This window comes from Bradyrhizobium sp. BR 1433, from assembly GCF_051547665.1.
GTDB lineage: Bacteria > Pseudomonadota > Alphaproteobacteria > Rhizobiales > Xanthobacteraceae > Bradyrhizobium > Bradyrhizobium australafricanum.
Genome location: NZ_JBPUGG010000001.1, coordinates 3,227,043 through 3,284,096, shown reverse-complemented (window position 1 = coordinate 3,284,096; position 57,054 = coordinate 3,227,043). Strand labels below are relative to the sequence as shown.

The 57,054-nt window shown below is 60.0% G+C and carries 46 protein-coding genes and 15 pseudogenes (1 of these 61 cut by a window edge); 35 read left to right on the top strand and 26 right to left on the bottom strand.

The window, feature by feature from the left end:
• Positions 1 to 654: the 5' portion of a MurR/RpiR family transcriptional regulator gene (locus ACSKB9_RS16210; RefSeq protein ID WP_438074223.1), read on the bottom strand. 216 nt of this gene lie to the left of the window's left edge; the window shows 654 of its 870 coding nt (coding positions 1-654); its start codon is at positions 652 to 654; its stop codon lies beyond the left edge, outside the window.
• 730 nt (positions 655 to 1,384) lie between these two features.
• Here ACSKB9_RS16210 and ACSKB9_RS16205 point away from each other — a divergent pair.
• Positions 1,385 to 1,645, top strand: a complete 261-nt coding sequence (locus ACSKB9_RS16205) for a hypothetical protein (RefSeq protein ID WP_438074222.1) — start codon at positions 1,385 to 1,387, stop codon at positions 1,643 to 1,645.
• Between the two features lie 703 nt (positions 1,646 to 2,348).
• Here the strand turns inward: ACSKB9_RS16205 and ACSKB9_RS16200 are convergent.
• Positions 2,349 to 2,825, bottom strand: coding sequence for an Lrp/AsnC family transcriptional regulator (locus tag ACSKB9_RS16200; RefSeq protein WP_438074221.1), 477 nt, complete (start codon positions 2,823 to 2,825; stop codon positions 2,349 to 2,351).
• 193 nt (positions 2,826 to 3,018) lie between these two features.
• Here ACSKB9_RS16200 and ACSKB9_RS16195 point away from each other — a divergent pair.
• The 3 genes and pseudogenes from ACSKB9_RS16195 to ACSKB9_RS16185 all read left to right on the top strand — a co-directional run bounded on the left by ACSKB9_RS16195 (position 3,019) and on the right by ACSKB9_RS16185 (position 7,866).
• Positions 3,019 to 4,498 (top strand): annotated as a pseudogene (locus tag ACSKB9_RS16195) (NAD-dependent succinate-semialdehyde dehydrogenase).
• A gap of 11 nt (positions 4,499 to 4,509) precedes the next feature.
• Positions 4,510 to 5,885: pseudogene (locus ACSKB9_RS16190) on the top strand (aminotransferase); the annotation flags it as partial.
• 466 nt (positions 5,886 to 6,351) lie between these two features.
• Complete coding sequence (locus ACSKB9_RS16185; RefSeq protein WP_438074220.1) at positions 6,352 to 7,866, top strand: porin; 1,515 nt, start codon at positions 6,352 to 6,354, stop codon at positions 7,864 to 7,866.
• A 245-nt stretch (positions 7,867 to 8,111) separates the two neighbouring features.
• Here ACSKB9_RS16185 and ltrA read toward each other — a convergent pair whose 3' ends face one another.
• Positions 8,112 to 9,518 (bottom strand): group II intron reverse transcriptase/maturase, encoded by a 1,407-nt coding sequence (ltrA, locus tag ACSKB9_RS16180; protein WP_438074219.1) that lies wholly within the window; start codon positions 9,516 to 9,518, stop codon positions 8,112 to 8,114.
• 1,215 nt (positions 9,519 to 10,733) lie between these two features.
• Between ltrA and istA the strand changes: the two genes are divergently transcribed.
• Both istA and istB read left to right on the top strand, forming a co-directional pair.
• Positions 10,734 to 12,272: an IS21 family transposase gene (gene istA / locus ACSKB9_RS16175; RefSeq protein ID WP_438080202.1), complete on the top strand. Its 1,539-nt coding sequence runs from the start codon at positions 10,734 to 10,736 to the stop codon at positions 12,270 to 12,272.
• Between the two features lie 11 nt (positions 12,273 to 12,283).
• A complete protein-coding gene (gene istB / locus ACSKB9_RS16170) occupies positions 12,284 to 13,027 on the top strand; it encodes an IS21-like element helper ATPase IstB (RefSeq protein ID WP_076828398.1) in 744 nt (247 codons plus the stop codon).
• Positions 13,028 to 13,947: 920 nt separating this feature from the next.
• Here the strand turns inward: istB and ACSKB9_RS16165 are convergent.
• The 4 genes and pseudogenes from ACSKB9_RS16165 to tnpA all read right to left on the bottom strand — a co-directional run bounded on the left by ACSKB9_RS16165 (position 13,948) and on the right by tnpA (position 16,559).
• A complete protein-coding gene (locus tag ACSKB9_RS16165) occupies positions 13,948 to 14,157 on the bottom strand; it encodes a hypothetical protein (RefSeq protein ID WP_438074218.1) in 210 nt (69 codons plus the stop codon).
• Positions 14,158 to 14,186: 29 nt separating this feature from the next.
• Positions 14,187 to 15,719: pseudogene (gene tnpC, locus ACSKB9_RS16160) on the bottom strand (IS66 family transposase).
• Positions 15,720 to 15,769: 50 nt separating this feature from the next.
• Positions 15,770 to 16,123: an IS66 family insertion sequence element accessory protein TnpB gene (gene tnpB, locus ACSKB9_RS16155; protein WP_438074217.1), complete on the bottom strand. Its 354-nt coding sequence runs from the start codon at positions 16,121 to 16,123 to the stop codon at positions 15,770 to 15,772.
• Positions 16,104 to 16,559 (bottom strand): IS66-like element accessory protein TnpA, encoded by a 456-nt coding sequence (tnpA, locus tag ACSKB9_RS16150; RefSeq protein ID WP_438074216.1) that lies wholly within the window; start codon positions 16,557 to 16,559, stop codon positions 16,104 to 16,106. Before tnpA ends, tnpB (ACSKB9_RS16155) begins: the two co-directional genes overlap by 20 nt.
• 101 nt (positions 16,560 to 16,660) lie before the next feature.
• Between tnpA and ACSKB9_RS16145 the strand changes: the two genes are divergently transcribed.
• Positions 16,661 to 16,855, top strand: a complete 195-nt coding sequence (locus tag ACSKB9_RS16145) for a hypothetical protein (protein WP_438074215.1) — start codon at positions 16,661 to 16,663, stop codon at positions 16,853 to 16,855.
• 883 nt (positions 16,856 to 17,738) lie between these two features.
• Here ACSKB9_RS16145 and ACSKB9_RS16140 read toward each other — a convergent pair.
• Positions 17,739 to 17,972 (bottom strand): hypothetical protein, encoded by a 234-nt coding sequence (locus ACSKB9_RS16140; protein WP_438074214.1) that lies wholly within the window; start codon positions 17,970 to 17,972, stop codon positions 17,739 to 17,741.
• A 600-nt stretch (positions 17,973 to 18,572) separates the two neighbouring features.
• Between ACSKB9_RS16140 and ACSKB9_RS16135 the strand changes: the two are divergent.
• From ACSKB9_RS16135 to ACSKB9_RS16110, 6 genes and pseudogenes are all read left to right on the top strand, one after another.
• Positions 18,573 to 19,583 (top strand): annotated as a pseudogene (locus ACSKB9_RS16135) (CapA family protein); the annotation flags it as partial.
• Positions 19,584 to 19,585: 2 nt separating this feature from the next.
• Complete coding sequence (locus ACSKB9_RS16130) at positions 19,586 to 20,971, top strand: FAD-binding protein (protein WP_438074213.1); 1,386 nt, start codon at positions 19,586 to 19,588, stop codon at positions 20,969 to 20,971.
• The gene (locus tag ACSKB9_RS16125) at positions 20,971 to 21,717 is read left to right on the top strand and encodes an SDR family oxidoreductase (protein ID WP_438074212.1); all 747 of its coding nucleotides are present in this window, start codon (positions 20,971 to 20,973) and stop codon (positions 21,715 to 21,717) included. The genes ACSKB9_RS16130 and ACSKB9_RS16125 overlap by 1 nt, the downstream gene beginning before the upstream one ends.
• The gene (locus ACSKB9_RS16120) at positions 21,654 to 22,736 is read left to right on the top strand and encodes a hypothetical protein (RefSeq protein ID WP_438074211.1); all 1,083 of its coding nucleotides are present in this window, start codon (positions 21,654 to 21,656) and stop codon (positions 22,734 to 22,736) included. The genes ACSKB9_RS16125 and ACSKB9_RS16120 overlap by 64 nt, the downstream gene beginning before the upstream one ends.
• A gap of 61 nt (positions 22,737 to 22,797) precedes the next feature.
• Positions 22,798 to 24,147, top strand: a pseudogene (locus ACSKB9_RS16115) (IS701 family transposase).
• Between the two features lie 101 nt (positions 24,148 to 24,248).
• Positions 24,249 to 24,578 (top strand): annotated as a pseudogene (locus tag ACSKB9_RS16110) (transposase); the annotation flags it as partial.
• 160 nt (positions 24,579 to 24,738) lie between these two features.
• On the opposite strand, the pseudogene ACSKB9_RS16105 reads toward ACSKB9_RS16110, so the two are convergent.
• Positions 24,739 to 25,592: pseudogene (locus tag ACSKB9_RS16105) on the bottom strand (IS1380 family transposase); the annotation flags it as partial.
• Between the two features lie 505 nt (positions 25,593 to 26,097).
• Between ACSKB9_RS16105 and ectB the strand changes: the two are divergent.
• Together ectB and ACSKB9_RS16095 are read left to right on the top strand one after the other, a co-directional pair.
• Entirely contained in the window at positions 26,098 to 27,357 is a 1,260-nt protein-coding gene (ectB, locus tag ACSKB9_RS16100) for a diaminobutyrate--2-oxoglutarate transaminase (protein ID WP_438074210.1), read from the top strand.
• Between the two features lie 261 nt (positions 27,358 to 27,618).
• Positions 27,619 to 27,876 carry a hypothetical protein gene (locus tag ACSKB9_RS16095; RefSeq protein ID WP_438074209.1) on the top strand — a complete coding sequence of 86 codons (258 nt, stop codon included), beginning with the start codon at positions 27,619 to 27,621 and terminating at the stop codon, positions 27,874 to 27,876.
• A gap of 490 nt (positions 27,877 to 28,366) precedes the next feature.
• On the opposite strand, the gene ACSKB9_RS16090 is transcribed toward ACSKB9_RS16095, so the two are convergent.
• Entirely contained in the window at positions 28,367 to 28,762 is a 396-nt protein-coding gene (locus tag ACSKB9_RS16090; RefSeq protein WP_438074208.1) for a hypothetical protein, read from the bottom strand.
• Complete coding sequence (locus tag ACSKB9_RS16085) at positions 28,710 to 29,093, bottom strand: helix-turn-helix domain-containing protein (RefSeq protein ID WP_438074207.1); 384 nt, start codon at positions 29,091 to 29,093, stop codon at positions 28,710 to 28,712. Before ACSKB9_RS16085 ends, ACSKB9_RS16090 begins: the two co-directional genes overlap by 53 nt.
• A 228-nt stretch (positions 29,094 to 29,321) precedes the next feature.
• Between ACSKB9_RS16085 and ACSKB9_RS16080 the strand changes: the two genes are divergently transcribed.
• The 3 genes from ACSKB9_RS16080 to ACSKB9_RS16070 are packed head-to-tail and all read left to right on the top strand — an operon-like array spanning position 29,322 to position 30,557.
• Entirely contained in the window at positions 29,322 to 29,483 is a 162-nt protein-coding gene (locus ACSKB9_RS16080) for a hypothetical protein (RefSeq protein ID WP_438074206.1), read from the top strand.
• A 58-nt stretch (positions 29,484 to 29,541) separates the two neighbouring features.
• Positions 29,542 to 30,189: a recombinase family protein gene (locus ACSKB9_RS16075; RefSeq protein ID WP_438074205.1), complete on the top strand. Its 648-nt coding sequence runs from the start codon at positions 29,542 to 29,544 to the stop codon at positions 30,187 to 30,189.
• A complete protein-coding gene (locus ACSKB9_RS16070; protein WP_438080645.1) occupies positions 30,186 to 30,557 on the top strand; it encodes a hypothetical protein in 372 nt (123 codons plus the stop codon). Before ACSKB9_RS16075 ends, ACSKB9_RS16070 begins: the two co-directional genes overlap by 4 nt.
• Here the strand turns inward: ACSKB9_RS16070 and tnpC (ACSKB9_RS16065) are convergent.
• The 11 genes and pseudogenes from tnpC (ACSKB9_RS16065) to ACSKB9_RS16015 all read right to left on the bottom strand — a co-directional run bounded on the left by tnpC (ACSKB9_RS16065) (position 30,487) and on the right by ACSKB9_RS16015 (position 39,222).
• Positions 30,487 to 31,484: pseudogene (tnpC, locus tag ACSKB9_RS16065) on the bottom strand (IS66 family transposase). The gene ACSKB9_RS16070 and the pseudogene tnpC (ACSKB9_RS16065) sit on opposite strands and share 71 nt — an antisense overlap.
• Positions 31,384 to 31,812, bottom strand: a complete 429-nt coding sequence (locus tag ACSKB9_RS16060) for a hypothetical protein (RefSeq protein ID WP_438080643.1) — start codon at positions 31,810 to 31,812, stop codon at positions 31,384 to 31,386. The pseudogene tnpC (ACSKB9_RS16065) and the gene ACSKB9_RS16060 overlap by 101 nt, the downstream one beginning before the upstream one ends.
• Before the next feature lie 68 nt (positions 31,813 to 31,880).
• Positions 31,881 to 32,063, bottom strand: a complete 183-nt coding sequence (gene tnpB, locus ACSKB9_RS16055; protein ID WP_438074204.1) for an IS66 family insertion sequence element accessory protein TnpB — start codon at positions 32,061 to 32,063, stop codon at positions 31,881 to 31,883.
• The gene (locus tag ACSKB9_RS16050; RefSeq protein WP_438074203.1) at positions 31,990 to 32,694 is read right to left on the bottom strand and encodes a site-specific integrase; all 705 of its coding nucleotides are present in this window, start codon (positions 32,692 to 32,694) and stop codon (positions 31,990 to 31,992) included. The genes tnpB (ACSKB9_RS16055) and ACSKB9_RS16050 overlap by 74 nt, the downstream gene beginning before the upstream one ends.
• Positions 32,695 to 33,095: 401 nt before the next feature.
• Positions 33,096 to 33,623 carry a tyrosine-type recombinase/integrase gene (locus ACSKB9_RS16045; RefSeq protein WP_438074202.1) on the bottom strand — a complete coding sequence of 176 codons (528 nt, stop codon included), beginning with the start codon at positions 33,621 to 33,623 and terminating at the stop codon, positions 33,096 to 33,098.
• Entirely contained in the window at positions 33,620 to 34,858 is a 1,239-nt protein-coding gene (locus ACSKB9_RS16040) for a tyrosine-type recombinase/integrase (RefSeq protein WP_438074201.1), read from the bottom strand. Before ACSKB9_RS16040 ends, ACSKB9_RS16045 begins: the two co-directional genes overlap by 4 nt.
• A gap of 103 nt (positions 34,859 to 34,961) precedes the next feature.
• Positions 34,962 to 35,084 carry an IS66 family insertion sequence element accessory protein TnpB gene (gene tnpB / locus ACSKB9_RS16035; protein ID WP_438080244.1) on the bottom strand — a complete coding sequence of 41 codons (123 nt, stop codon included), beginning with the start codon at positions 35,082 to 35,084 and terminating at the stop codon, positions 34,962 to 34,964.
• Between the two features lie 28 nt (positions 35,085 to 35,112).
• Complete coding sequence (locus ACSKB9_RS16030) at positions 35,113 to 35,508, bottom strand: transposase (RefSeq protein WP_438074200.1); 396 nt, start codon at positions 35,506 to 35,508, stop codon at positions 35,113 to 35,115.
• Between the two features lie 504 nt (positions 35,509 to 36,012).
• Positions 36,013 to 36,831: a winged helix-turn-helix domain-containing protein gene (locus ACSKB9_RS16025; RefSeq protein ID WP_438074199.1), complete on the bottom strand. Its 819-nt coding sequence runs from the start codon at positions 36,829 to 36,831 to the stop codon at positions 36,013 to 36,015.
• A 1,096-nt stretch (positions 36,832 to 37,927) separates the two neighbouring features.
• Positions 37,928 to 38,252 (bottom strand): annotated as a pseudogene (locus ACSKB9_RS16020) (transposase); the annotation flags it as partial.
• A gap of 205 nt (positions 38,253 to 38,457) precedes the next feature.
• The gene (locus ACSKB9_RS16015; protein WP_438074198.1) at positions 38,458 to 39,222 is read right to left on the bottom strand and encodes an enoyl-CoA hydratase/isomerase family protein; all 765 of its coding nucleotides are present in this window, start codon (positions 39,220 to 39,222) and stop codon (positions 38,458 to 38,460) included.
• A gap of 1,023 nt (positions 39,223 to 40,245) precedes the next feature.
• On the opposite strand from ACSKB9_RS16015, the gene ACSKB9_RS16010 reads away from it, so the two are divergent.
• From ACSKB9_RS16010 to ACSKB9_RS15990, 5 genes and pseudogenes are all read left to right on the top strand, one after another.
• Positions 40,246 to 41,145, top strand: a complete 900-nt coding sequence (locus ACSKB9_RS16010) for an acyl-CoA carboxylase subunit beta (RefSeq protein WP_438074197.1) — start codon at positions 40,246 to 40,248, stop codon at positions 41,143 to 41,145.
• Between the two features lie 86 nt (positions 41,146 to 41,231).
• Positions 41,232 to 41,672 carry a carboxyl transferase domain-containing protein gene (locus tag ACSKB9_RS16005; RefSeq protein WP_438074196.1) on the top strand — a complete coding sequence of 147 codons (441 nt, stop codon included), beginning with the start codon at positions 41,232 to 41,234 and terminating at the stop codon, positions 41,670 to 41,672.
• Positions 41,673 to 41,738: 66 nt separating this feature from the next.
• Positions 41,739 to 42,002, top strand: a pseudogene (locus ACSKB9_RS16000) (biotin carboxylase N-terminal domain-containing protein); the annotation flags it as partial.
• A gap of 4 nt (positions 42,003 to 42,006) precedes the next feature.
• On the top strand, positions 42,007 to 43,227 hold the full coding sequence (locus tag ACSKB9_RS15995) for an ATP-grasp domain-containing protein (RefSeq protein WP_438074195.1): 1,221 nt from the start codon (positions 42,007 to 42,009) through the stop codon (positions 43,225 to 43,227).
• A 331-nt stretch (positions 43,228 to 43,558) separates the two neighbouring features.
• Positions 43,559 to 43,759 (top strand): annotated as a pseudogene (locus tag ACSKB9_RS15990) (acetyl-CoA carboxylase biotin carboxyl carrier protein subunit); the annotation flags it as partial.
• 198 nt (positions 43,760 to 43,957) lie between these two features.
• On the opposite strand, the gene ACSKB9_RS15985 reads toward ACSKB9_RS15990, so the two are convergent.
• Positions 43,958 to 44,206: a hypothetical protein gene (locus ACSKB9_RS15985; RefSeq protein ID WP_438074194.1), complete on the bottom strand. Its 249-nt coding sequence runs from the start codon at positions 44,204 to 44,206 to the stop codon at positions 43,958 to 43,960.
• Positions 44,207 to 44,303: 97 nt separating this feature from the next.
• Between ACSKB9_RS15985 and ACSKB9_RS15980 the strand changes: the two genes are divergently transcribed.
• From ACSKB9_RS15980 to ACSKB9_RS15970, 3 genes and pseudogenes are all read left to right on the top strand, one after another.
• Positions 44,304 to 44,450, top strand: coding sequence for a hypothetical protein (locus tag ACSKB9_RS15980; RefSeq protein WP_438074193.1), 147 nt, complete (start codon positions 44,304 to 44,306; stop codon positions 44,448 to 44,450).
• 1,546 nt (positions 44,451 to 45,996) lie between these two features.
• Positions 45,997 to 46,435 (top strand): annotated as a pseudogene (locus tag ACSKB9_RS15975) (acyl-CoA thioesterase); the annotation flags it as partial.
• A gap of 145 nt (positions 46,436 to 46,580) precedes the next feature.
• Positions 46,581 to 47,444, top strand: coding sequence for a MaoC/PaaZ C-terminal domain-containing protein (locus tag ACSKB9_RS15970; RefSeq protein WP_438074192.1), 864 nt, complete (start codon positions 46,581 to 46,583; stop codon positions 47,442 to 47,444).
• Between the two features lie 36 nt (positions 47,445 to 47,480).
• Here ACSKB9_RS15970 and ACSKB9_RS15965 read toward each other — a convergent pair.
• Positions 47,481 to 48,829, bottom strand: a pseudogene (locus ACSKB9_RS15965) (IS701 family transposase).
• Positions 48,830 to 48,940: 111 nt separating this feature from the next.
• Here ACSKB9_RS15965 and ACSKB9_RS15960 point away from each other — a divergent pair.
• Both ACSKB9_RS15960 and ACSKB9_RS15955 read left to right on the top strand, forming a co-directional pair.
• Positions 48,941 to 49,294, top strand: coding sequence for a hypothetical protein (locus tag ACSKB9_RS15960; protein WP_438074191.1), 354 nt, complete (start codon positions 48,941 to 48,943; stop codon positions 49,292 to 49,294).
• An 11-nt stretch (positions 49,295 to 49,305) separates the two neighbouring features.
• Positions 49,306 to 49,638 carry a hypothetical protein gene (locus tag ACSKB9_RS15955; RefSeq protein WP_438074190.1) on the top strand — a complete coding sequence of 111 codons (333 nt, stop codon included), beginning with the start codon at positions 49,306 to 49,308 and terminating at the stop codon, positions 49,636 to 49,638.
• Between the two features lie 284 nt (positions 49,639 to 49,922).
• Here the strand turns inward: ACSKB9_RS15955 and ACSKB9_RS15950 are convergent.
• Positions 49,923 to 50,973 (bottom strand): annotated as a pseudogene (locus ACSKB9_RS15950) (IS110 family transposase).
• A gap of 915 nt (positions 50,974 to 51,888) precedes the next feature.
• Here ACSKB9_RS15950 and ACSKB9_RS15945 point away from each other — a divergent pair.
• On the top strand, positions 51,889 to 52,797 hold the full coding sequence (locus tag ACSKB9_RS15945; RefSeq protein ID WP_438074189.1) for a hypothetical protein: 909 nt from the start codon (positions 51,889 to 51,891) through the stop codon (positions 52,795 to 52,797).
• A 13-nt stretch (positions 52,798 to 52,810) separates the two neighbouring features.
• On the opposite strand, the gene ACSKB9_RS15940 is transcribed toward ACSKB9_RS15945, so the two are convergent.
• Positions 52,811 to 52,987: a hypothetical protein gene (locus ACSKB9_RS15940; protein ID WP_438074188.1), complete on the bottom strand. Its 177-nt coding sequence runs from the start codon at positions 52,985 to 52,987 to the stop codon at positions 52,811 to 52,813.
• Positions 52,988 to 53,018: 31 nt separating this feature from the next.
• On the opposite strand from ACSKB9_RS15940, the gene ACSKB9_RS15935 reads away from it, so the two are divergent.
• The 6 genes and pseudogenes from ACSKB9_RS15935 (at position 53,019) to ACSKB9_RS15910 (ending at position 56,955) form a co-directional block, all read left to right on the top strand.
• Positions 53,019 to 53,585 (top strand): AMP-binding protein, encoded by a 567-nt coding sequence (locus tag ACSKB9_RS15935; RefSeq protein WP_438074187.1) that lies wholly within the window; start codon positions 53,019 to 53,021, stop codon positions 53,583 to 53,585.
• A pseudogene (locus ACSKB9_RS15930) lies at positions 53,497 to 54,135 on the top strand (AMP-binding protein); the annotation flags it as partial. The gene ACSKB9_RS15935 and the pseudogene ACSKB9_RS15930, both read left to right, overlap by 89 nt.
• Positions 54,136 to 54,367: 232 nt before the next feature.
• Entirely contained in the window at positions 54,368 to 54,661 is a 294-nt protein-coding gene (locus ACSKB9_RS15925; RefSeq protein ID WP_438074186.1) for an AMP-binding enzyme, read from the top strand.
• 295 nt (positions 54,662 to 54,956) lie between these two features.
• Positions 54,957 to 55,496, top strand: coding sequence for an enoyl-CoA hydratase-related protein (locus ACSKB9_RS15920; RefSeq protein WP_438074185.1), 540 nt, complete (start codon positions 54,957 to 54,959; stop codon positions 55,494 to 55,496).
• Complete coding sequence (locus tag ACSKB9_RS15915) at positions 55,484 to 56,584, top strand: CaiB/BaiF CoA transferase family protein (protein ID WP_438074184.1); 1,101 nt, start codon at positions 55,484 to 55,486, stop codon at positions 56,582 to 56,584. The genes ACSKB9_RS15920 and ACSKB9_RS15915 overlap by 13 nt, the downstream gene beginning before the upstream one ends.
• 86 nt (positions 56,585 to 56,670) lie before the next feature.
• Positions 56,671 to 56,955: a hypothetical protein gene (locus ACSKB9_RS15910; RefSeq protein ID WP_438074183.1), complete on the top strand. Its 285-nt coding sequence runs from the start codon at positions 56,671 to 56,673 to the stop codon at positions 56,953 to 56,955.
• The last annotated feature ends 99 nt before the right edge of the window (positions 56,956 to 57,054 follow it).

The window sequence follows — 57,054 nt, the reverse complement described above, 5'->3', positions numbered from 1 at the left end:
CATCCACTTGTCGGTGATCAGCACGATCGACGGCCGGCACTCCCTTGCGACGATATCTGCGAGCGTCTGCAGGTCGGGCTGGTACCGACGAAAGTCGAGCAGGACCACGACATCCTGCTTGCGGATTGCCAGCAGCTGGTCCGGCCAGTGCTCCGGATTGGGCGGAAGATGATATACCTTCGGTCGAATCTGCTTGAGGTGCACCGAGAGAAAACCGGCGATGCTGTCACTGACGCGCCCGCCGAGGATGAACACTGCGCGGGCGGGATCGGCAATGAGCTCAATGATCCGGTCAAAGAGTTCCTGCGGAACGCTTGCGCTCATCTCCTGTATCCGGTCGGAGGCCCGCCGTGCGTAGTCGGCCAGAAATGCACGACGGCTGCCGGGTTTTTCAGTGGCCTTGAGCTCCAGCGGTGACCGTCGACTTTCCCGCAATTCTGCTATCAACTGGCGCTGGAACTCCTGATAGCCGGCAAAGCCGATCTTGGTGACGAAGCGTGTGATAGAGGGCGCACTGACGCCTGTACGCTCGGCCAGTTCCTGGATGGTCTGGAGGGCGCCGAAGGGATAATCCGCGAGCACTGCATTCGAAATCTTGCGCTCGCTGGCGGTCAGGTTGGCACTTTCGCGCCTTATCGTTTCACGCACGGTCATGATGGCTGCAGAAGCTGAAGAACGGGATATCTGTCCCAACCCTATCAGCTGTGAAAAAAAATAGTCAAATAAAAAGATGAATTCCGCTTTGAGCGAAAAGTTTTAGTCGTTCCTGTGGCGGATATGGCAATCGTAATATCCGGTGAGGCGGTGCCGGGCAGGCGGCCTTCCGCGAAACGCCTCCGGCAGCCCGCTGCCCCAGGGTTGAGAAGAAATCTTCCCGGCAGATCCTCAGCGATTTTGAAGAATAGTGCGTAATTTCTGTTCCGGCGGCTGCCCAGGAACAGCCGGCTACGATCTTTGCGCGCCGACACGGCTGATTTTGTCCAGGTTTAGACAGCGGCGACGGACTGTCGGCTTCGAAACAGCCTGGATGCCGGCGTGCACAAAGGCTGGCCGCAAACTTGAGGCTCTGAATGCAGTGACACGGCCGTTGCTATCGAGAGACCTCGACAGTGAATGAAGGCCAGGTGCATTCCGATGCGCAACACGAGCGATGCCTCTTACCTCAAACTCGTGGGTATATCCGCAAGCTTCAAACTCGTGAGTGTATACGCAAGCAAGAAACGAGCGGCGCGGAACTGCGGTGCTCTGCAGAATGGATGAAAGTGAGCAGTCCCGAGGACGCTGCCCGTTGGGCAAGGGAATCATGCGTTTGCGGTCATTGCCCGGAAATCCGGCATGCAGCACCCTTCCTTTGCGGCGCAGACAATAGCAAAAGGAAGCCAGCATGTTTATTCTCGAGTTGCAGACGAGCGATATGCATGCCGCGCTCGGCCGGCTGCTGGACCAGACGCGCGTTGCCGGGATTGGACTTGCTGCGATCAGCGTCCGGGCGCTCGCGGACGAGTTCCGGATTTCGGCTTCCATTGATATCAGCGATCGCGACAGCGTCGACAGGCTCGCTCGCCGCGTCGGCACCATCGTCTGCGTCGGCACAGTCGATGTGCGAAGCGAATACGAGCTTCCCGTGCCGGGTCCGACGCCGTGAGCCAGGACTTCAAACGCGAGGCGCGGATATGACCGGCCGCGCACGACTGGCAATTCACGTGCTGGGCCGCCCGTGCGACCGGGAATGCAGATCTAATCTAATGGACAGCCGCGGCGCGGAGGTGAGATCGATCATTCCGGAAGCCGGTCAAATGACTTCTTCCTGGGGTAACGCGCGGCGCCAGGAGCCGCGGTTGGACTGCTCACCGCAATCCGCCTGTTCGGGCGCCGCGGACGTAAAAGTGAGCGTCATGTACTGACACGTCCTGCCGCGTTGTAGGCGCGCCGCGCTTTCGTCTGGTCCATGATCCCGGCAGCAGAGAAGCGGCCGACGGGGAAATGTCGCTCCAGGCGTTCTGCTTCATCCCGTCTTTCATTTCGAACCGCACGCGGCTGTGTCATCTGCACGGCCGCCTTGATCCGTGCAGTCACATGCCTCGGTCAACATTTCAGGACGGTCAGGGCAGCATTATGTTACAGCCAGACAGTAATCAATCCTGGCCTTGGCCCCGGTAACTACGCATGTCGGGCAGCTGGACGTGGAAACCGGGGTACCTTCGCGCTCGGCGGTTCATAAGGGACAAGTCAAGGCGACATGAGTTCTGGCTTGAGATCAAATGATCGGCGCCCTGTCGCGAGATCAGTACGCCTGGCGATGGAAAGCACCTGAAACGGGGTTGATTCGGTGAAGCGGAACAGCAGCATCAATCCTCGGGCGGAGACTCAATTGGAACAGCAAAGCCCGCCTTGACGCGATCCATGATGACCATCGTCTTGAAGCCCTTGATGTCGGGGTTCTCATAGAAGAATCGTCGGGTGAACTGCTCATACTCTTCCATGGTACGGGCGGTAACATACAGCACAAAGTCGGCGTCACCGGTGACGTAGAATCCATTGACGACGTCAACGGACGACTTGATCGCTTTCTTGAACCTGTCGATGATATCCGAACGCTCGCGCTCGAGGTTAACCAGCACGAGCATTTGAATAGGCCTTCCGACCGCCTTCGCAGAAACGATCGAGACATCGGCCTCGATGATGCCTTCTGAACGGAGCCTCTTCAGTCGTCGTTGACATGCGGTCGCTGAAAGGTTCGCCATCTCGCCGATCACCTCGGATGTCAAACGATTGTTCTTTTGCACGATCTCGAGGATTCGGGCGTCTATCCGATCGTACTGCATGGTCGTCTCCAGCCTTGAGGTGAATTTCGTCGCAAAATGCCTGCGCGATGCAGGAAATCATCCGGGCTTCAGAAAAATGCGATGCAAATGTCTTGTGCGGCATCAGTATCCTGAATGCACAGGAAATTTCAACAAGATGACCGATCCGGACCTTTGAATGGACTTTGAAACTGTCAGGCACAGAAGCCCTGGTTTGCCAGGTCTTGCTGCCAGCCACCTGCAGAACCTGCGCCGTCGCGATTTTGTGGCGGGAGATGCGCTGATCGACGGACGCTGGGTTGCGAGCGACCACAGAGACGTGGTGGTCGATCCGGCGACCGGGGAAGAGATCGCCGATGTGGCCCGTTGTTCAGCTTTGGATATGGGGCTTGCGATCGCGGCAGCTGATCGATCGTTTGCTGCATGGCGGGGACTATTGCCAACAGAGCGTGGAGCGATCCTCAGGTCCTGGGCGGCATTGATGCGCGACCACTCGGAAGAACTCGCCGTCCTGGTGACGAGCGAGCAGGGCAAGCCCCTGAAGGAGGCGCGCCAGGAAATCGCGTACGGTGCCGGATTTCTCGACTGGTTCGCCGCAGAGGGAGAGCGTGCATATGGCGAGACAATCCCGAGCCACAAGCCGGGAAGCCTGCTTCAGGTGCGGATGCCAGCCGGTCGGTGTGGCGGCAGCGATTACTCCGTGGAATTTTCCTGTCGCGATGATGACCCGAAAGGCGGGGGCCGCGCTTGCGGCCGGCTGTCCCGTCATTGTGAAGCCCGCACCCGAGACGCCGCTTTCTGCCCTTGCCGTGGCCAGGCTGGCCGAAGAGGCGGGCATTCCTCGCGGCGTGTTTCAGGTCGTGACTGGTCGTCCGGTCGAGCTCTCGACGCCGCTACTGCGCGACCCAAGGATACGTGCGCTTTCGTTCACCGGTTCGACCGAGGTCGGTCGTCTGCTTCTCGAAGGCGCTGCCGACACGATCAAGAAGGTCTCGCTGGAACTGGGAGGACATGCTCCTTTCCTGATCTTTGATGACGTCGATCTTGAGAAGGCAGTTCAGGGGGCGATGTCCGCAAAGTTTGCCACGTCAGGCCAGGACTGTCTGGCCGCCAACCGCATCTATGTCCAGAAAGGCATCTATGCGAACTTCCTCAACGCGTTCGCCGACGCAATGGCTCACCTAAAAGTCGGCCATGGTCTGGAAGCTGCAACAGATATCGGGCCGATGACCAGATTGTCGGTCGCCGACAAGTGCAGAGCCCAGATCGATGACGCAGTGAAGAAGGGCGCGCGCATTGTTTGTGCTCATCAGGAGACCGGTCCTGGTCCGAACTTCGTTGTGCCGACGCTGCTGGGCGATGTCACTGAAGACATGCTCATTGCGCGGGAGGAAACGTTCGGGCCGGTGGCTGCCGTACTTCCGTTCGGGTCTGAAGAAGAGGTCATCGCCCGGGCCAATGCCAGTGAGATGGGGCTGGCCGGGTACGTCTACACGGACGATCTGCGTCGGGCACTTCGTCTTTCCGAGCAGATCGAGTGCGGAATGCTCGGTATCAATACGGCCTCGTTCACGGGACCGCCGATTCCATTCGGGGGATGGAAGCAGTCCGGCCTCGGCCGCGAGGGCTCGCGACACGGCCTGGCGGAATTCATGGAACTCAAATACGTCTGCTTCGGCGATCTGGCAGCTTAGGAGAAACTGAAATGACTGACATAAAAACCATCGCTGAACGGGATCGCTCGAATGTCCTGCATCCATTCACCCAGCTTAAGGAATTCGCTCAAGGAAAAAGCGGTGATCCTGTGATCGTTACAGGAGGTCAGGGCATTCGCATCAAGGACGCCGAAGGTCGCAGCTATATCGATGCCTTTGCCGGCCTCTACTGCGTAAACATCGGATACGGCCGGACCGAGGTGGCCGAGGCCATCGCGCGGCAGGCTCACAAGCTGGCCTACTACCACACCTATGCCGCCCACACGACCGAAGAGCTGGCGAAGCTGGCTGATCGTCTGGTGCGAATGGCGCCGGGTAAGCCCAGCAAGGTGTTCTTCGGCCTGTCCGGGTCAGACGCCAATGAAACCCAAGCCAAGCTCGTCTGGTACTACAACAACCTGCGCGGCAAGCCGAAGAAGAAAAAGATCATCTCGCGCGAGCGCGGCTATCATGGCTGTTCGGTCGTTTCCGGGTCGATGACCGGCATGTCGTTCTACCATGATCATATGGATCTTCCCTTCCCGGGCATCGTGCACACAGGCGCGCCGCACCACTATTGGGGTGCCGAACCAGGCGAGACGGAAGAGGCCTTCTCCCGCCGGCGTGCTGCCGAGCTCGAAGAGCTGATTCTGCGGGAGGGACCGGAAACGGTTGGCGCCTTCATCGCTGAGCCCGTGTTGGGGACAGGGGGATCACGCCCCCGCCGGCGGGCTACTGGCGTGAAATCCAGGCCGTGCTTCGACGGCACGACGTGCTTCTGATTGCCGATGAGGTGATCTGTGGATTCGGCCGAACGGGGGCGGACTTCGGCAGCATGCTCTACGGGATCGAGCCGGACCTCGTGACGGTCGCGAAAGGCCTGACCTCCGGCTACATACCGTTCTCGGCCGCCATTGTCGGTGAAAGAGTGTACGCGGTCATGGAAGAAGCCGCGGACAGGGTAGGAGCATTTTCGCACGGATATACGTATTCCGGGCACCCGATTGCGGCCGCAGCTGCCAATGCGGTTCTTGATATCGTCGAAAGGGAGCAACTGAGCGATCGTGCCAGGATTGTCGGCGCGCATTTCCAGAACAGGCTCAGGGAGCGGTTCGCGCAGCTCGAGATCGTCGGCGAAGTGCGAGGCGTCGGGTTGCTCGGCGCGATCGAGTTCGTCGCAGACCGCCACACGAAACGGCGATTTGATCCACAGCTCAAGGTCGGTGCCCGCATTTCGAAAGCCGCCCGTGATCGCGGTCTCATTGCGCGCGCGATGCCGCACGGGGACATTCTTGGCTTCGCGCCACCACTTGTTGTCTCCGAAGCCGAGATCGACGAGATCGTCGAACTCGCACATGCAGCTACAAGGCAGGTGCTCGACGAGCTCTCGAAGAATCGGCTATCGTCTGAAGCTCAACTTCAACAGGGTATTTCGACCCTTCGCCTGCGCTTGCGGGAGCATTTTATTGCGCTTGAGAACGGCTACGCGCGAGCCGCGCAGGCTGCTTGGTAAGCCTCATCTCATACCGAGGCACGGCCCGCGCGGGGCTGCACAGGTCATGAAGCATTGTCCCGGACCTGTCGGCAGTTGCGAGGACGGGTGAGACCATTGCGCGCTTCATCGAAGCGCGTTTGAGCCATCGAGACGAGGCTGGTACCGGGTGCATCACGGACCTTGCCGTAGAATGAGGTTGATGCCCAGACGCGCAAAAGCTGCGAAACGCCCTGCCTCCGCGCATAATTTGGAAGTTCCGACGGCCCAGATCGACGAACCCCGACTCCGGTAACTCCGTACAGTTCTCGTCAGACATGATCATTGAGCGACGGATCATGTTTCAACCTTGGGGGTATCGATGAAACTGACGAAGGCACTTGTCCTCTGTTCTACGGCAATGTTCGGTGGCGCTGGACTAGCGCACGCGGCTGATCTTCCTGTGAAGGCCAGGGCGATCGACTACGTGAAGACGTGCTCGCTGTACGGAGCCGGCTTCTACTATATTCCGGGCACTGATACCTGCATCAAGCTCGGTGGTTACCTGCGTGTCCAGACCGGGCTGGCCACGAACGCTCTCTATGACGCGGCCAACAGCGGCGCGGCCGGCGCGCAAAATCGCCTCCGCAACTATTACAGCACCGGCTCACGTGAAGATCTGACCATCGACACGCGCACGCAGACAGACTACGGCCTCGTCCGCACATTCTTCGATGCTGTGTTCACATGGAATTCGGGCGGCTACGCCGGTGCCGGCCAAACTGCCGTGAATGGTTCGACCGCCTATAGTGGAGCGACTGTCGCCGGTGGTACGCTGGGTGTCTACTATGCGTTCATTCAGTTCGCCGGCCTCACGATCGGCAAGGCGCAGTCGCAATACTCTGCTCCGTGGGCAAACTATCCGGGCAACAATTTCGAACGGCCTGCCGGGGGCGGCGGCTGGGATCCCGTCAACCAGTTCACCTATACCGCGGATTTCGGCCAGGGCATCAGCGTCTCCTTCTCGGCCCAGGATCAGGTCCAGCATGACACAACCAACATCTGGAACGTGAGTGCGGCAACCGCAGCAGGTCTTGCGACCGGGGCCTATGGTGGGAATGATATTGCCGGTACAGCGTCTCCCGACTTTATTGCCATGCTTCGCGTTGATCAGGCCTGGGGCCTCTTCCAGACAGCGCTCGCCGCGCATGACAATCACGCCGCTTACTACGGCGTCGATGAAACAAGCGGCCATCCGTCCGACAAATGGGGCTGGGCCGGGCAACTGGCATTGTCGATCAAGAACATCCCGACTGGTCCGGGTGACACGATCAACCTGACAGGTGTCTATACAAGCGGCGCAAGCCGCTACAACTTCCAGGATTATATGTCGACCAGCTACGCGATGTACGGCGGGACGGGCCTCGCAGGTGCTTATCAGAGCATCGGACTAGGTGGTCTGTCTGACGCCGTGTTCGTCGCAGGCTCTGGGCAGGAGTTGACTACGACCTATGGCTTCCGCGGCGGCTACACCCACAACTGGGATCCGCGCTGGGCCACCAGCATCTACGGTGCGTGGGCAGCAGTGCGATATAACAACACTGCCAAGGGTTATATCTGCGGCGCGTTCCTCGCAACGCTTGCACTGTCAAGCGGCGCTGCCGGCTGCGACCCGGACTTCAACTATTCAGTTGTCGGCCTGACGACTGGCTGGACTCCCGTCAAGAACCTGACGTTCTCGGCCGACCTCGCCTACTCGATGCTCGACCAGAAATATGCGGGCGGGAGTACGGTTACGCTGCCCGTGCAGTCGGGTATCGCCAAACCAGGTGCTGTGTATAAGCTGAAGGACCAGAACAGCCTCACGCTTCTGCTCCGCGCCCAGCGCAACTGGTGAGGCTCAAGTCATACTAGCGAAAGGAGAAGACGAAACGGCGATGTTGATCCGGGTTGACCTCCAGGAAGGCCTCCGGCATGCCCGCCAGAGGCCTTCATATTCGAGTTTGATTGCGCCCCATGCCAAGTGCGAGCGCTGGCTCGCTCGCCGCACCGGGCAACGGAAACGCGTCACGCGAATTGTGCAGCGTAATTGATATGCGCAGCATACTCTGCTGATTGTGCCGTCGGGTGTCATTCGCCAAGCTACCCAACGAAACGCAAGTTGATCGCTTCCACTCTTGAGATAGGATAAGTTTCTGGCGTCTTGCATTTTGCCGAGTAGGCGGGGATGTTGCCATCCCCGCCCCTCACAGACCCGGACGAGCGGATTACCCGCATCCGGTTCTTCACGCGCAAGCTTCGCTCACGAGACGGCATATTGGTGGACGATCTTGGCTGTCGGCAGCGGGTGTCGCGCGAGCATGGCTCGGAAGCGCGACCACGGCAGATTGCTGTGGCGACCACGCCGCGCGAGCCATTTCTTCCATATCCGCGTGAGCTGGTAGTGATACCATCTGATCCGTCGGCCGTTGCCGGAGATGCCGTAGTAGGCGCAGTGCCCCCCCCCCGGATCACCCGCGACAAGTGCGCGTGCTGTTCCCGGAACGGGCGATGCAGGTTGAGCCGACACCATTCCGTCACGGAAGCCAGCGCGCGGGCATAACGGTCTTTTGCCGTTATCTGTAGGACGACATTCTTACCCCTCCTCGATTGACCCCATACATGGGTGAAGCCAAGGAAGTTGAATGTGGTCCCCGCCGTCGCGGGATGACGCCCACCGGGGCGTTTGAACCGGAAGTCTACGAAGTGGGTCTTGGTCGGATGGAGTTGAAGCCCGTACCGACCGAGCCGCTTACCCAGCACATTCAGCAATCGCTTGCCGGACAGATGGTCCTCGAAGGCGATCACCGCGTCATCAGCGTATCGGACCAGTTGGCATCGCCCCTTGACCCGCGGTCGCGCCACCTGCTCGAACCATTCATCCAGCACATAATGCAGGTAGATGTTTGCAAGCAGTGGCGAGATCACGCCGCCTTGGGGCGTTCCACCAGTCGTGCGGCGCAGGACGCCCTTTTCGAGCACCCCCGCCTTCAGCCATTTATCAATCATCCTCCGGACGATGCCGTCCGCGACTCGCTGATCGAGGAATCGGCGCAGGTGCGTGTGGTCGATGGTATCGAAGTATTTCGAGATATCGACGTCCACCACCCAACGCAGCCCTTGCTCCATGAACCCATTGCGCAGAGCGTGTAGGGCATCATGGGCCGATCGTCCCGGTCGGAAGCCATACGAGCACGACAAGAAGTCGGTCTCGTAGATCGGCTCCAGCAGCAGGAGAATCGCCCGCTGTGCCACCTTGTCTTCCAATGTCGGGATGCCGAGTGGCCGTTCGGTCCCATCCGCCTTCGGGATGTAGTGCCGTCGCACCGGCGGCGCGATGTAACGTCCGGATTTGATGCGCGCCAGGAGATCACAAAGATTCGCCTCCAGGTTCGCTTCATAGTCCGTCGCCATCATGCCGTCGATACCGGGCGCGCCATCCTTGCGCGTCAGGCGATAGGCCTCGAGCATCCATTCACGGTCGATCAGGTGATGCAGCGAGGTCAGCACCCGCTTGGGATTCTTCCTCGCCAGATCGGCTATCCATTGTCGTTTCGTGGACAGGTTCGTGGACTTAGCGTTCCCTCCCGTGTTTCTCGTCAATGGCTCTTAACGCGTGGCGGCTCCCTTCCCTCGAGCGGGTCCCGGTGAGCCCAGTTCCCCGCCTTCCTCGGTACTACGAAGCCGCTACGACTTCCCGCCGCGCGTGTCCGTCGGCTTATGTCTTCACCTCGGGATTCCACATGCCTTGGTGTTTTCGTGTTCGCGTGCGCGCTCCCGATGCTCGCCAAGTCGGTCATCAGGCCTGGAGCGTTGCTGTGGCCGGTGCTCCGTGCCGGCTTTCCCATGTGGGCACAAACGGGACCTCTCAGGTTTCCTGGTATCCCATCCCGTACCTTTGCCCTGCTCAGAGACCCCGGCCGAACCGGTCAGCCTGGCCGTAGCGGCTTTCCCAGTGCTGCCCCCGGATCCAACACGACGAAGGCTTCAGCACGACCGTGATTTCGAGGCTGGTCACAGGGCTTCAGTACCCGCTGTCTACGCTTCACGAGTGACGTTGCCGTCACCCATGCAAGACTCGCTTCCGGCTGGCGGGCTCCGCCTTTGCCGGGAGGGCGTCGAACCCTCTGGGTCACGTTGAAAGGTTTCAGATTACATTCTTCCTCCTTTCCAGGACCTGTCCTGACGCAAGCTGGATGCACAGTCGTCGCCAGTCGCCAGTCGCCAGTTTGGCGATCGATCACTATGCCGAAGCAGCAACCGGCAATCGGTATTATCTCTCTGAACAAGCCGGTTTCGATTGGTGGGAAGCCGCCTTAATTCACGCTTACAAGTTGGATGGACGATTGCCAGGAAAGGCATTTCAATCGGCTAATCGTCCGAACTACCAATAACGATCCGTTGCGGCGCCCGTGAAAGTCCTTGCTGCTCCGCAGGGTAGCGGCCAATCGCGGTATGCCGATTGCGCAATCGACACTATTGGAGCTCGTTGATGTTAAGGATTGAGTTATAACCGACTAGGTGCTGATTCCGCTCGATGTCGCCCACGATTCCGGAATGATCTCGCCCACCGTTCCGATTTGATGTCGCCCGCCATTCCGAGATGATCTCGCCCACCATTCCGGGATGATGTCGCCCGGGGTGACGAGGCCTCTTCTGGCTCCGATACGGTCCCGCCTTTCGGCTTTGCGAAGGGGGACCTGGATGCCGACGGAGAGGTTTGCGATGCGCCATGTGCGCGATGTGATCAGATTGAAGTCGGCCGGGATGCCGACCCGCGAGATTGCGCGGCGGGTGGGGACAGCCCCTTCGACGGTGCGGTTGACGATCCACCGGTTCGAGGCGGCGGGGCTGACCTGGCCATTGCCCGACGACATCACCGACGCTGCGCTGGAAGCCCGGCTGTTCGCCAGCGCGGGAGCCGGTCCCGGCGCCCGGCGGGGCCATCGCCGGCAGGCCGAGCCGGACTGGGCGGCGGTACACCGCGAACTCCGGCGCAAGCATGTGACGCTGTCGATCCTGTGGGACGAGTACATCGCGGGCGAACCCGGCGGGTATCGTTATTCGCGGTTCTGCGAGCTCTATCGCGCCTGGGAAGGCCGCCTGTCGGTGACGATGCGCCAGTCGCATACGGCCGGCGACAAGCTGTTCGTCGACTATGCCGGCGACGGCGTGCCGGTGGTAATCGACCGGTTCACCGGCGAGCGACGCGCCGCGCAGATCTTCGTCGCGGTGCTCGGCGCATCGAGCTTCACCTACGCGCAGGCGACCTGGACGCAGGGGCTCGCCGACTGGATCAGCGGCCACGTCGGCGCCTTCGAGGCGATCGGCGGCGTGCCGGCGCTGCTGGTGCCGGACAATACCAAGGTCGCAGTGATCAAGGCCTGCCGCTACGATCCGCAGATCAACCGCAGCTACGCCGACATGGCGGCGCATTACGGCACCGCCATTCTGCCGGCGAGGCCGCGACGGCCACGGGACAAGGCGAAGGTCGAACAGGCGGTCCTCATGGTCGAGCGCTGGCTGCTCGGGCGGCTGCGCCACCGCACCTTCCACAGCCTCGCCGAGGTCAACGCGGCGATCACCGAGCTAATGACCCGGCTCAACGAGGAGCGGCCGATCCGGCGGCTCGGCGTGACCCGCCGCAAGCTATTGGAGGAGATCGACCGGCCGGCGCTCAAGGACTTGCCGGAGAGCCCCTACGTGTTCGCCGAGTGGCGGATCTGCCGGGTCAGCATCGACTATCACGTCGAGGTCGAGGCGCATTACTACAGCGTCCCGCATCGCTTCGTCCGCGCCGAAGTCGAGGTGCGCTTCACCGCCCGCACCGTCGAGATTTTCCACAAGGGCGAGCGGATCGCCGCGCATCAGCGCATGAGCGGCAACCACAAGCACACCACCGTGCCGGAACACATGGCGTCCAGTCATCGGCGCTACGCCGGCTGGACCATCGAGCGCATTCGCAAGGAGGCCGCCACGATCGGGCCGGCCACCGCGGCGCTGTGCGACCTGATCCTCGATGAGCGGGCGCACCCCGAGCAGGGCTTCCGCGCTTGCCTCGGCATCATCCGGCTCGGCCAATCCTACGGGCAAGAGCGGCTCGATGCTGCCGCCATGCGGGCGATCGACATCGGCGCCCGCACCTACAGTTCGGTCAAATCGATCCTTGCCAACAATCTCGACCGGCGTCCTTCACCCAAGCGCCCCGCGGACAACGCGCCGGTCCTTCATCCCAACATCCGCGGGCCGCGCTACTACAATTAGGAGATCACGCCTTGCTCACGCATCCGACCCTCGATCAACTCCACGCGCTCGGCCTTCATGGCATGGCCAAGGCCTTTGCCGACATCGAAGCCGGCGGCGATGCCGCAAGCCTCGGCCATGCCGAATGGCTCGCGCTGCTGCTCGAACGCGAAGCCTCGCTGCGACGCGACAAGCGGCTATCGAAGCGGCTGCAATACGCCAAGCTGCGCCAGCAGGCTTGCGTCGAGGACATCGACTATCGCACCCCGCGCGGCCTCGACCGCAGTCTCCTGACGATGCTGGTCGAAGGCCAATGGATCGACGACCACGCCAACCTGCTGATCTGCGGACCTTCCGGCGTCGGCAAGAGCTGGCTCGCCTCGGCGCTCGGCAACAAGGCCTGCCGCGACAATCGCTCCGTGCTCTATCAGCGTGTCCCGCGGCTGTTCACCGATCTCGCTTTGGCGCGCGGCGACGGCCGCCACCCGCGGCTCCTGCGGGCGCTCGGCCGCATCGATCTGCTCATCCTCGACGACTGGGGCCTCGAGCCGCTCGACGCCGCAGCCCGCCACGACCTCCTCGAGATCCTCGAGGACCGCTACGGCCGCCGCTCCACCACCGTCACCAGCCAGCTGCCCGTCGATCAATGGCACGCGCTGATCGGCGATCCCACCTACGCCGATGCCGTCCTCGACCGCCTGGTCCACAACGCTCACCGGATCGATCTCAACGGCGAGAGCCTGCGGCGAACCCGCAAACCCGATCGAAAGGCCTGAGCCAGTGGCGCTGTGGACATGCCGCTGCGCTTGGACAACGCAAAGAGCGTTGCCCACATGCCCACAGCAGACCAACAGCAGACGAAGAAGGGCCTCAAGCCGCGATTCAAGTTGACCCCGCGGCTTCACCGATGCCAGAAACCAAACAGCCAGAACGCCTCGCGCCCCGGGCGACATCAAATCGGAATGGTGGGCGAGATCATCTCGGAATCCTGGGCGAGATCAAATCGGTACACCCGGGCGAGATCATCGGAATCCGCAGACTAGGACAAAAATGATCGACGCCTTCCCCTACTCGGCGCGGGAGGCGGAGACCGAACAGGAGCCATCGTCCGTTCGGTAATTTCTAACGTTCCAATATTCGGCTAGGCTCTTTCCGAAATTGTCAGCGACCTGATCCCAAATCAGCGAATTAAGCGGGTCGAGAGATATCTGGAGCTATTGGGAACAGTTGGAAGAGATGAAGGTCTCGGCGGAAAACGTGAAGGAGAGAGCCTGAGAGTATCGATTTAATCGAAGACGGTGCCTATCAAACGTAACCGGTATGAGCTCCCACGTCCGCGGTGATCAGCGTGTGCATAGGTAGCGGATAGGCATCCAATATTGGCGCAAGGCCTCGACGGCCGCCGGGATCTCGGCGTAGGTGTTATGGTCGCCTTGCGGTGATCCGAGCGGCGGACGGTTCTGATCGTCGCGATTGTGCCGCAGGATGGGCAGCAGCAGGCGACGTTGCCGGCGTCCAGCAACGGCGTCCGCGCCGAGAACCTGAGCCGCATCGCGGCATAGAAGCCCTGACACCACGGGCGCGGATCGATATCGCCATTGACTTCGCGCCGGTGCATCGGTTCGAACCGACCGGGCGCGGTCGAGAGGGTGTTGCTGATGTCGTCGTGGCGCAGTGCGACGGCCGATATCGCGGCTCACTCCGGCGTGCCGCCATGGTTGAAAGCGTCGGCATCGATCGCGAGCAGCGGGCAGATCCAGTCGAGCGGGCTCATCGACACCGGTCCGGCTACGATCGCGGCGGCATAGCCGTCAAGCATGGGAATGCCGGCGGCGGCAGGATGCCGATCGACGCGAGCCTGGAACCATCGCTCGAGCTCCGCAAGCGGCATCGCGGCTGACGCCATCGACGATGCTGCTTTATGGCGACGCGGGCTCATGCGGCAGCCTGTGCGGCGCGCGGGCGCGCCCCCTTCCGGTTCCAGGCGAGCAGCTCGTGCAGCTGATGACTCCTGGTTCGTCCGGACACGATGCGCTCCAGCACGTCGGTCAGGTAGACCTGAGGATCGAGCTCATGAAGCGTTGCCGTGTTCACGATCGACGCCAGGATCGTCCAGCTCCCGGCGCCGCCCTCGCTGCCGCTGAACAGCGAGTTGCGTCGTCCCATTGCAATCGGGCGCATGGAGCGCTCGACTGTGTTGCTGTCGACCTCGACACGGCCGTCGCGGAGAAACAGCGTCAACCCGTCCCAGTGATTGAGCGCGTAGTTGATGGCCTCCGCCAGCTTCGATCGGGAGAAGAGCTGGCCGACCATTGCGGTCAGGCGCGTCCTGAGCACCATCCATCGATGGAGCGGACCTGGTGCGACGGGCGGAAAGCCGCTGCTCGGCACTGCTGCCGCGGATCTCCGCTTCGATGGCATAGACTGCCTGCAGGCGTTCGATCACTTCGCGTGCGAACGGCGACTGGGTCGTCTTGTACACCTCGACGAATTTGCGTCGGGCATGGGCGAGACAAAAGGCGAGCTGGATCGCGCCCGCATGATCTCGCGCCAGCGCCTTGTAGGCGGCATAACCGTCCACCTGCAGAATGCCGGAAAAGCCCGTCAACTGTGCGGCGATCTCCTCCGTGCCGCGACTGTTGGCGAACACGTAGGCAACCGCCGGCGGCGAGGGCCCGCCCATGGCCGGTCATCCATGGCATCGCAGATGCGGGTGCGATGTCGTCCGGGGTCGAGCACCGGCATCGGCGTCTCGTCGCAGAACACGCGCGGTGCAGCCTGTATCGTAGAGGCTCTTGAACCACTAGGCGGCACGCGTGACCCAGCCGGCGAGCGTCGCGCGGTCAAGCTGGATGCCCTGGTCGGCCAGGATCTGCACCTGCCGGTACAGCGGCAGATACCAGGCGAACTTCGAGGCCACCACATGGCTCACGAGTGCCGTCGAGGCCATGCTGCTCTCGATCAAGCGCGGCAGCACCTTCGCCTGGACCACGCCGTCGGTGCAGCTGCGGCAGGCGTACTTGGGACGGACCGTCCGCAGCACCTGCAGCATCGCCGGGATCACGTCCAGCACCTCGCTGACGTCCTCGCCAATCTTGTGAAGCTGGCCCTGGCAGCACGGGCACCCGGTCGCCTCCGGCTCCAGCACCTGCTCACAACGCGGCAGGTGCTTGGGCAGTGCACCGATGTTGCGGCGCGCTCTCTTGAGTGGCCTGTCGGGGGACTTCGCCGCAGGCGCATCGTCGTTGGCCGGCGCAGGCCGTGTGGCGTCGGTTTGAAGATCATCCAGAGCTCGAGCGCAAGTTGCTCGTCCACGAGCACCGCAAGCCTCTCCGAACGCTTCCCGAAGATCATCTCCCTGAGTGTCTGCATCGCCACGCGCAGCTTCTCGTTCTCGGCGTCAAGCGCGAGTACCGTCTCGGTCAGAGCCGCCGGATCGGTCGGGAGAGCATCGGGACGAATCGCCATGATCAGACGATACAGGCGCGCGCCGCATGCACCAGCAAAATCCTCACTCCTCAACCGACAACGGCCGGCTGCTTCACAGGCTTGGGTGAGACACGCGTCCACTCGAGCCCGTCAAGCAGCATCGCAAGCTGCGTCGCACTCAGATGCACCACACCGTTGCGGATCGGCGGCCGGTCGAAGCGCCCCTGGTACAGCCACTTCGTTACCAGCACCATGCCGCTGCCGTCCCACGCCAGAAGCTTCACTCTGTCCATGCGCTTGCTGCGGAACACGAATACGTCGCCGCAATACGGGCTCGCGCGCAGTGCTTCGCTCACCAGCGCCGACAGCGTGTGCACCGATTTGCGAAAGTCGACCGGCTGTGCCGCCAGCACCACCGTAAGGTCAGCCCGTAGCGCAATCACCGGATCCCTCGAAGCGCCGACGCGCCGTCACAAGCGTCGCCAGTTCCACACCCGGCGCGATCCGGATGCGCGCCCCGCTCAGCTCGATCTCGATCATCCCGCAGGCCCTGGTCGGCGGCGCGCTGATCTCCTGTGCAGGCGGAATACGCTCGTCGGCTGTGCCGCTGCTCTCGGCCCCAATTTGGATTGGCACAAAGCTCGGCGCCTTGCTCACGACTTCCGCCGCAACCTGACGTCGCCACACCGTGAGCAGCCCGCGGGCAACGCCATTGCGTCGTGCTACCTCGGAGATGTTTACGCCTTCCTCAAAGCTCTCCGCCACGATCCGGGCCTTCTCCTCGCCCGTCCATCGTCGCCGGCGACGTTCCCCGGTGATCAACTCGACGCGAGGATAGGAATCACCTTCCTGCCTGGCATCATGCATGGCATTTGCCATCGTTCCACCTCCGATCGTCGCTCACAGCTCGAACAGTTTGATAGTAACCGGCGTGAGGCTCCCATCTAGGCATCCCTCGGCCAGCGCGCGATACAGCTGGCATGAGCGGATCGGTGGAGGCGGGTATCGCGGACGGTGACGCTGAAAAACTGAAGGCAACGCGTATTCTGGTCCTGATTGGCGAGCTCGACGACCGCGACATACTTCTACTGGAATCGTACAACATGCATAACGATCCGAAATCTCATCGCGAGGGTTATCAAAATACCGAAAGTTTGCGCCTGAGCGGCCGGTGATTGGATCTCCGCCAGAACTCATTGAACGCTGGCGGCTTCACGAGGCATCGCTCCAAAAATTGGAGCGCTTGGCCTTACTGAACAATCATATTCGCGTCATGTTGCAGCCAAACGCGGATCGGGCGAGCGCGACAACCGACACTCAAGCCGAGGCCATGGACAAGGCTAGGACCCTGGATCCCGACGCAACGTTTCACGTCGAGCGGGTCCGTGACATTGGTCCTGGAAGGGATAAATGGCGAAAGCTTCAGACGCGAGCTTGCAAAGCTCGATGACGGCCGGTCAAAAAAAGTTGGCCTCCTCATTTGTCGAAAGGGATGGACCGGATATTTCTTTTAGTTGTAAAGCCCGGCCCAATGTATAGAAATCCCCGTGTTTTGTTGAATTCTCTCGGGGCTTGGCATGTCAGACGCCGATTTTGCGCAACAGCCATTCAGTGCAGCGGAATTCGCAGAGAATCCTGAAAATCGATGCCCCGTTATTCTCGTTCTCTACAACTCTGGTTCGATGAGCGGTGCTCCCATCCAGCAACTAAACGACGGCCTCTAGGCATTTCGCGACGAACTATCGACGGATAGTCTCGCTGCCAAGAGAGTTGAGGTGGCCTTTTTGGGCCTGTCCAGGTTCAATCAGATGCGAGGCCCCTGTGCGTTTTCGCCGGAGATCGGTTTCTGACCCATGCGCCGATATCGGCACGGTCACCCCACTTCAGACAGTTCGCGCGGACGGTCGGGCCCCAAGTTCCCCCGTGGTTCCGCTGCATCCGGGAAGATCACGCCATGTCGCATCCGGATGAAGCGGGACCGCGGCCAGCCTGGCATCTCCCGGACTTTGTCGAACAGCTGATGCTTGGACGATCGTGCTTGATCGACCGGGTTTTTGATCACATGGCGGATGCGGTTTCTGTCCTCGCCGATCCAACGTCTGTCTCCGGATCCTGGGAATCCTGCCCCTTGACCTCGATCGTGAGGAAGCCGCGCACGGGATGCACGACGACGAAGTCGGCTTCGCCATCCTGTTCCTCGCCATAGGGTGTGATTCCAAGCCACGGCCGGCCGTAGAAGACGGTCCATTCAGGACCGAGCGCGCCCTCTAGCGTATCGTAGACCCGAACCACCGCACACGGTGTTGCTCATTCTCACGCAGCTGCCGTGGCAGCCGGGCAGGCCACATCCGCACTCCACTCATCCCTGACCGCTCCGCGGCAGTTCACCGAAATATCCGGCTTCGGGGGCTCCGGGCTTTCCGACGAGCAGCGCGCTTCGAGAAAACGGTTGAGCTCCTCGCAGGAGTTTTCAGGGGCGAGCACACAGGAATGACATACCACCAGCGAAAGGTCCTCCTCACGCAAGAGCATGTTCTTCGATGCAAGGGGACCGGAAGGCGCGTGAATGCGAATCGACGGAGGCTCACTCAAGTGTCAGCTATCGTTGTTTGTAGTTCAAAAAAAGCGACCCTCGATATACTCTAAGCTGGACCAACAGTTGCGCAGATCTGGGGAAAACACTTCCGAGAAGAACAAGGGGTTCCATGTTCGTTGCTGGTGGCCAAGTCGAAAACCTCAAACGGACTGCGAACATTTGGCGCCGCCGAAATCGATATCGCGGCAGATTTTCGATCATACTCAGTGAGCGGCTATGACGCATCAGACCTCAACCCGCGCACGGGTTGAAGAGTGCATCAGTAGAATTGGGAAAATCCCGTAGCGACGCGGAGAGCGACGAGCCAGACCGGGATTGTTGATATTGGTGCTCCTCGTCATCCCGAGGAATACGAGCGAGCAAACGTTCTTGCCAGAGATCGAATCAACATTGGATTCGTATCGACGACATTTGGACTCAATGCGCATCAGCTGCCCGAGAACGAAACGTTTCGTGTGCACAAGACGAAACTCTCTTCTAAGTACGTCCGAACGGATTTAGCGTTGCTCAAAATGCAAGTTGAGGATTGCAAGAAGCGACATTGTGATTTCAGTATTGCATCAATCCACTGGGGCTACGAATTTGAGTTTTCCCCACGTGACAGACAAATCGAGGTCGCTCGTTCGTTGATTGAGGAGGGGGGGCTGATTTTAGGTCATGGCCCTCGCCTTATTCAGCCGCCTGAATATTGCCAGACAAAGAGGGATCCAGATCGTATTGGCTTTATTGGCTATCTTTTGGGGAGCTTGATGTGGGGATGGTATACCGCGCCGTGCCTCATTTTAAGTATGATCTTAGACATTCAATTGTCCACGGGGAGCAGAAATGGCGCTCGCTGCACTTACATCGAAACTATCAAGCTCATCGAGCCGGCCGTGCCCGCGCCTGTTGGTATGCGCACTTGGCTGAAGCTGTTCAGGGTGCATCATGCCAAGAACGCCCTAGTTGCTGGTGCCTTTGCTGACCGCACACAAATTCGAACTGGGATCGGCGTCGCTGTTTGCCGTAATCGCATTGTCGCTCTGCGCGTCCGGAACCTACACCCTGAACGATCTTCTCGACATCAAGGCGGATCGCGCGCATCCGACCAAGCGCAACCGTCCGATCGCAAACTGAGCGATCCTGGCGTCAGCCATCCGCAACTGCTTTTGGTCGGTTGTCCGATCTTGATGTACTGGATCGGCCGCGTGATGCTGTTCGCGCAGCGCGGATTGATCGACGCCGATCCGGTCATCTTTGCGCTGAGGGATCGCGTCAGCTGGGTCGCGCTCGGCGCGATCGGCGCCATCATGCTCGCCGCCATCTAGCGATGCCGGCGGCTGCGTTGCCAAGACGCGTGATATCGACCCCCGGTCCAAGTGGGCTCGGCCTGTCCGGCTGGGGTAATTATCCCAGGGCGTCGTCTGAACTGCTTGCGCCGCAAACGCCGGCGGGCGCGCGGGACTATCTGCTTGAGCGGTCCGGGGTCGTCGCGCGCGGGGCTGGACGCGCCTACGGCGACGCGGCGATCGGAACGCAATCCACGATTTCGTCGCGCGGCCTGAACCGGATGCGGAGTTTCGATGCCGCAAGCGACCAATTGACGGTCGAAGCCGGCGTGACCATCGCGGAGATCCTTGCTGCGTTCGAGCCGCGTGGCTTTTTCCTGAAAGTCGTGCCCGGCACGAAGTTCGTGACGATCGGAGGCGCGATCGCGGCCGACGTTCACGGCAAGAACCACCACCGCGATGGTGGCTTCGGCAACATCGTCGACTCGTTCCGCCTCGCGCTGCCGGGCGGCGAGACCATCACCTGCTCACGGTCGGAAAACGCCGCGTTGTTCGCGGCGACGCTGGGAGGCATGGGCCTGACGGGCATGATCCTCGACGCGACGTTGCGGCTGCTGCCGATCGAGACCGCCTGGCTGCGTCAGGACACCCGCGTCGCCGGCAATCTCGACGCGGCGATCGATCAGCTGGATAGCAGCGCATCGAGCACCTATTCGGTGGCCTGGATCGACTGCCTTGCGCGCGGCGCGGCGCTCGGACGGTCGCTGGTCTATCTCGCCGAGCACGCCACGCGCCGCGACAAGGATATGCTGGGGTCCGGCCTCGAGACGTTTCCCAGGCTTCGCGCGTCGCGGCTCGCGGTCCCCGAGCTGTTTCCGGGATGGCTGCTCAATCGCGCATCGATGCGGGTGTTCAACGAGCTGTACTTCCGCCGCGGCGCCGCGCATCCGGGCAAGCCGCGGCTGGTCCATTGGGACCCGTATTTCTTTCCGCTCGATGCGATCGCCGACTGGAACAGGATCTACGGCCGGCGTGGCTTCGTGCAGTATCAATGCGTGATCCCGCTCGACCGCGCGCATTATGTTCTCGCCGAAATTCTCGATCGTGTGTCGCGGCGCGGCGATGCGTCGTTTCTCGCGGTGCTCAAGCAGCTCGGCGAAGGCAGCGGGCCGATGTCGTTTCCGCTCCGCGGCTACACGCTGACGATGGATTTTCCCGTCACCGACGCGCTGTTCGCCTTTCTTGACCAGCTCGACGCGCTGGTGGTCGATGCCGGCGGCCGGCTCTATCTCGCCAAGGATGCGCGGCAGTCCCGCGCGACATTCGAATCCGGATATCCCGGCCTTGCGGCCTTGCGGGACATCCGCCAGCAGACCGGGGCGAATACCCGCCTCGTGTCCCATCTTTCAGCACGGCTTGGAATTTGATGACCGGCGCAAAATCAATTCTGGTGATCGGCGGCAGCTCGGACATCGGGCACGCGACCGCGCTGCGCTATGCGAGCGAGGGATGGCGCGTGATGCTCGCCGCCCGCGATATCGAGGCGGCACAGCGCAATGCGGACGACATCAAGACGCGAAGCGGTATCAAAACCTCGGTTGTCGCGCTCGACGTGCTGCAGACAGGGCAGCTTGCCGGCTTCGTCGCCGGCCTTTCCACACTTCCTGACACCGTCGTATGCGTTGTCGGAGAGCTCGGCGATCAACCGCGTGCCGAGACCGATCCCGAGCTTGCGACGAGGATCATGCGCACCAATTTCGAGGCGCCCGCGCTGCTGCTCGAACTGTTCGCGCAAGCCTTCGAGAAGCGCGGCTCGGGAACCATCGTCGGAGTCAGCTCGGTCGCCGGTGATCGTGGGCGGGCCTCGAATTACTACTACGGCGCGGCCAAGGCGGGCTTCTCGCAATTCCTGTCCGGCCTGCGCAACCGCCTGGCACTGGCAGGCAAGGTCCGCGTCGTCACCATTAAGCCCGGATTCGTTCGCACCAGGATGACGGCGCATATGAAGCTGTCGGCCCCCCTGACGGTTCAGCCGGATCGCGTTGCGGAAGACATCTTCCGGGCGGACGTTACGAGGCCGCGTGACGTGATTTATGTGGCCCGGCGGTTTTGGCTGGTGATGGCGATCATCTGCACGCTGCCGGAAGCGATTTTCAAACGGATGCGGATCTGATGCTGGCACCGCCGTCGCCAGTGCTGGCCCGGCCGCGAGCAGCTCGTGCAGTCCGGCTCGATCTGGCAGCGCGTCCCGGTCGCGCCGATCCTGCTGTGGCTCGTGCTGTTTGCGGTGGAGCTGATCCTCGCATCGCGCTCTGCGACGGCCGGCTGGTCTTCACCCTGGACGACCCCTATATCCATCTTGCTGTCGCCGATCACATCCGGCTCGGCGGCTACGGCGTCAATGCGTCCGAGGTCTCGTCGCCAAGCTCGTCGATCATCTGGCCTTATCTGCTGGCGGTGACCGAGACGCTGCATCTCGGCGCGTTCGGTCCGCTCCTGATCAACGCCGCGGCTGCGGCCGCCACCGTGGTGGCGTTTCTGCGCATCCTCGACACGGTGGGGCTGTTCGAGCAGCCGGGTAGCATAGTCCTGTACGTCTTCGCCGTGGTGCTTGCCATCTTCTCGTCGAGTGCGCTCGCCTTGCCGATGACCGGCATGGAGCACAGCCTGCACGTCTGGACCACGATCGTGACCTTTGCGGTCCTCACGGAAACCGCACGTGGGCGGTCGCCGACCACCGTGCAGTTTGTGGCGCTTGTGCTGCTGCCGCTGATTCGTTTTGAAGGGGCGGCATTTGCCCTTGCCGCAGTCGCAGGATTTGCGCTGCTCGGCCAGCGTCGCTTTGCAGCCGCGGCCGCCGTCGGCATGCTCTGTGCATTCGCAGGCTACTTCGCGCGGATGACCTTGCCCGGCCTTCCTCTGCTGCCGAGCTCGGTGCTCCTCAAATCGCGGATTGCCGAGACGGCTTATGACGGCACCGGCACATTTGGCCCCGTTCTCCGTAACCTGAGCGCCAGCTTCGACAATCCCCTGGGCTTCCGCCCGATATTGCTCGGCTTTGCGCTCGCCTGCGTGACGGGGCTGCTCCGGTCCGAGCGCGGTACGCTGACTGTCAGTGCCACGGTCGTGGTTACAATCGGAGCGCACCTTGCGTTCGGTCAATATAGCTGGTTCTTCCGCTATGAGGTCTAGCACTACTTTGGCAGATTGTTGATTTTGCCGCGTTTTATAGGATTCCCGAATCAATTTTTCAATGATTCATGGGTGGTCGGCTCTGGGAGGGCTGACCATGCCCGGATGGGAAGACGAACTCGAACGCTGGCTGATGCCGTTCTTGGACCGGCTGGGTCATAAGACCCGGCAGCGGATGTGTCCTCTCTATGTTGCGGGACTGATCGGTCCTGGCGATCGCAAGAGCGTTCAGCCGATGGCGGAGCGCCTTGCCACGGGCAACTACGACCAGCTGCACCATTTCATTGCGGACGGTGTCTGGGATGCGACGCCGCTGGAGACGGAGCTGCTCAACCAGGCGGACCGACTTGTCGGCGGCAGGGATGCGATGCTGGTTATCGATGACACCTCACTGCCGAAGAAGGGTGAGCGATCGGTCGGTGTTGCGGCTCAATACGCGTCGGCTCTCGGTAAAACCGCAAATTGCCAAACGCTGGTGTCTTTAACGCTTGCACGCGGCGAAGTGCCCGTGATGGTCGCGTTACGTCTCTTTCTGCCTGACAGTTGGACAAGCGACATATCTCGTTTGAAGCGCGCTCGCGTGCCAGTCGAACATCGAACGGCACGGTCCAAGCCCGAGATTGCTCTAGCCGAGATTGACCGCGCGATGGCCAGCCAACGTGCGCTTTGGATGTGTGCTGGCGGATGCAGGATACGGCCTCAGCGCACCGTTTCGACAAGGGCTAACAGAGCGCGGGCTGACCTGGGCTGTCGGTATCCCTCGGCACCAGAAAGTGTATCCGGTCGATGTGAAGCTCATTTGGCCGATCACCAAAGTCCGTGGCAAACCACGAAAGCACCACGTGCCCGATATCTTATCGATTGCGGCCGAACAAATGCTGGCCAGCGCCAAATGGAAAACCCTGAGTTGGCGTAGCGGGACGAAAGGTCGGCTGAAAGCCCAATTTGCTGCTCTCCGTGTCCGCACCGCCGACGGCCCTTCGCAGCGAATATGGGATAAAGGTCAGCAGCATCTCCCAGGCGACGAAGCCTGGCTCATTGGTGAGCAACGTGCCTCCGGGGAGAAGAATACTATCTCGCCAATCTTCCGGCGGCGACGGATCTGCGCACGCTGGCCGCCACCATCAAGGCACGGTGGATTTGTGAGCAGGCGCATCAACAGCTGAAGGAGGAGCTTGGACTTGATCACTTCGAAGGGCGATCATGGCAAGGTCTTCATCGCCACGCCTTGATGACAATGATAGCCTACGCCTTCCTGCAACATCGTCGCCTCGCATACGCGGGGCGGAAAAAAAGAATCGAACGGGCCTCCGCCTCAGCCAACCATGCCAGCCGTACGTCACGCCATCGTCGATCTCATCCTTCGGCCGCCGCCTCAGCAGTGCCCATATTGCCGAAAGGAAATCCCTGAAAAACAGCGGCGAAAACACAATCTGCCAAAGTAGTGCTAGGGTCAGGACCTATTAATTTTGATTGATGCGTGATTCAAGGTCTCCGGATACGGAGACTTTGATGGGTGATTTGTTTCTGTTGAGCGAGCGCCAGACGGCGCGGATATCGCGGTGTTTTCCCGTTGGCGCATGGCGCGCCGAGAGTTGACGACCGGCGCGTCGTGAGCGGCATTGTCTATGTCATCCGCAACGGCCTGCAGTGGAAGGACGTACCGAGATGCTACGGCCGCACAAGACGCTCTACAAGCGTTTCATCCGTTGGAGCCGGCTCGGCGTGTTCGACCGGACCTTCGCCAGCCTGGCGGCGGATGGGCCGAAGCCGGAGCGTATCATGATCGATTCCACACATTTGAAAGGGCACCGAACGGCCGCCAGCCTTTTAAAAAGAGGGTTCTTTCTTATTCATGATGTGCGAGCATGAAGAGTGGCACATTTGCGTTGCGGGGCGGAGTTGCGCGGATGGGTTGCGGAGTTTCCGCGATTTGGGTCGGACGTGGGGGAACGCGTTTGAGGAGCGATGGGGGATGAGCGGGGCATCATCGCCCCGTTGGTCACGGTGGTTGAGACAAGAATGCGTCGACCAGGCCGCGGAACAGATCGGCTTCGGGACAGGCTGCGGCGAAGGCGATACGGACGCGGCTTGTGGTCTCGACGAGGCGAGCGGCGAATTTGAGAAGCCTGAGCCTGATCGTTGCGAACTCGGCGGTGGCGAGGTCGCGCGGTTTCGGGATCTTATCGAGCACGATGAGGACGAGCCAATAAGCGGCGGCGTTGAGGATAAGGCGGACCTGATTGGCGAGCGCCGAGCGGCAGCTGGTCCGATCGGAAGCGAGCTGACTTTGTGCAGCTTGATCAGGTTCTCGGCCTGTCCACGTTGGCAATAGAGGCTGTCGTAGATCCATTGAGCCGAGCCAATGCCCATGCTGGTGACGACATAACGGATATCGAGCCCGTGCCCGGTCGCCTTGATGCGGGCGACGACGCGACGCTCCCGATGCCAGGAACCGGCGGCGTGGCGGACCTCGGTGTAGTCTCGAACCACAGCCTTGCCTTCGATCGCCCGTTCGACGCGGACCGCGTCGGCGACCTCCTCGACCTTCATGGCGAGCGGCCTGGTCCCGGCCACGGCGAAGACGTAATCGATGCCGTTTTGCTCACAGAACTCCATGGCCTCAGGGCGGGCGTAATGAGTGTCGCCGCGGAAGGTGATGCGCGTCGTGGGCCATCGCTTTCGGATGTGACGGACGAGGCGGCGCAGATGGGCACGAACTTCGAGGCCGCCCGGCACCTTGCCCGGGCACAGAACGACCGCAACAGGCCGGCTGCGCTCGGTATCGTAGACATGAATCGGCAGAAAGCAGTGCTCGTCGTAATGCGCGTTGAACGATGATAGCTGCTGAGGCCCAGCCGCCCACCATCGAAAGCGGCTGTGATCTTCTTGCGCCTGACTGCGGGAAATATGAAGGGCAGAATCGTATCGTCGACCATGGCGGGTGTGGTTGCCTCGATGTCAGCGCAGAATTGGTGTTAGCAACCGAATCCTGCGCCCCATCAGCGGCTTACACCACACTCGCCATCACCGCACAGGCCCTTCATGAATAAGATGGGCTAGACGAGCTTTTTTGGCGTTCTGTTGAGGAACTGCAGGCTTAATTCGCCCTGTCTTTTTCCGGTGTGGCGCCAATCGCGCCGGCTCCTTTAGGATACTGCTGGTCTTAGTAGGTCCGCGATTTTCGGTTCTCATGTAAGTACGCGCGGGGCGTTCTAAGGTGCGTCGCAACGCGCAATGACGTGCGTGAGTTGGGTCGATATGTCCGCAGTCCGCATCTGAGAAACCCGTGCTTGTTAATGTGGACGACTTACTTGCAAGGAGACGGATGATGGGTGAGGTAGTTGGAGGACCAGCTAACATGCGAACGTTCGAAGCGTTGGAATCGAACGTCCGCTTGTACTCACGTTCGCTTCCGGATGTTTTCAGTCGGGCGCGCGGTTCAATTATGCTAACGGATAGTGGCCGAGAGGTCATTGACTTCCTTTCCGGTGCTGGAGCGCTGAACTACGGTCACAACAATCATGAGATCAAAGCTGCCATTACTGAGTATCTCGCGTCGGATGCCATCATACACGGGCTTGATATGGCCACTCCTGCGAAGCGCGAATTCATGGAGACTTTCGACTCTGTCATACTTCGCGAACGGGGACTGCAGAATTATCGGTTTCAGTTCACCGGGCCGACAGGTGCCAATGCCGTTGAGGCAGCTTTAAAGCTCTCACGCAAGATCACGGGACGTCAGAACGTCATCTCATTCACGCATGGATATCATGGCCTGAGCTTGGGGGCGGCTTCCGTGACCGGTGGTCGTCTTTTTCGCCAAGCTAGCGGCGTCGCGTTGTCCGGCGCTACCTTCATGCCCTATGATGGCTATCTCGGGCCAGCTGTTGACCCGGCTGACTACCTGCGGAAGGTATTGCGGGACGAGAGCAGTGGGATCGATGCTCCAGCTGCCATTATCGTCGAAACAGTGCAGGGAGAAGGGGGAATAAATGTAGCTGGCAAGGAATGGTTGCGATCAATTCAGGCCATATCTAAGGATGTTGGCGCCCTTTTCATAGTTGACGATATCCAAATGGGTTGCGGCCGCACAGGCGAATTCTTCAGTTTCGAGTTCGCAGGATTGTCGCCCGATATCGTCACAATGTCGAAGTCGCTGAGTGGGTACGGTCTGCCATTGTCGATGCTGTTGATCAAGGAGGAACGCGACGCGTGGCGACCAGGTGAACACACAGCTACGTTTCGAGGAAACAACCTTGCGCTTGTTTCTGCTACCGCAGCGATAAACATTTATTGGCGCAGCCGGACTTTCTCGCAAGGGGTGCAGCGCATGGGCGAGGTTATGCGCCGCCGGCTTGAGGCCATTGCATTCGAGCACGGAAACAGTTTTGAGGTTCGCGGACGAGGCATGGCCTTGGGGTTTGATTGCCAATTTGCTGAAATCGCAGAGGCAGCGACACGGAAAGCATTTGAGAAGGGATTGATTATCGAGCGATGCGGACCCGGAGATCAGGTCATAAAATTTCTACCTGCGCTCACGATCGATCTGGAGACATTAAATCAGGGCATCGATATATTCGATGCAGCTTTAGCTGAGACAATGAAACAGCCAGAGTAGCAATGACCTAACGGAACCGGTCATCCACACCATGTTAGAGGCGCGGATGCTGACGCGGCCGGGACAGGGAAAATGAGTGGTTCGCTGATGCGCGAGACTGATGACAATCTCGAGTCAATCGCCTGCGGATTCCGATTGATGTCAGCCAGGCGTTTCGACGTGGAAATGTAGCCGAACAGAATTTCGCTTGGCGAAGGCTTCGGTGCGAGCGTGTCGTGCTCGTCTTTAGCTTCAGTGTAGAATCGTACGCCCCACCGGCTCATGCATCTGGTGGTCGCCAAAGAGGACGCCTTCCATGCACCAAGCGAATGGAATACCATCGGTACCGGGATCGGCACGTTGAAGCCGACCATGTCGACTTGGATGCGAAAATTCGCGCGCGGCACCTTCGTCGCTCGTAAGGATGGCGGCACCGTTGTCGAACTCGTGCGCGTCGATGGCGTCGGCGGCTCGTCGTACGATTTGGCACGTGCGACGGGGACACCCGCCCGAAGATCTCATCCTTGTAGATCTTCATAGCGGTCGCGATGTGATCGAAGAGCGTTCCGCCGATGAAATAGCCCTTGTCGTAATCTTGGCTCCGGAAGTCGGTCCATCGACAATCAGTTTCACTCCTTCGTCTACACCGGTATCGATATAGCCGCGGAGCTAGTCGATATGCCGCTTGGTCACAAGTGCCCCCATCTCGGCATCGGGATAGTGTCGCGGTCGACGAATTTAGGCGCGCCAATGTTTCCGATCAAGCTGTCGGCAGTTGTGTCTCCGGCTGCGACCGCTACGGAAATCGCCACGCAACGCTCGCCGGCTGCGCTGTAAGCGGCACCCATGAGCGCGTCAACCGCCTGAATGGCTTTGGACCGGCATTGTGATGATTGATGGGTCAATAATGTCTGCGCGCAGAGCCTGGATGCTGCGATAGATGCCGCGTCGGATCTTCTTGTCGTAATGATCGCGAAGAAACGCTCGACATGATTGAGGCACGACGAGCTGGTGGGGTGAGATGGACATGCTAGCGCGGCCATTGGCGAGCCACTTGCGGATCAGTGGGGCCTTGTGCGTGGCGTAGTTGTCCCATGATGAGGTGAAAATCGAGACCGCGCAGGACGGCGGCCTCGAAATCTGTGGCGCGGTGGCGAGAATAGCATTTTCCAATGACCTTGCCCGTCGCAATGTCGAGTGCCGCGAATAGCGAGGTCGTACCGTGGCGCGTGTAGTCATGGCTGCGCCGTGCGGGTTGATCGGGGCGCATGGGCAACATGGGCTGGCTGCGGTCGAGCGCATGGATTTGGGACTTCTTGCCCACACACAGGACGACGGCATGCTGGGGCGGGGAAAAGTAGAGGTCGACCAGATCACGCACCTTGGCCACGAAGTCCGGGTCGGTCGAGAGCTTGAACGTCTCCATGCGATGAGGTTGCAAACCGAAAGCATCGCCAGATGCGCTGCACGCTTGAGACCGACAGGCTGCTTTCCTTCGCCATGCCCCGCGAGCTCCAATGCGTGGCGTTCTTGGGAACGCTCTCCAGCGTCGACACGATCACCGCTTCGATGCGCGCGTCATCGATTGTGCGCGGCGCTCCGGACCCAGGCTCGTCGCGCGAGCCATCCACGCGGTTCTGCACGAAGCGTCTGCGCCATTTGCCGACCATATTCTCGACGACCCCGAGCTCGGCCGCCACCTCCTTGTTCTGCGCGCCCTCCGCGCAAGCAAGGACGATCCGCGCCCGCAGTGCCAAGGCTCGGGCCGTCTTGCGTGGGCCCGCCAGCCCCCCAACTCGAGCCGCTCCTCATCAGTCAGGGCCAAAGGGGGCCAAGCGATGCGCCATTGAATGCTCCATTGTTGCTACCGGCAAGATGTGCCACAGCGATGCGACTCCAGTACGACTCTAATCCTGCGAACTTGTGACTCGGGACACTGGACCATGCTGCGAGGACAGCAATGCTGCCCGTGAAGGAGGTCGATCATGATGTCTGACAAGGTCAGGCCTCATCATCTGGAGCGCAAGGCGATTCTTTACGTGCGTCAATCCTCGGCCCACCACGTGTTGCACAATCGTGAGAGCAGCGCGCTTCAATACGCCATGCGAGACCGGCTGACGGCACTCGGTGGTCAGAGATTGAAGTGATCGATGATCACCTCGGTCGTTCAGCCGCCGGCGGCATACAACGCCTGGTTTCGAGCGAATGGTAGCGGAGGTTTGCCTTGGCAAGGTTGGTGCGGTTTGCGCCCGTGAGGTCTCGCGCTTCGCCCGCAACAGCCAGGATTGGCAGCAACTCATCGAGATGCGCCGCGTGGTGGATACCGTTCTGGTCGATCAGGAGACCATCTATGTGCCAAGGCACGGCAACGACCGCCTGCTGCTCGGGCTCAAGGGCAGCCTCAACGAGTACGAGCTGGATTTGTTGCGTCAGCATTCGCTCTCGGTCCGCTACGAGAAGGCGCGCCGGGGCGAGTTGGTTGTGACGGCGCCCGTCAGCTTCGTGAAGGCCGACGACCGTTGTGAGAAAGACCCGGATCGGCGTGTCCAGGAAGCGATCAAGCTGGTGTTCGGCAAGGTCGAGGAACTGGGCAGTGCGCGACAGGCTCTCTGCTGGCTCCACGAGTACAATCTCGATCTGCCGGTGAAGCAGACCAACGGCGACACGGCCTGGCGGCGACCAAACTACTCCGCCATCACCGGATCATTGAGAACCCGGTCCACGGCGGCGCCTATGCCTATGGTAAGACGCTGTGGCGGCGGGATACGGCGCCGCGGGCGTGTGCGTGAATATCCGCCGCAAGGCGCGAAACGAATGGCTGACGCTGAAGCCCAACACTCACGAAGGGTATGAGCTGGGAGAAGTTCGAGGCGATTCGCACCATGGTCAGTAGCAATCTCCCATCAGTCGGCATCACGGCGCGCCCAAGCATCGTGAACGCGCTGCTGGCCGCTCTGATCCGCTGCAAGCGCTGCGGTCGCAAGCTCGCACTCCGGTACTCCGGCATGGAAGATATATCCCGCGCTACAGCTGCAGCCGCGCATGGATGGACAATAGCGGGGCCCAAGCAAGGCCCAGTTTTCGGCTCCGACCTCATGACCGGCGAAGAGCGCGTTTTTTCTGGTCAAGCAGATCGGCCGGATCGCGTTTTCAACCGGATTGGTGTCGAGCGTCAAGACGCCCGTCATCGAGGAAGCGCGTCAGCCCCTGCCAATGATTGAGCGCGTAGCGGATGTCATCAGCGAGCGTCGAGCCGCTGGAGATCATCGACAGCTGTTTCTCGAACCCCGGCTCAACGCCTCGACGAGCGGCAGCGAGTGTTCCTTGCGCGCGGCCAGCCTGATATCCGGCGGTGAACCGCGTACCATGGCTTCGATGGCGAAGAGCCGTGCGATCTGCCGGACGGCGGCCTCGGCGATCGGAGATTTACTGTTGCGGGCCAATTTGACGAAGCGCCGGCGCAAATGGCTCCAGCAATGTACGAGCGTCCACGGCCCTTGCGGTCGGGCGACTTCGATCAGCCGATCATAACCGTCATAGGCATCGCATTGCAGGAAGCGTCCGTTGAAGCCGTCCAGGAACTGCTCAGCGAAGGCGCCGCTGTGACCGGGGGCATATCGGAACAGCACGATCGGCGGACTTGGGCCGCTATGGCCGCGGTCGTCGGAGACGATCGCCCAGAAGTAGCCCTTCTTCGTTTGACCACGCCCGGGATCGAGCACCGGCGCCGTCGTTTCATCCATGAACGGGCGATCCGCCGCTGCCAGATGGCGGCGCATGTGGTCGGCAACGGGCTGCAGATGGCGGCCTGACCAATTGCCCAGTGTCGCCTGATCAAGTCGGATCCCCTCGCGCGCATAGTTCTCGGCCTGACGGTAAAACGGCGTATGGTCGCCAAACTTGGACACGATCACCTGCGCATTCGGTCGGTAGTCCGCGAGGCACGACATGCTCCGGCGCGTTCGCCTGCACGACAGGGCCGGAGCAGCGGCGGCAGATGTATTTCGGCGGCGCGTGACCACCACGCGCCATTGTGCCGGGATCACGTCAAGACGCTTGCTGACGTCCTCGCCGATCTTCGTCATCGCGCCGCAGCCGCACGGACAGAACGTGCTCGCAGGCTCGAGGATCCGCTCTACCCGCGGCAAATGGGCAGGCAAGCAGCCCCGATTGCGATGACGGTCCTGATCCGATCCAGCACGCGATCGGCCCCTGATGACCGCCGCAGCCTTCTCCTGTGCAGGACGCCTTGTGCAATCTCCACGTCTTCGAGCGGCAAATGATATTGATCTGGCCGCAGCTTTTCGGACTTCGCTCCGAACTTCTCTCGGCGTAGTTCCCGAGAATGACCTCCATCCGGCGCAGCGCTTCTTCCGACGTTGCCAGCGCCGCTTGATGTTCGCTCAATGCTGCCTGCGTTTGCGCTAAAAGCGCCTTCATACGTTCATTCTCGTCGCGAAGCGTCGCGGTGCTCATGCGCCATGTCGAGCACATCTGCGCCGCCGGCACCGTGCCCAACTCGGTACAGAGTCATTCTGCCGCACTTATCCAGCGACCTGTGGACGCCGCGCTTCCTCCGGGCGGACCAATCGCCAATCCAGGCCTTCGAACAGCGCGGTGAACATCGCCGGCGATATCCGCATCACGCGGTTCTCAATCTTTGGCCACACGAACTTGCAACCCTTGAGGCGTTTGTGCACCAGCGCCAGGTCCGTTCGATCCCACACCAAAATCTTGATCCGGTCCGCCCGTTTCGACCGGAACACAAAGGCTGCGCCACTGTGCGGTTATGTTGCACGCAACATACCCGCACCTGCGGGCGTCCTCGCTCCAACTGAAGGTCGTTCGCGTTGACGCCGGTCGCTTCGGACACGCGAGCGCCGGTTCTCGCCAAGAAGAGCAGAAAGGCCCGGTCGCGCCGGCCGCGGGGCGTCGTCTGATCAGGGCTGCGATGATGGCCTCCACCTCGGCGTTGGTGAGATGATGCGTCACCTCGATGTGGGCCCGTTTGGTGGGGATCGTCAGAACCCGTTGGGCGACGCCGAACGAGGCGGGATCGGCGGCAGCGACGTGATGGAAGAAGGATCGGATCGCGGCTAGTCGGGCGTTGCGCGTTGCGACGGAGTTGTTCCGCTTCTCCTCAAGCTCGTCAAGAAAGGTGAGAACAAGGTCCCGATCGAGATCCTCAAGGGCCAGCGCCGCCGGCTTCTTCCCCAAATGGGCGGCGGCAAAGAGGATCAGCATGCGCAAGGCATCGCGATAGCTGGCTAAGGTCGCGGAGGTCGCGTTGCGCTGCTTGGTCAACCGGCGACGAAAGTACGACTCCAGGAGCGGCGCCAGCAGGAGGTGTTCGTTCATGCCGCGCCTCCGTCGAGGAAGGCGCGCTCAGCCGCGATGGCGAGGAGATCCGACGAGCCGGTGAGGTAGTAGGCTGTGTCGCTATAGTTGGCGTGGCCGAGGTAGGTGGCGAGTAAGGGCAGCAGCGCTTGGACGTCTGCGCGCTGTTGGTGCCACAGCCCGAGCCTGGTCACCGCGAACCGGTGCCGGAGATGTGCGGTCGCAGAGGCTTGCCATTGTCAAGACCCGCGAGCTTGCGGGCCTTAGCGAAGTTGCTTTGCAGGCCGGTCGCCGACAGACGGCAGCCTCGCGAGCTGAGGAAGAAGGCCTCGCCTTTGGGCCTGGGAAACACGGTGTCGCGCTCACGGACGTATCGACGAAGGGCTGCCTGGGTCGTTGGGTGAACAGGAATCAGGCGGTCTTTACGGAACTCTGGTTTTACGGACGAGGACGACCCCGTTGGTCAGATCGACGTCGCCGCGATCAAGGCTGACCACTTCGCCCGATCGTAATCCCGTGCTGGCCAACAATCCGATTAGCGTCGCCATCGTGCGGCCCCTGAGAGGGTTCCCTGGCGAAATGAAGCTGCATGCGTCGATAAGCGACGTCGGCTCAGCCTCACTTAGGATGCGCGGCGGCGGAATCGCCCTGGACCGCGGGAAAGCTTTGCGCTCCAAGACCTCGGTCTGGGGGTCGTAGACGACCAGGTACTCGTAGAATTGGCGGAGCACGCCGTGACGGACCGCGCGGCTGTCGGCGGCGCCACCGAACGACAGGACGAAGTCCAGCGCCATCGTCCGGGTGGCGGGCGCACCCAGCTGAGATCGCTCGACGTAGCGAACGAAAGCCCGCAGCGTGCCGGCTTGCTTGTTGAAGGCGTAGCCGAGGGAGCGGCGCAGCTCGATGTAGCGCTCGACCTTGTCGTCGAGGAATGCGGCGAAGGCGGTCATGCGGCGCCTCCCGGAAAGGGGAGCGCGACCTCAGCGAGCTGCGAGGCCGCGACCTTCACGTACAGCGCCGTTGTGTCGATGCTTCGGTGCCCTAGAAGATCGGCGACCTCGTTGATCGGCCTTCGTCGCCCCACGAGCTGGGTGGCTAGACTGTGGCGCAGGAGATGTGCGCCTCCGGCGCGACCGAGCTCGATCCCACCATGCTGCAATCGCTTCCGCACGATCCTCGAAACAGACGACGCGTACTTGAATGATCCCACGGGCGGCGTGAAGGACAGGAACAGATGCTGACTATCGACCTTCGGTCGAGCCCGCAGGATGTAGTCGGCGAGCGCGGCGCCGGTCTCCTCGATGAGCGGGGCCACTCGGTCACGCTTGCCCTTGGTGCGCCGGACAAAAACCTCGCCAGCTCGCCAGCCGATATCCCGGAGCTGAAGAGCGCGTAGCTCGCCGTTGCGAATGCCTGTGGTGGCGAGCAACAACAGGACAGCTCGATCGCGAAGGTCGATCGGCGTCGCCTTGCCGATCGCATCGATGGCGCGGCGAACATCATCCCACGAAAGCCGGGGCGGTAAATGGGCCAGTCGCCAATATGGCGTTCTTGGAACGATGGGAGCCAGATCCTGCTCGTGGTGGCCACCCCAATGCAGAAAGTGGAGAAACGTTCGGATGTGAGAGATCGCCGCCGTGCGAGTGCCGGAGGTCGCCGAGAGCGACAGCCGATACTCGACAGCGGCAAGGACATGCTCTGCCGTCAACGCCTCGAGGCCTTGGCCAGGATGGCGATGGCGGAGCCAATCCAGAAAGCGCCGTGCGCCCAAGAGAACGCCATCGCGGGACCTTGGCTCAAGGCCTCGTACCCTGCTCAGATAGTCAGAAAAGGAGCGCAAAAGCGGAGCGTCCGGATCATCGACTACAATGGACGTCGAAGCAATGAATCGGTCGGGCGCCACCCGTCGCGCGTGTTGGAGCGCAGACACTGCCGCAATCCGCGGTGAGTCCGTGGTGAATGTGCATAGATAGCTATCGACGATAGCTTCGCCGATCGGCCGTGAACCGCAATGTGCTGCAGCAAAACGGCCGAACCGCGCGATCCGGCTCAGATAAAGCTTAGCGGATGCTTGCTTGTAACCGAGCGAGAAAAAGTGCCCCGCGATGCGATCCATCTCGGCGCCGAGCGCCCCGTCACGAAGGCGTTTAAGCACCCCACGGTACGAAAAATAGAACTCGAGCATTGTGCCCCTCCGGCGTTACGGCGCAGGGGGATCCCGCGTCCGCACGAGGGGCACAAAATATTATGTGGCGGAGGAATCCAGCCGTGGCCGGCCCTGGCTGGCGTTAGGGCGCCTCGGCCACATAATCTCGTCCGACACATAAGAACGGATCGAGACCAAGCATCTCCTGCACCTTCGCAGCAAGCCCATCGTGCCCACAGCGGAAGTCGACGGGCCGCATCGCGATGTAAATCTTCAGCTCGGCGCCGGGGCAATCATCGTGACGCCCGCACCGCGCGGATCACTCGAGACAGCTGCTCCCCATCTATCGCCGCGTCCGCCCGGACGACGACGTCGCCAATCGCAATCTCGAGCTTGACTGTCGGAACGTAACGCTCCTCAAACGGCCCCTCCGCGACCAGCGGCGCGAACGGCGGCTGCGGAGCCTCGCACGACGGCAATTCGCCGCGCTGTCGGAAGCGTCGTCGCCAATCGTAAATTTGCCAGCGCGTCGCCCCGTGCTTGCGCGCCACCTCCGCCACCTGAGCGCCGGGCAGCAGACTTTCGGCGACGATCCGAGCCCGCTCGGCCAGCGACGATCTGATTACCGGCCTCCTCAATCGCAATGGCCTCGAGACCGGCAACGGCAATCGCTGGACCCGCGAGCGCATCACATCAATGCGCTCGAACTACCACATCCCGGTGTTCAAGCCCGCGGAGGACGGGATCGAGCCATGGCTCAACCTTGGCAATGCCGCAAAGCTCTTGGAGTCGCGCCCAAGACGCTCTGGCTTGCCGCTGAAGACGGCGAGATCGAATCCATCCATCCTCTGCCGGATGGTCCTTGGATCTTCGTCCGCCTCGCTGACAACAACTGCTGCTCAATCTATCGCCGAACGAGCGCGACGGAACCAAAAATGCCCACGGGATCGCATCCCGCTCAACAAAATCTCTTCTCTTCAATCACATAGCCAGATGAGTGTTCTGATGCGCAGTTGTAATAATCTGCACCAATCCACTTTTCCTGGGCGTCCGCAAGGGACAGGACCCAATGGACGTTGAGGCGTTCTTCGGCCCGGAAGCGACCGTTGATGGCGATGCCAATCTTTGAAGGCGAGGGGATCTCTCACGCCCGTTTGCGATGAAGTCGCGCAACGGCGGCCTTGATCTTACCATTACAAGGGTTGCGTCCCCACGTCGAGAGAGTATCCGATTGCATGTACGGTACGGATGTAGTTAGGTTTGCCGTCCTCGTTCAGCGCCTTGCGGATCCGGGCCATATGCACGTCGACGGTGCGAGCCACGACGTGAACATCCTTGCCCCAGACGACCTGCAGCAGTTGCTGTCGCGAAAATACTTGGCAAGGATTAGACATAAAATGGCGGAGAATCCGAAACTCAATAGGGCCGAGATGAACCTCGCGACCATTGCGAAAGAGTTGATATGCCTTGAGGTCCATGACGATGTCCAAGAAGCTTAGCACGCCGCCGCCCTCGGTAGCTAACTGAACCGGACAGAGCATTCCGTTTATGCGTCTAATGAGGTCAACGACTGGAAACGGTTTAAGCAAGTAGTCAGTTGGCTCGATCTTCAAGCAGCGGGTACTATCGACTTCATCGAAACCGTAAGCCATTATTATGACGGGGATGCGGCGCGTCGTGTCGTTACTATAGAGCTGTCTGCGAACGGTCATGGGCGAGTCGCGTCCGATAGCTGAATCGAGCACAATCAAGTTCGGTCTGGACGTGTCTGCCAGACAGGCGATGTCGTTGCTCTCATCAGCAAGCAGGCAATTGAAAGCCTCTTTCTCCAGAAGATGCTTGAGCAGGTCGATGTAGGCCTTCTCACCAGCTAGCAATAGCACCGGCCGGCTCGCAGCGCTTGAGGCGACAAGATCATTACTCAAGGTCATTACTGGTGACTCGTGGGCGGGCCGCAAGCACATATCGCTCCCAACAGCTACGGGCGCTATTTTGTAGCGGCGAATTTCCATTGGTCATCGCGCAAGGTCCGCAAGGTCCGCAAGATGGTTATCATGTCCCGAGCCTGGGAACAGCCAACCAGATCCAGGAGGCAAGATCGATCCGGACGTGGAAGGCTTTATTGTACGCCGCTCATGTTGCCGGCCGGGCGCTGCAGAAGCGAAGGTGGCGATGAACCACACCGACGCGAACGGCAGCCCACAAGGCCGAGCAAAAAGCGGGACGGACCGATCGACGCCCATATCATCGACGACACCGGCTTGCCGGTGTTGCCGTTAATACTGTGGCAATCAGCACAATTGTCAGGTAGTACTATGCTGTCTATCGATCATCATGCCAACCTGCCAATTGCCTGGCGGCTCTACGTGCTAGGGGAGTCGCAAGCGATTGCAAGCTGCGCAAGAAGGTAGGCGTGCCGGAAGAGATCGCATTCAGATCTAAATCAAAAATTGCCGTTAAGCAGATCCGCCGGCTTTAGTGAGGCCAAGCATTTCGGGTGGCGCGGCTTGGTTGGATCCAGCATGGCCGACGTCGCGTTACGGACGACACTCTCCTCCCAGACCTCGGGTGCCTGCGTCGCAGACCATCACCGAGTGCGAGACCGTTACCGTCCAAGGCCTTGTGCCGGGGCCAAAATGCCTGCGCCGCGACAATGGGCAAGGCGCCTCGCGTAAAGAGCTTGCTTTCGGCCTCCCGACCGAAGGCTAGAAGACTATTTCCTGATGCGAGGGATCGTATGTGTTGCCGCGCTCGGTCTTGCGCGACCGCACATTCGCATCGAAAACCGCGACTTCGAGCGGAGCGAACCCCAGTCCGAGGAATGGTAGCTGATCGACTGGGTTCGGGGGCGAGAGGGAACCGACTAAATATTGGCTCTCGACCCTAAAGCTCGATCAGCTGGTTCTCACAAAGGGCAACCTCGTCCGGCATGAAAGTCTCGTCATGAGACGAGCCTCGCAAAATTCCCTTTCTTGGTCAAAACGGATCTGCGCGATAACTACTCGGTCGGACGACTGTTTGCCGTCCCCGCGGTGGCGCGCATTCATGGATCATCAGGAACGTCAGGACGTCGCGAGGCTCTGCGGCGCGGACAAAAGTGTTTGAGCGTTTGAGCTCGGCGAAGACCTGCTCGATCGGATTGAGGTCGGGACTGTAGGGAGGCAGGAAGAGCAGATGCGCTCCTTGGCGCGGATGGTGTTGCTGGCCGCCTTGCCCTTGTGACCGCCGAGGTTGTTGAGGATGACGGCCCCGCCCTTCGCTAGGGTGGGCGCCAACGGCTTCACGGCTTCTCGACATAGAGGGTGAAGAGTTCGCCATTAATGGGGCCGTCGATGACCCATGGCGCGCTGATCCGATCGTAGCGCAGCGCGATGAAGGTCATGGTCTTCTAATGGCCGAAAGGCGCAGATGCTTCGAGACGCTGCCCACACGGTCCCGCAGCCGCGCATGTCTCGTCGATAGAGACCTACCACGAAGCGTTAGGAGGTCAATGTCTATGGCCGCTGAGCCGATTTCAATTGGATCGGAAAGTTACAACGCCGGTCGCAAGCCAAGCCGGAGTATCACCACCCAAGCAGTAGCGAGACGATAAATGCTCCCTTGGTACGTGCTGCTGCACGAGGAGAGGCTGCAGTTGTTCAGGGAGCGCTGTGACGCGCCAGCACACGCTGGAAGTGATCTTGGCCCGTCTTGGCCGAGAGCCCTTCAACGTGAAGGGCTCTCGCGGCCGGTGCCATCTCTAGCAAGCCCGCGACAAAGCTTCGGTTCAGGTTTTCCTTTGTCAGCCGAAAGGTCAGATTCGGGTGCTTACCGAGTATCTCAGCGCGTGCAACGGCTGCTCCCAGAAGCTCAGCGGGTTGGACGACCTCGTTTAGTAGTCGGTGCTCGAGTGACCAAGGTACGGATAAGACGTCACAACCGAAGACGATGTCGATCATGGCAGCACGACTAACGACCTTTTCAAGCATATATCCTCCTACAGCGCAGCCCAAGCCATGTTTCAGCTCCCACATGCTCAATTTTGTGCTCGCGCATCCGACGCGCCAATCGCATACCAGAGCGACTTGGAACCCCACGCCAATCGCATACCCGTCGATGGCGGCAACAACCGGCTTTGGTACCTGCAGTACCGCGATATAGAGCTCGATCAATCGATTGATGTAAGCCTCGATTTCGCGAGGCTTCAAGAGCCTGCTTGTCTCGGAAAAATCGCCCCCACTGCAAAAGGAGCGGCCATCGCCACCTGTTAGGACAAGCGCTTGAATTGATGGATCGTTGCGCACTTCGCAGCACGTGTCGGCGACAAGCTGCTGAAGTTCGGCGCTCAGTGGGTTGCTGCGGCTCTTATGGTTTAACTGAGCGATGAGCACATTGCCGCGCTTGTATTTCAAAAGAGCATCCATAAAGCGTCTCCTTCGTTAGATCGCAGGAACTCAACCGTTATCAATGTCGCGAAATTTCCCAGCCCGCGCCGATTTACTCGGGACAATGGACCATTGGGTGGCAGCATTCCGTTCTTGTCATCGTCTTGCGCGCGTGAAGACAGAAACCCATCATTACTCGACCGAAGTCTTTCACGATCGTTAGTCCTTTGCGCTCAGCAACGATCGCTGTGGTGATACATCCGTCGCTGATGCCTGCAAGGCAATCTCCCGCAGCCTGAGCGGTGCTACTAGTCAGTAGTTGTCGCATTTCGGGCGGTACGAGCGCAGCAGGGGAAGGGTGCGTCGAACAAGACGTGGGCATTTTCCCAGTCCGAGACGCGAGAACCAGTGCGTGAGTCGACATCAAGAATACGTCGATTAAGGTGAGATCAGAGATGTGGCTGTATATGATTGAATGGAGATTTGGATACGCGATAGGTGTCAAAAGAGCTCCTGCATTATCGAGCAACACCGAATCCGCTGCGTCTTCAAGTGTGGCGTGTAGAGTGATCCGTCCCACGATTCCATGGTCCGCCAACCAATGCTTGGCAGCGAGCTCACAGTTCGTGCCGCGCGGGCCAATGGTGTAGAGATTGCGAACCGAATCAGGCGATCTGTATTCCATTCTGTTCTCTTGCCGATGCGCTGGGGACATGCATTGAACGCAAGTTCTGTTTGCAGGTCGAGCAATTGTGCGAACACCAGGATGACGCGCCGCTACCCGAACAACAAGCAAAGCTTTCATGAAGCTTATGTTGAAATATGATTTAAGCGGTGCCGTCGACCGATCCCCCTCTTGCGATACGCCGAACGACGGGGGAGCACAGCTATTGGCTGTTGCGCGTCATTTGTAGAACCGAAACCGAAATTTGATGCAACTTTGATGTCAACCGGTCGACGGTTGTGATCCAATGCGTCCGATCGGAGAGGCGCTGCGGTACAATGCGTAGGCAGGCCGCCGTATTTGGGCGAGAAAACCAAGAGCGGTCGATAGGTCTCGGTATGGAACGATCCGACACTGCAGCTCAGCCGGAGGTGCGGCTACAGCTCGCACATTTGCTGGATCCCGGAAGCTTTGTTGAAATAGATGCGATTGCGGAACACGATTGCGAGTATTTCGGGATGAGGGGACGCAAGGAAGAAGGAGATGGCTTAGTCTCGGGTACTGGCCTTGTGAATGGTCGCAGGATCGTTGTTTATGCCCACGACGCTAGATTTCTGGCTGGCAGCTCTGGGAAAATGCACGCACACAAGATTGTTAAGGCAATTGACTTAGCTCTGAAAATAGGGTGCCCAATAGTCGCCCTCAATAATTCCTCCGGGATTCGCATTCACGAGGGGATCGATGCGGGTGTGCACTTCGGGGAAGTCTTCTTCAAGACAGTCAAGGCCTCGGGAGTTGTGCCCCAAATATCGGTTATTTTGGGCGATTGTGCGGGTGGAGCAGCCTATACACCGAGCTTGACAGATTTCGTCATCATGACTGAGGAGCGGGGCAACATGTTCTTGACAGGTCCTGCCGTTATCAAAGCCGCCACAGGAGAGGATGTTACGAAGGAACAGATCGGTGGCGGCCGGATGCACGCCGAGATCACGGGCCTATCGCAGTTTTTAGTGCCCTCATCTATCGAGGCCCTGCATCTGGCCAGAGAGCTCCTAGGCTTTTTGCCGCAAAACAATCGCGAGGCGCCCGACCGGCGACGAGCAGATGTGACGTCGAATGCAAGCAACGTGGAACAACTGATCCCGGTAGATCCGCACAGCCCGTTCGACGCGACTGATGTCATCAGAGCCGTCGTGGACGATAGTGACTTCTTGGAGGTCCACCAGCTCTTTGCGCGTAACGTCGTGGTCGGATTTGCTCGCATTGCCGGCATGCCCATTGGAATTGTGGCGAATTAGCCCAATTGGCTCGCCGGCGCGTTGAGCGTCGCTGCGTCGGAAAAGCGGCGCGCTTTGTGCGCGTATGTGATGCTTTCGGAATCCCATTGGTAACTCTGATCGACGTTCCGGGTTATCTGCCGGGATTTCAAGAGGAGACGGCTGGCATTTTGAAAGCTGGCGCAAAGCTCCTTCATGCATACTGTGAAGCAACTGTGCCTAAAATCGCGGTCATCATTCGCAAGGCATATGGCGGAGCATATCCGACCCTGGCGAATAGACTGGCAACTGATATGTGTTTTGCGCTGCCCAACGCTCAGATAGCCATTATGGGTCCAGAAGGCGCGGTTGACATCATATTTCGTCGCGAAATTAAGGACGCCCGTGATCCCGACGCAACCCGCGCTCTGAGGTTATCAGAGTACCAGGACAGTTTTGCTAGCGCGGCCTACGCTGCGAGGCGAGCTTATATTGAGGGTATCATTGAACCTGATCGACTGCGAGATGTCCTGCAAATGGCGTTGCTACTGCTCGATCTTGAAGATTAGCAGCACCCCGGGTCGGCGGCATTCGAACATTCCACTGTAGTAACAACGCATGTTTCGGAGCCCGGCGTGATCAAAGATGTCCTGGTATGCTGCAGGGGTGAAATAGCGCTGCGGATCATTCGCACATGTAGTCGCATGGGGATAAAGACGGTTGCCTCATATCTATCGGAAGATGAAGGATCTCCATTTGTATGCGCGGCCGACGAATGCTATCGCGTTAGGGCAGAGCCAAGAGATGTTGGCGCGATTGGCGAGGAATTGCTGACGTTCGCTCGCAACTCCGCCATAGGAGCGGTTGCACCCGGTTATGGCGCCTTGGCGGAAAATCCGAGCTTTGCTGCGGCTGTTGTGGCGCACAATCTGCGCTTCGTCGGGCCAAGTCCGTACTCGATTCGCGCGATGGGGACAAGGCGAGCGCGAGGCGGATGGCGGCGGAGGTGGGCTTGCCAACCCTGCCGGGAGTGACGCGCCGACCTGCGACCTTGCCGATGCCGCAGCGGCTGCCGCAGCCATAGGATACCCCGTCGTCCTAAAAGCGGTGCTAGGCGGTGGTGGTCGAGGGATGCGTCGCGTTGCAACAAAAGACCACTTGCCGGCAGCGGTGGAAGAGGTCCGCCATGAGGCAATTGCCGCATTCGGCCGCGAGGACTTCTATGTAGAGAAATATCTTGATAATATCCGCCACATCGAAGTTCAGCTCATTGGCGACCAGCATGGCAACTTAATGTCCCTCGGCACTCGCGAATGCAGCGTCCAACGAAATCACCAAAAGGTAGTTGAAGAAGCCCCAGCACGGTTGGGTGCGGCTCTCGAGGGTCAGCTCAACGAGGCCGCATGCCGGTTGGGTAGCCACATCGGGTACGATAGTGCTGGCACCGTCGAGTTCTTGGTGGATCGCGAAGGGGCGTGGTACTTCATCGAAATGAACACGAGGATCCAAGTCGAGCATACAATCACAGAGGCAATTACCGGAATCGATATCATCGAACTCATGCTCCAAAGCGCCTCATCCTCTCCGCTGGCGGTCAACGAATTGAACATTCGGTTCAACGGTCATGCGATGGAGTTTCGCGTCTGTGCCGAAGACCCCTTTAACGCGTTTCGTCCCGAGCTCGGTACGGTAGAACTCCTTCGCTTACCCAGCGGTCCGGGAATTAGGTTGGATTCTGGCATCGAGCAACATTGTAAACTGTCGGTACATTTCGATAGCCTTTGCGCGAAACTCACATTTTGGGGGCCTACCCGTCAGGTGGCGCTGACGCGCGCCAGGATCGGATTTGAGGAATTCGGGTTGGTCGGATTTCAAACGAATGTTCCCTTTCACAAGTGGCTAATGCAACAGCCCGAATTCATCGCCGGGGACTATGACCTGTCCTTGGTGAACAGGTTTTCATCGGTTGCGCCGATCGACGGGGAAGACTTGGCATTGCACCTGATTGCCGCCTTACTGGCGGATAATGATCTGCGAGCAAGCCGGCGGCCACATCCCAATCCCGGCGTTCATCCGTCCGGATGGCAGCTGGCGAATGAAGAGTGGTCTAGAGGCAAGTTCTGATCTACGGCGCGAAGGCGGGTTGGCATGAACAGGGTAACGCGCTCGGTGGCGATCGGAGACGAACAACACCTCGTTGACGTCCAGTGGCTCAGCGAAACCAGAGTGGTAGCGGCAATCGATGGAAAACCATATGAGCTGGACGTATGGCTTGTAGCACGCGATTGTATTGTCATTGCCCGTAATGGCAAAAAGTGTCGTTTCTACTTCGCCGGAGGTGATGGCATGATTCGGCTCTGTGGCGACGGTGTGCATCGGGTTGCAACCGTGGCGCGGCCGACGGCACGAGCGCCGATGAAGAGAAGGGGCGGCACATCGAACCACATTCTCAGCGCCAATGCACGGCGTCGTTGCAAGAATATTGGTGAAGGAAGGACAAGAAGTAGCGACAGGAGAAAGGCTGATGGAGCTTGAAGCGATGAAGATGATAAATGCAATTGCTTCGGAGTCACCGTGCACAATTAAGAAGGTCCATGTCGCGGAGGGTGAATCCGTTGCTCCGCAGCAGCGACTCTTTACAACCGCAGCCGTGTGATAATAGCCACTTCAATCACCACTATCCAGTCGTCCCGCGAAGAACGGCGATCCGTCGCTTTTTGGCAGGGTGCTCACCCGAGGGTAGCGCCAGCTTGCGACAGCCTACGAGCGTCGAGATGGGATTACCGCTACAGCTGTCCTGAAGCGTGAACTCAAGGGTTCGTCGGACAGGATGTGAGCACCCGTTAGAAAGGGATCAGTCGCCCGTAGCCGTGGAGCGATCGACGACCAAAGCGATGAGGTCGACCATCGCGCGCAACCCGATGCACGTCAAGCGCTTGGGCTGAGCAAAATGCAGAAGCTCACGAGTGTCGTCTTTGATGCTGCGGGGTAAACCACTCTCGGGCCCGCCGCCGGTGCGGCATGGTTCAGCCAGCAATTCAATCTGTTTCCACATCTGACCGTGCCGCAGGTATCCTCCGTTGAGGCTTTCAATTACCCACATCCTCCACCATCATCTGATCCAGAATCATGGTTGTTTATAGATTCAGAGCCCTCAGATAAATGCAACGGTAGTGCTACGAAAGACTGAAAGCAGCTCGTTGAACGGCTGGGCAATCTTAGCCGATCGGATGGTGCCAAGCGTTGCCGCCTTTGAACGCCCGTTTCTCTCCATCCATTCCGCCGAAATTGACGGAGTTCGCATCGACGCGGCCCTCGATGTGCTGATCTGGGGCGACCGCTCTTGATCGAGGGCGCCGGCAGGCTGATGGTGCCGCTGAGTGGCAGCGCAGGCTGTGCTGACGCTCTTCGAGCGTCGGCGGCTTCCAGTCGTGCTTTGCGCCTGGAGGCACTGGGTACCGTGAATCACTCGCTGCAGTCGATAAGCGCTCTGCGAAAGCCGGTGGTCTCGACAATGTCTTTTTCTCCGACAGTGGCTCCGCGAGCACGGAAATAGCCTTAAAAATGGGACACCAAGCTTTTGGCATTACATCGGCAGGCAGAGAATACGCGTGGTAATGTAGCACTCCTGCCACGGCGATATGGTGAGGCGATGTCGGTTGGTGCCCGTGGCGTGTTCAACGCCGGGCGTGGGTCCCTGCTCATTACCTCAATTCCGTTCCCGGCGAGTGGTCGTGGGCGGGCTACACTCGATGCGCTCGAATCTGCATGTTTCCGGCCGCCTTTACTGTGGAGGCTTATTGGGGCGGGCGGGATGCTGATGTACCCAGCTTGGGTGTTAAGAGCGACGAGGGGACTCCGCGAGGTCTCGGATGTCCTGTTCATTGCCGACAAGGTCATGATGGGCTGCGGCACCGCACTGGAACGCTATTCCTCTGCGAGCGGGCGAATTCACGCCTCAGGCCTCACGGGAAGCTCGATACTCTGCTGCGCGGATATTTTCAATGCGAATTGTCCGAATCATCGTACATACGTCCTTTCATTTGAGTTGCGAATCTCGTGGCGTGCGCCGCCGCAAAGGCCAACCTGGATCTCTGGGAAGATCGGGAAACTCGACAACGCGTGGCGTCGGCTGCCACGATGCAGAACAGGCAATCGAGCCATTCCACGCCGACCCGCGCTTTGCAAAGGTTTGTCGGGGCCGGCATCATCGCGGTACTCAACCTAAAGACGAGAGATGCCGGCTATCTTGCGGGTATCGGTCCGAGGGTTTAAGCTTTCTTCAAGAACCGAAATCAGCTGCTGCGCCCGCTGGGCAATACGATCTACGCGATGACGCCTTACTGCGTCACGGCGGCACACCTTGAAGAAATCTATGCCGGCGTCCGCGATGCTGCCGATGCGCCGGCTTGAGGGCCGCGCTTCGCGGCACTTGGTAGCTTAGCAGTTCCGGCGGCAGTGCGATGTCCGGTTGAAGACATCTGTGCCTGTAGCCCGACACTAAGGTGTGAGTACTCGCCGGTACGGCACAAAGCGCATGGATTTGCGTCTCTTCAAGCAAGGCTCGCACCGCGTTTTCTTTTGGCACGTCCATTGCTGGGATGGTGAAGGATACCACAATGACGGCCTCGCAGCCCCGCTCCAAGGAGTTCAAATGAAACTTCTCGATTTATCGAGATCAATCCCATAGACAGCGGCGCTGTCGAGTGCGGTTCCGCCAAATTGAAGCTTAGCTGCATCCGTAGCTACGCGAAGCAGATAAGCGAAACAAGCGTCCAAAAAGTACGATACCGTCATTCGAAAGAGCCAAACCCGCGATCTCGAGATTTTCGGGTTCATGGCTGTGACCATGCGCTGGACTTCAAAGAACCGAAAGCACGTCAATGTACGTCAATGTCCAAAAGCCTGATCGGCTCGCTCGCCATCCTCGACCTCGAGCCGATCGAGGTGAATTCTGTTCCGCGGCAACAGTCCGAAGACCAACTGGCGAGTGGTGTTCGGCGGCCAGGTGATCGGGCAGGCGATGCTAGCCGCATGCCGCACGGTCGAGGGCTGGCTGCCCCATTCGCTTCATTGCTATTTCCTGCCCGGCGACCCGCAGCTGCCGATCATCTACCAAGTCGAACGCATGCGCGACAGCAAGAGTTATTCGGTGCGGCGCGTCACCGCGATCCAGCACGGCAATGCGATCTTTTCCATCAGGGGTCCTTTCAATCGTTTCGCGCCGAAAAGAGGGCAGCCCCCTCAATCACCAGGACAGGATGCCCGATGTGCCGCTGCCGAAAAACTCGCCGCGGAGGAATTGTCCAAGCAGCCAATGTTTCCCGAAATGCTTGGCGACCGCGGTCGGCAGCCGGATGTTCGGAAGAGAATTGATGGGATCGGCTTGACCAGCTTGCGCTTAGAAGCTGGGGCGCTTTCGTCGAATGAGGGGGCTGTTCACCCCTGATTCTAATTCCACTTGGGGAAAAGGCTGGATGGCTATCGATTACCAACGTCTGAAGGACTGGAAGATTCCGGTCGTCGAATTGCGGTATACGCAAAAGGACTCGATGCTGTATGCGCTCGGCGTTGGGCTCGGCTCGGACCCGGTCGACACGCAGCAGCTGCGCTTCGTCTACGAAGAGCGGCTGCAGGCTTTGCCGACGATGGGAACGGTTCTCGGCTATCCCGGCTTCTGGCTGCAGGATCCCGCAACGGGTGTGACGTGGCAGCAGGGGCTGCACGGCGAGCAGAGCATCGAAATCCACGAACCGCTCGCGCCGGCCGGGCACGTGGTCGGTCGGACATGGGTTGAAGAGGTCGTGGACAAGGGCGCCAGCAAGGGGGCGCTCGTCTACCAGCGCCGCACGCTCACGGATGCCGCCAGTGGCCGCAAGCTGTGTACCCTCGTGTCCTCCACCTTCTGCCGCGCCGACGGGGGCTTCGGAGGACCGCCGCGCGCCGCGCCTGCACCGCACGCCATTCCTCAGCGCGAACCGGACACGTCCTGCGACCTGCCCACTCTACCGCAATCGGCGCTGCTGTATCGGATCAATGGCGACTACGCTCAGCTGCACGTGGACCCGGAAGTCGCGCGCAGTGCGGGCTTCGACCGTCCGATCCTCCATGGCCTTTGCACTTTCGGCGTGGCAGGTCATGCGCTGCTTAAGGGCATCTGCGCCTACGAGCCTGCCCGCATACGCAAGATGGCTGCGCGCTTTTCAGCACCCGTGTATCCTGGGGAAACCATCCGCACGGAGATCTGGCGCGACTTGCCGGGCCGTGCCTCGTTCCGTTGCCGCGTCACTGGACGCGACATTGTGGTGCTCAACAACGGTTTGCTGGAATATGAGGACTAGCACTACTTTGGCAGATTGTGTTTTCGCCGCTGTTTTTCACGGATTTCCTTTCGGCAATATGGGCACTGCTGAGGCGGCGGCCGAAGGATGAGATCGACGATGGCGTGACGTACGGCTGGCATGGTTGGCTGAGGCGGAGGCCCGTTGATTCTTTTTTTCCGCCCCGCGTGTGCGAGGCGGCGATGCTGCAGGAAGGCGTAGGCAATCATTGTCATCAGGGCGTGGCGATGAAGACCCTGCCATGATCGCCCCTCGAAGTGATCAAGTCCGAGCTCCTCCTTCAACTGCTGATGCGCCTGCTCACAAATCCATCTTGCCTTGATGGTGGCGGCTAGTGTGCGCAGATCCGTCGCCGCAGGGAGATTGGCAAGATAGTATTTCTTCTCCCCTGAGGCACGTTGTTCGCCAATGAGCCAAGCTTCGTCGCCCGGGAGATGCTGCTGACCCTTATCCCAAATCCGCTGAGGAGGGCCGTCGGCGGTGCGGACACGGAGAGCAGCAAATCGGGCTTTCAGCCGACCTTTCGTCCCGCTGCGCCAGCTCACGGCTTTCCATTTGGCGCTGGCCAGCATTTGTTCTGCCGCAATCGACAAGATATCGGGCACGTGGTGCTTTCGTGGTTTCCCGCGGACTTTGGTAATCGGCCAAATGAGTTTCACATCGACCGGATACACATTCAGGTGCCGAGGGATGCCGACAGCCCAGACCAGCCCGCGCTCTGTTAGCCCTTGTCGAAATGGTGCGCTAAGTCCGTATCCTGCATCCGCCAGCACACATCCAAAGCGCACGTTGGCTGCCATCGCGCGATCAATCTCGGCCAAAGCAATTTCCGGCTTGGACCGTGGCGTTCGGTGTTCGACTGGCACGCGAGCACGCGTCAAACGAGACACGTCGCTTGTCCAACTGTCAGACAGAAAGAGACGTAACGCGACCATCACTGGCACTTCGCCGCGCGCAAGCGTCAAAGACACCAGCGTTTGGCAATTTGCCGTTTTGCCGAGAGCCGACGCGTATTGAGCCGCAACACCAACCGAGCGTTCGCCCTTCTTCGGTAGTGAGGTGTCATCAATAACGAGCACCGCATCCCTACCGCCGACAAGTCGGTCCGCCTGGTTAAGCAGCTCCGTCTCCAGCGGCGTCGCGTCCCAGACACCGTCCGCAATGAAATGGTGCAGCTGGTCGTAGTTGCCCGTGGCAAGGCGCTCCGCCATCGGCTGAACGCTCTTGCGATCGCCAGGACCGATCAGTCCCGCAACATAGAGAGGACACATCCGCTGCCGGGTCTTATGACCCAGCCGGTCCAAGAACGGCATCAGCCAGCGTTCGAGTTCGTCTTCCCATCCGGGCATGGTCAGCCCTCCCAGAGCCGACCACCCATGAATCATTGAAAAATTGATTCGGGAATCCTATAAAACGCGGCAAAATCAACAATCTGCCAAAGTAGTGCTAGGCACATATCCGGCCAGTTCGACGTCGGCGAGAGCGACGGCGTCGCGATGCTTCAACCACTCGGAGAAACTCAATTCGCTACTTCCGACGGCGAAACACTGCGCGTGGCGCACGACGACGCCATCCGCGCGATCCTCATCGCGGGCGATAACGGCTTCGTGGGGACAGAGCGAGCGACAACATCGCTCGCGCGCGAAGTCGAGGCCGTCATTTGCGAGATTCCCCAGATCGCGGATATGGCCGTAGTGTCCGTTCGCGATGTCAGCGCGGCGGGTAGGCCAAGAATCTTCGTGGAGCGCATTCTCGGTCTTACTCCTGCGCGTCTTGCCGCTTTCAATGTGCCCCGTACATCGCCGCCGTTTCAGCGCTTCCGAGAGCCGTCACCAGCAATAAGGTGCTGAGACATGAACTGATGGCCGTCAGCGATCCGCCGTCCGGCACCTACGACAACGAAGTGCTGGTGCTGAAGCCGCCGTTTCCAGTTCGCGCGCTTGCTAGTTCGATAGTTCAAGCGACCCAAAGGACCGCCATGATCACTGTCGGCTCCGCCATCAACTCGACATTAGTAATCGGACGTATCCCGCAATCACTACCTGCGTCGATCTTCTCTTGGTCGGCGCCGGACTGGTCGGAATCGCGACCGCGCTTTGATGGCGCGCGCATCGGCGCAAGATCACGTTGGTCGACGAGGACCGCGGTAGGGCTGCTCCTAATAGGTATGGAGTTTTCAAACAAAAGGGATTGATCGATGAGCGGGTGAAAGTCGTAGAAAGAACATGGTCCCGCCCATTCTGCAGCATGCTGCTCGCCAACCTCCGCAGACGCGGTGCAGGACGGAACTGAAATCCGATTCATGAAAAAGGAAGAGCTAGACTTTATGCCCGTGGTCAATGCTATTGAAGCATAAGCAAAGGCCGGACGTCGGGCTTTGTTAGAGTGAAGCTGCACACGAGCAGGAGATGGGACGCTCATGACGACGGTCGATCACACTTTTATTCTCGGATTGGTTGCCGCCTTCCGTGTTTCGTCTCAGGGCTGACCCCGGCATCTAGAGGCGGCCATCTCGCGGGCGACCGCCGTGACGGCCACCGGCGCCTTCTTGCCGGCTGCTATCAGGCGACGATAGGAGCGCAGTGTCTGGCTTGGGCTCGCCAAGCGATGTCGCGGACGGCCTTTGGAAGCTGTTCAATGCGGTACGCAGGGTCTAGCTGACGCGTGCTGGATAGCGATAGGTCCATGCCCCTCCGATGGGGACGCGGCGAGCACGGCGATTGCCGGTGAAAGTAAGGCCGGCCCGCCGCACGGTGTCGCCGGTCGAACGCTCTGACGGCACGAGGCCGAGGAATGACATGAGTTGGCGTGGGTTGTCGAACCGACGGACGTCGCCGATCTCCGCAACGAATCTGATGGCCACGAGAAAGATACGCCACGCATTGGCCTGACATGCCGCGACGACAGAACGCCATTGACCAGCCCGGGGCGACTGCGGCGAGCTGCTGATCAAGACCGCGTAACCGTCCGACTGCGTCCTCGATCGCGTTGATGGCATCTTGGAAGACGATTTGCTGCGCCGGAATGCGAATGAGCGCGGGTCCAATGCTTAAGCACAGTGAAGATCCGACTATGAAGGAGCAGGAACGCCACCAACTGCTGCCGCTTTTTGCGTAGATCGTCCGCCGTTGACTTGCGCGCTCGCGTCAGGTCACGAACGGCTTCATGGACCGCATCCGACACCCATACCGAGGTCAGTTCGCCTGCTCGATGCAACGGCGCCAGCGTAACGGCATCACGTCGATTCTTAGCCCGGTCGCCAAGCTTCTTTGGCGTAAGCGATGGCGTAACGACCGCACAATCGTGTCCGAGGCCTTTGATCTGGCGGTGTAGCCCATATCCCGGTGGGGCCGTGCGGCTTCATATAGCGTGTCGCGAGTTTGCCGATCGCCTTCTCGACTGTCGCCGGCGAACTATCGATCTCGCCGAGGTACCGAAGCTCTCCGTCTCGGACGACCTCCGCAAACTGTCAAGGCACATACCTCTTAGATGTATCAAATCCGACGAACGCTTCGCTATACTTCTGCATCGTCCGTCTTCAGTGCATGAGGCAGGCTCGGTCCTCCGAGCATCCCCCGCAATTTTGCACGAAAGGGCAGACCGCCGATCTCAGCGGGCAGACATAACGGCTAGACCGGCGGCTGCTGTCGCGCCTTGTTTTCGTTGATACGTGCGGCATACATAAGGGAAGGGAATGAACGATCGCAGCCGTGGTCTCACAGACCTGAACCGAGCTCAAGTTCTGCGCAGAGCGTCGGATTCGTTCGCGACAGGTGTTACCGTAGTTGCAGCCGAGAAGACGTGGTGCATCCGAATCGGCGCTGTAACGACGTGGCGATTAATCGCGCGCAGGCCTCGCCTGTAGCCGTCAGGCGCACGGTCTGGTGTTCCCACACGGAGAGCCGCACGAAGCATCTTCAGGGCTTCTGATCTGGCGGCTCACGGCGCTCTGAGTCGGCTGCGCCGTCGCGGCCGTAAACCTCAGCGTGTTCGCGTGGGCAGAAGGTTCGGGGAACGGCCGGCTAAGGTTATTCCATAATGGAATGACATTAGAGCAGAAAATCGTTTGGTTCTCACGCGATGGTGTGCTTCGATATTATAATACAATATATCGTGGTGCATTTAGGAAGGTCGCATGAATAGCCAAGATGTCCTAAGAGGCGCGCGAAAGCTCGGTGCGGCCTTCTCTATGAATGCTCGCTCCCTTCATCGTGCCACGTCGAGCGTAGGCACGACAGCGAGCGCGTGTCGTCTTAACATCTGACTGATGACATACGTCATTGCGAAGGCCTAAGCGGGCGCTCGCGCGGCTGGAGGTCGGGGCGCCAGACCCTGACGGCGTCGGCGCTACAGATGCGCTCAATACCTCCGGTTGCCGCGGCAGTCTTCTTGATCACGCTCGCATTTCAGCATCGTTTTTCCAACCGCAGCCGATAAGGTAATCATGCAAGAAGTGGATATCACGGCACTTCGTGCCGACTGCAACCTCTCTGGAAAGTACTGGGGGAAGACGTTTTCTGCGCTTACGTTGGTGACCTTCAGAGAAAAGGGTGAGGAAGCTGCGAAACGCCTGTGGATGCTGTTATTGGAGCAGCAGCAGAACGACTCCTATCGAGAAGGCTTGCGCAAACTTGGCATCCGGGACGACGAGCCGCCGGCAGTCAAGGCAGCCAAATATCACTACCTATCGAACCAGTTTGCCGGTCTGAAAATGGAGTATATTGAAGAATCACCGAAGAAAGTTTGGATCCGCTACTTGGCGCCGTTGGGGATCTACCCTGGAGTCGCAATGATGGCCATTCCCGGCCCGTTGCGCCGAGCCACTACCATGGGGTGGCACCCCAAGAACGGAAAGCTGATGGGGTGTCCACGCCTTGGGTGGGTTGTGACCAAGATCATGGTGGAAGGCGAGCCGTGCGATGAGGGCTTCTTCATGGAATATGATCATGATCTAGCGCCCGGCGAGGAATGGCGGTTCGAGCCGGCCACTCGTACCCCGGAGTTCGACCCGTCGAAGGCGCCTTGGCTTGATCCAGAGGTCTGGCCCGAGGCGCGAAAGCTGAAAGCGGGGCGGAATTACGCGCGCGCATATGTCAAAACCGCCGTCGATGGCCTGTTCCAGTTATTCGGGCAGCAGACAACATACTTCCTTGTGAGCCAGGTGATGCGCAGCATGGCCATTCAGTTCACCCGCGAACTCAAGCAGGACATGGGCATCGGGGGCACCGACGCGAAGTCCGTGGCGGCCTTCCTTTATGGCCTGCAGTGCGCCTGCGGCCAGGATGTGCAATTAACGGAGTTCGGGCGAGGTCCACCGGATCGTCCTGCGTTCGCACCTGCCGTTCGACATTGATGTAAGCGAGGGTCTACGCGCTGCCAATTTCGAGTTCCCTGTGATGGCGGCGCGCCTGATCAACGGTCGTATTTCCGTCACGCGCGTGCCAGACGGACAGGCTGAGGTCTGGGAAATCCGCGACGCCGGGCGCTGGCTTTGGTGATTTGGCTATTTCAGCGAGTTGTAAAATCGAGAGTGCGGCCGACATGTCTCTGCCCCTTAAAATACAGGACCTTGCAATGATGGTCCTGAAATCAGCGCCAAGCGACCTGCAGGACCGCGTAGAGATTGCTTTAGGCAGGCTTGACGCACTGGAATTTGCGTATGAGACCACCACACTCGGACAGTTGGTTTCGATGCGGGCGCGAACGCACGGTTCCGCAATCGCCATCGACATCTTCGAGCGCGGCGAGCGTGCGACCTATGCCGAGATGGACCGCTGGTCCAACAGCTATGCGCATGCGCTGCGCGCATTCGGCGTGCGCAAGGGCGATCGCGTCGGAGTGATGCTACCCAATCGCATTGAATTCCCAATCCTGTGGTTCGCGCTTGCAAAGCTCGGTGCGATAGTAGCTCCGATCAACATGCGCTACACTCCGAGAGAGGTCGAATACGTTCTAAGCGATACACAAGCGAAATTCGCCATTGTCGACGAATCCGCCGTGGCCTGTATGCTTCGCGATGGACCGTTGGCCGCACGACCTCGCCAAGGAGCGGGTGCTTCTCGTCGGGCAGACTTCCGACGGGGCTGGCGCCACCCTCGAAGCCCTGCTCAAGGGCGTCGACGAGTCACCCGTGGACGATGATGTCCGCCCCGACGATTTGCTGAACGTCCAATACAGTTCAGGGACGACGAGCTTCCCGAAGGGCTGCATGTTGACACACGACTATTGGGGCATCATCTCGTACGTATACGCCTATTTGGACTCTCAACCGTATAAGACGTATCTGTGTTGGTCCCCCTTTTTCTATGGCTTTGGGCTAGTCATTCTTCTGAAGTCATATCGACAGGGGGGCACGTTGTGTGTAGCTCAGCAACTCAGTTCGACCCGACTGCTCAGCTGGGTCAAGCAACATCGGATAGAATGGTGTCCGTTGCCCAATCTGATAGCGACGGCCACTGACGCGCCGGGGTGCCTGAAACGGGTTTCGCAGTACGACGGCTGGAGTCCTGACACGGTACGCCGATTCCGTGAAGGGTTTGGCGTGCGCGCTCTAAATACCTATGGGATGACTGAAGTCGGAATGAGCATACAAATGCCTCCTGACCTCGAAGACATGGACGACTCCGGCGCAATCGGGATGCGCGCCCCATTTCGGGAACTGCGGTTGGTCAACCACGACGGAAGCCCTACGTCGGTCGGTGAAGTCGGCGAGCTGTGGGTGAAAGGCCGTGGGATCTTGAAGGGCTATTGGAATAAACCGGAGGCCAATGCCGCAGCCTTCGAAGGCGAATGGTTCAAGACGGGCGATCTCTTCCGCCGGGACGAGGCTGGCTTCTACTGGCTCATAGGACGTAAAAAGGACATGATCCGGCGTTCGGGAGAGAACATCGCTGCACAGGAGGTCGAATCCGTGATTTCGCGAGATGCCCGAGATCGCGGAAGTTGCTGCGGTACCCGTGCGCGATGCCAAGCGCGGCGAGGAGGTCAAAATCTGCGTGGAGCTAAAGGAAGGCCTCGCTCCAGCCGATCTGCCGGTCGAGCGCATTCTAGAGCATGCTCGCGTGCGCCTGGCCGTATTCAAGGTGCCGCGGTACATCGCCTTCACTCCGGCGCTTCCGCGAACCACCTCAAGCAATAAAGTGATTAAACGTGAGCTGATGAACGTCAGCAATCCGCTTGCCGGCACCTACGACGTTGAGGACAAGTGCTGGCGCTGAAGCCGCTGTTTCTCAGCTGTCATCGCATTGATCCCAATTCTCAAGGACCGTCGTGACCACCGCCAGCGTCATTCAATATCCCGAGATCATTGCCTCCGCCGATCTTCTCGTGGTCGGCGCCGGACCGGCCGGAATCGTGGCCGGTGGCTTCATCTCGGGCGCAGGATAGGCGAATGAGCAAGGCCTCCCAGCGAATCCTGACCGAACGCCCGCCCGAGGCCCAGAACGCCTTCGACTTCAAGACGTCAAAGGCGGTGGAGACGGCGATGGACCTTCTCGATCGAGTTCGGACGGTATGTCTGTCGGCATCGTCGCCGGCGGGGATCTCAAGGAGGTGGCGATGGTCGGCCCGCCCCCGCGGCCGGCCAGCGGCGGCTTTGGCATCATGGTGCGCCCGGCGCGCAAGCCGCTGATCGCGGCGGTCGAAGGCTACGCCGTCGCCGGCGGCTTCGAGATGTGCTTGGCGTGTGATCTGATCGTAGCTGCTGCGGCCCGAAGTTCTGGTACAGCCTCCTGCCGATCAACGGCCTTGTCCGGCTGCCGCGCCGTGCCACTTGGCCGTGGAGGTCGCGTTGATTGGTGCCTTCAAGGAGGCCCGCTCGAAGAAGCGCTCTCAAGCTGGCCGATACGTTGCTGGAGAATGGGCTCTGGCATTGCCGCGGAGCAAGGAACTCCATCCCGCGTGCGAGTTTTCGACCCGAACTGGTCAGTGCTGGACAGGCACGAGCTGCGGCGCGTGTTGGCGCCAAGGTTGTGGTTGCCGACGAAGCCCGCTGAGGATGCCCAGATAGCTATTGGCTTCAAACAGGGAGAATTTGATCAGTGGGCGTTCTGAGGGGATTGAATGTTGTTGAAATCGCGGGACTCGGACCAGGCCCGTTCTGCGGCATGTTGCTCGCCGACCTCGGCGCCGACGTGATCACAGTGGAACGGCCGGACGCCAATGCAGGTCTCACTAGGTCTTCGGAGATATTCAACCGCGGAAAGCGTTCGATCATTCTGGACCTCAAGAAGCCGGAAGCAGTCGACACGGTGTTGCGGCTTGTCGAGCGTTCCGATGTGTTGATCGAAAGCATGCGACCGGGCGTCATGGAGCGGCTTGGCTTGGGCCCGGACGTTTGTCTCGCACGTCGCCCATCGCTCGTCTATGGCCGCATGACCGGTATGGGTCAGTGCGGCCCCCTGTCACAGATTGCGGGGCACGATCCTACCTATCTTGGTTTTTCCGGCGCGCTGTGGTTGGCCACTCAGCCTGGCCAGCGGCCGGAGGCACCCCCGAGCCTGCTGGGTGACATCGGCGGCGGCGCGCTTTATCTCGCCGTTGGAATTCTCGCGGGCGTTTTGCGCGCGCACCAGGACGGACTTGGGCAAGTAGTGGATGCGGCGATGTGTGACGGCTCCGCGCACATGCTCAACTTGATGCTTTCGATCATCCCTAATCGCGGCGGAAACTTTGAGCTCGGCAGGCCGGCCTCCGACGCCCGGCACTTTGTACGCTCCTATCGCTGCTCCGACGGCGAGTGGATTAATATATGCCCGGTCGAGGCGAAGTTCTACGTGGAGCTCATCAAGCGGCTCGGCCTTGATCATGATAAGCGCTTTGTCGAGGGCTTGGAGAATCCGAAGGCTTGGCCAACTCTTTCGGAGGAACTTGCAGCGCTGTTCGCGAGCAAGACGCGCACCCAATGGTGCGAATTGCTAGAAGGTACCGACGCCTGTTTCGCTCCCGTGCTGTCTCCGCCGGAGGCCGCTGTCCACCCGCACAACGTCGCGCGGGGTGTCTATACGACCATCGACGGCATATTACAGGCTGCGCCGGCACCGCGCTTCTCAGCCACACCATCGGCCGAACCAACTCGCGTGCCAGTGCGTGGAGCCCATACGCACGAAGTGCTTTCCGAGCTCGAGATTAATTCGGACTAAGTGGATCGCGGAGGATCGAACGGACATGCACGCCTCTGACGTCAAAAGCTCGAGCGGTGTTGGTGCGAAGTGTTGTAGAAAGCGGATTGATCACGGTTGCCGCCGCGCGGCAATTCGACATGACGTCGAAGACGGTCGCCAAGCGGCTGCGGGATCGTTCCATTCATCGCCGAATCAAACTCTGTGGCCGCAGGTGCCGCAGCCGAGGCGTTGCGCCGACAGCGCTACGCGGGCAGCAGATCGCCGCCGAAGTCGGGATATCGCCGGCGACCTTCAGCCGTATCCTGCGTCGGCTCGGCCTGAACAGGCTCGCCGCGCTGGCGCCGGCCGAGCCGATGCGCCTCAATGAGCGCCAGCATCCGGCGAACTGATCCGCTTCAATCAAAAAGCTCGGCAAGTTAAATCGGATCGGTCATCCCATCACTGGCGATTAGACCGGTCAGAGCAACGTACGCGACCCGTGGCTAGGG

Coding starts and splice junctions, on each gene's coding strand:
- ACSKB9_RS16205 (WP_438074222.1), top strand. CDS start 1,385: ATGTTTATTCTCGAGTTGCAGACGAGCGATATGCATGCCGCGCTCGGC.
- ACSKB9_RS16200 (WP_438074221.1), bottom strand. CDS start 2,825: ATGCAGTACGATCGGATAGACGCCCGAATCCTCGAGATCGTGCAAAAG.
- ACSKB9_RS16185 (WP_438074220.1), top strand. CDS start 6,352: ATGAAACTGACGAAGGCACTTGTCCTCTGTTCTACGGCAATGTTCGGT.
- istA (WP_438080202.1), top strand. CDS start 10,734: ATGCGCCATGTGCGCGATGTGATCAGATTGAAGTCGGCCGGGATGCCG.
- ACSKB9_RS16165 (WP_438074218.1), bottom strand. CDS start 14,157: ATGGCGTCAGCCGCGATGCCGCTTGCGGAGCTCGAGCGATGGTTCCAG.
- tnpA (WP_438074216.1), bottom strand. CDS start 16,559: ATGGCAAATGCCATGCATGATGCCAGGCAGGAAGGTGATTCCTATCCT.
- ACSKB9_RS16145 (WP_438074215.1), top strand. CDS start 16,661: ATGAGCGGATCGGTGGAGGCGGGTATCGCGGACGGTGACGCTGAAAAA.
- ACSKB9_RS16130 (WP_438074213.1), top strand. CDS start 19,586: ATGCCGGCGGCTGCGTTGCCAAGACGCGTGATATCGACCCCCGGTCCA.
- ACSKB9_RS16125 (WP_438074212.1), top strand. CDS start 20,971: ATGACCGGCGCAAAATCAATTCTGGTGATCGGCGGCAGCTCGGACATC.
- ectB (WP_438074210.1), top strand. CDS start 26,098: ATGCGAACGTTCGAAGCGTTGGAATCGAACGTCCGCTTGTACTCACGT.
- ACSKB9_RS16095 (WP_438074209.1), top strand. CDS start 27,619: ATGCATCTGGTGGTCGCCAAAGAGGACGCCTTCCATGCACCAAGCGAA.
- ACSKB9_RS16090 (WP_438074208.1), bottom strand. CDS start 28,762: ATGGAGACGTTCAAGCTCTCGACCGACCCGGACTTCGTGGCCAAGGTG.
- ACSKB9_RS16080 (WP_438074206.1), top strand. CDS start 29,322: ATGATGTCTGACAAGGTCAGGCCTCATCATCTGGAGCGCAAGGCGATT.
- ACSKB9_RS16075 (WP_438074205.1), top strand. CDS start 29,542: ATGGTAGCGGAGGTTTGCCTTGGCAAGGTTGGTGCGGTTTGCGCCCGT.
- ACSKB9_RS16070 (WP_438080645.1), top strand. CDS start 30,186: ATGAGCTGGGAGAAGTTCGAGGCGATTCGCACCATGGTCAGTAGCAAT.
- ACSKB9_RS16060 (WP_438080643.1), bottom strand. CDS start 31,812: ATGAGCACCGCGACGCTTCGCGACGAGAATGAACGTATGAAGGCGCTT.
- ACSKB9_RS16050 (WP_438074203.1), bottom strand. CDS start 32,694: ATGAACGAACACCTCCTGCTGGCGCCGCTCCTGGAGTCGTACTTTCGT.
- ACSKB9_RS16045 (WP_438074202.1), bottom strand. CDS start 33,623: ATGACCGCCTTCGCCGCATTCCTCGACGACAAGGTCGAGCGCTACATC.
- ACSKB9_RS16040 (WP_438074201.1), bottom strand. CDS start 34,858: ATGCTCGAGTTCTATTTTTCGTACCGTGGGGTGCTTAAACGCCTTCGT.
- ACSKB9_RS16030 (WP_438074200.1), bottom strand. CDS start 35,508: ATGCGCTCGCGGGTCCAGCGATTGCCGTTGCCGGTCTCGAGGCCATTG.
- ACSKB9_RS16025 (WP_438074199.1), bottom strand. CDS start 36,831: ATGGAAATTCGCCGCTACAAAATAGCGCCCGTAGCTGTTGGGAGCGAT.
- ACSKB9_RS16015 (WP_438074198.1), bottom strand. CDS start 39,222: ATGGATGCTCTTTTGAAATACAAGCGCGGCAATGTGCTCATCGCTCAG.
- ACSKB9_RS16010 (WP_438074197.1), top strand. CDS start 40,246: ATGGAACGATCCGACACTGCAGCTCAGCCGGAGGTGCGGCTACAGCTC.
- ACSKB9_RS15985 (WP_438074194.1), bottom strand. CDS start 44,206: ATGTGGGTAATTGAAAGCCTCAACGGAGGATACCTGCGGCACGGTCAG.
- ACSKB9_RS15970 (WP_438074192.1), top strand. CDS start 46,581: ATGGCTATCGATTACCAACGTCTGAAGGACTGGAAGATTCCGGTCGTC.
- ACSKB9_RS15960 (WP_438074191.1), top strand. CDS start 48,941: ATGCTTCAACCACTCGGAGAAACTCAATTCGCTACTTCCGACGGCGAA.
- ACSKB9_RS15955 (WP_438074190.1), top strand. CDS start 49,306: ATGGCCGTCAGCGATCCGCCGTCCGGCACCTACGACAACGAAGTGCTG.
- ACSKB9_RS15945 (WP_438074189.1), top strand. CDS start 51,889: ATGCAAGAAGTGGATATCACGGCACTTCGTGCCGACTGCAACCTCTCT.
- ACSKB9_RS15940 (WP_438074188.1), bottom strand. CDS start 52,987: ATGTCGGCCGCACTCTCGATTTTACAACTCGCTGAAATAGCCAAATCA.
- ACSKB9_RS15935 (WP_438074187.1), top strand. CDS start 53,019: ATGATGGTCCTGAAATCAGCGCCAAGCGACCTGCAGGACCGCGTAGAG.
- ACSKB9_RS15925 (WP_438074186.1), top strand. CDS start 54,368: ATGCCCGAGATCGCGGAAGTTGCTGCGGTACCCGTGCGCGATGCCAAG.
- ACSKB9_RS15920 (WP_438074185.1), top strand. CDS start 54,957: ATGTCTGTCGGCATCGTCGCCGGCGGGGATCTCAAGGAGGTGGCGATG.